General features: G+C 63.8%; 51 protein-coding genes and 2 pseudogenes (1 of these 53 only partly in view). 26 read left to right on the top strand and 27 right to left on the bottom strand.

Translation table 11 applies throughout. The features are described from left to right. The 4 genes from O7A61_RS07985 to O7A61_RS07970 all read right to left on the bottom strand — a co-directional run. Positions 1-438, bottom strand: the 5' portion of a protein-coding gene (locus O7A61_RS07985; RefSeq protein WP_337129264.1) for a hypothetical protein. The gene continues 414 nt to the left of window position 1, outside the view; the window shows 438 of its 852 coding nt (coding positions 1-438); its start codon is at positions 436-438; the stop codon falls past the left edge of the window. Between the two features lie 154 nt (positions 439-592). Further along, on the bottom strand, positions 593-1,264 hold the full coding sequence (locus O7A61_RS07980) for an HAD family hydrolase (protein WP_337129263.1): 672 nt from the start codon (positions 1,262-1,264) through the stop codon (positions 593-595). A gap of 54 nt (positions 1,265-1,318) precedes the next feature. Beyond that, positions 1,319-1,804, bottom strand: coding sequence for a dUTP diphosphatase (gene dut, locus O7A61_RS07975; protein ID WP_140760788.1), 486 nt, complete (start codon positions 1,802-1,804; stop codon positions 1,319-1,321). A gap of 96 nt (positions 1,805-1,900) precedes the next feature. Further along, a complete protein-coding gene (locus O7A61_RS07970; protein WP_337129262.1) occupies positions 1,901-2,371 on the bottom strand; it encodes an Lrp/AsnC family transcriptional regulator in 471 nt (156 codons plus the stop codon). A gap of 113 nt (positions 2,372-2,484) precedes the next feature. Between O7A61_RS07970 and O7A61_RS07965 the strand changes: the two genes are divergently transcribed. The 3 genes from O7A61_RS07965 (at position 2,485) to O7A61_RS07955 (ending at position 5,245) form a co-directional block, all read left to right on the top strand. After that, positions 2,485-2,733 carry a DUF6356 family protein gene (locus O7A61_RS07965; protein WP_337129261.1) on the top strand — a complete coding sequence of 83 codons (249 nt, stop codon included), beginning with the start codon at positions 2,485-2,487 and terminating at the stop codon, positions 2,731-2,733. Between the two features lie 15 nt (positions 2,734-2,748). Next, complete coding sequence (locus tag O7A61_RS07960) at positions 2,749-3,549, top strand: class II glutamine amidotransferase (protein WP_337129260.1); 801 nt, start codon at positions 2,749-2,751, stop codon at positions 3,547-3,549. A gap of 322 nt (positions 3,550-3,871) precedes the next feature. Then, entirely contained in the window at positions 3,872-5,245 is a 1,374-nt protein-coding gene (locus O7A61_RS07955) for an amidase (RefSeq protein ID WP_337129259.1), read from the top strand. Here O7A61_RS07955 and O7A61_RS07950 read toward each other — a convergent pair. Beyond that, on the bottom strand, positions 5,239-6,312 hold the full coding sequence (locus O7A61_RS07950; protein ID WP_337129258.1) for an NAD(P)/FAD-dependent oxidoreductase: 1,074 nt from the start codon (positions 6,310-6,312) through the stop codon (positions 5,239-5,241). The two genes, O7A61_RS07955 and O7A61_RS07950, sit on opposite strands and share 7 nt — an antisense overlap. Positions 6,313-6,432: 120 nt before the next feature. Here O7A61_RS07950 and O7A61_RS07945 point away from each other — a divergent pair, with 120 nt between their 5' ends. The 3 genes from O7A61_RS07945 to O7A61_RS07935 all read left to right on the top strand — a co-directional run bounded on the left by O7A61_RS07945 (position 6,433) and on the right by O7A61_RS07935 (position 9,648). Next, positions 6,433-7,029, top strand: coding sequence for a TetR/AcrR family transcriptional regulator (locus O7A61_RS07945; protein WP_337129257.1), 597 nt, complete (start codon positions 6,433-6,435; stop codon positions 7,027-7,029). Continuing rightward, the gene (locus O7A61_RS07940; protein ID WP_337129256.1) at positions 7,026-7,955 is read left to right on the top strand and encodes a haloalkane dehalogenase; all 930 of its coding nucleotides are present in this window, start codon (positions 7,026-7,028) and stop codon (positions 7,953-7,955) included. The genes O7A61_RS07945 and O7A61_RS07940 overlap by 4 nt, the downstream gene beginning before the upstream one ends. A 100-nt stretch (positions 7,956-8,055) precedes the next feature. Then, positions 8,056-9,648, top strand: a complete 1,593-nt coding sequence (locus O7A61_RS07935; RefSeq protein ID WP_337129255.1) for a peptide chain release factor 3 — start codon at positions 8,056-8,058, stop codon at positions 9,646-9,648. Positions 9,649-9,717: 69 nt separating this feature from the next. On the opposite strand, the gene O7A61_RS07930 is transcribed toward O7A61_RS07935, so the two are convergent. Beyond that, positions 9,718-10,188, bottom strand: coding sequence for a VOC family protein (locus O7A61_RS07930; RefSeq protein WP_027142181.1), 471 nt, complete (start codon positions 10,186-10,188; stop codon positions 9,718-9,720). Between the two features lie 241 nt (positions 10,189-10,429). On the opposite strand from O7A61_RS07930, the gene ilvD reads away from it, so the two are divergent. Further along, positions 10,430-12,274, top strand: a complete 1,845-nt coding sequence (gene ilvD / locus O7A61_RS07925; protein ID WP_337129254.1) for a dihydroxy-acid dehydratase — start codon at positions 10,430-10,432, stop codon at positions 12,272-12,274. Between the two features lie 164 nt (positions 12,275-12,438). Here ilvD and O7A61_RS07920 read toward each other — a convergent pair whose 3' ends face one another. Beyond that, positions 12,439-14,193: an ABC transporter ATP-binding protein gene (locus tag O7A61_RS07920; protein ID WP_337129253.1), complete on the bottom strand. Its 1,755-nt coding sequence runs from the start codon at positions 14,191-14,193 to the stop codon at positions 12,439-12,441. A 150-nt stretch (positions 14,194-14,343) separates the two neighbouring features. Here O7A61_RS07920 and O7A61_RS07915 point away from each other — a divergent pair, with 150 nt between their 5' ends. Both O7A61_RS07915 and O7A61_RS07910 read left to right on the top strand, forming a co-directional pair. Beyond that, complete coding sequence (locus O7A61_RS07915; RefSeq protein WP_337129252.1) at positions 14,344-15,624, top strand: amidohydrolase family protein; 1,281 nt, start codon at positions 14,344-14,346, stop codon at positions 15,622-15,624. Positions 15,625-15,706: 82 nt separating this feature from the next. Continuing rightward, a complete protein-coding gene (locus tag O7A61_RS07910; RefSeq protein ID WP_337129250.1) occupies positions 15,707-16,630 on the top strand; it encodes a DMT family transporter in 924 nt (307 codons plus the stop codon). Between the two features lie 135 nt (positions 16,631-16,765). Here the strand turns inward: O7A61_RS07910 and O7A61_RS07905 are convergent, their stop codons facing one another. Beyond that, positions 16,766-17,668: a phosphotransferase family protein gene (locus O7A61_RS07905; protein WP_337129249.1), complete on the bottom strand. Its 903-nt coding sequence runs from the start codon at positions 17,666-17,668 to the stop codon at positions 16,766-16,768. 94 nt (positions 17,669-17,762) lie between these two features. On the opposite strand from O7A61_RS07905, the gene O7A61_RS07900 reads away from it, so the two are divergent. After that, on the top strand, positions 17,763-18,395 hold the full coding sequence (locus tag O7A61_RS07900) for a class I SAM-dependent DNA methyltransferase (protein WP_337129248.1): 633 nt from the start codon (positions 17,763-17,765) through the stop codon (positions 18,393-18,395). On the opposite strand, the gene O7A61_RS07895 is transcribed toward O7A61_RS07900, so the two are convergent. Together O7A61_RS07895 and O7A61_RS07890 are read right to left on the bottom strand one after the other, a co-directional pair. Further along, the gene (locus O7A61_RS07895; protein ID WP_337129247.1) at positions 18,392-20,845 is read right to left on the bottom strand and encodes a GcvT family protein; all 2,454 of its coding nucleotides are present in this window, start codon (positions 20,843-20,845) and stop codon (positions 18,392-18,394) included. The two genes, O7A61_RS07900 and O7A61_RS07895, sit on opposite strands and share 4 nt — an antisense overlap. Continuing rightward, entirely contained in the window at positions 20,842-21,729 is an 888-nt protein-coding gene (locus O7A61_RS07890; RefSeq protein ID WP_337129246.1) for a phosphotransferase family protein, read from the bottom strand. The genes O7A61_RS07895 and O7A61_RS07890 overlap by 4 nt, the downstream gene beginning before the upstream one ends. 413 nt (positions 21,730-22,142) lie before the next feature. On the opposite strand from O7A61_RS07890, the gene O7A61_RS07885 reads away from it, so the two are divergent. Then, on the top strand, positions 22,143-22,919 hold the full coding sequence (locus O7A61_RS07885; RefSeq protein ID WP_337129245.1) for a DeoR/GlpR family DNA-binding transcription regulator: 777 nt from the start codon (positions 22,143-22,145) through the stop codon (positions 22,917-22,919). Between the two features lie 121 nt (positions 22,920-23,040). On the opposite strand, the gene O7A61_RS07880 is transcribed toward O7A61_RS07885, so the two are convergent. Then, the gene (locus O7A61_RS07880) at positions 23,041-24,402 is read right to left on the bottom strand and encodes a sensor histidine kinase (protein ID WP_337129244.1); all 1,362 of its coding nucleotides are present in this window, start codon (positions 24,400-24,402) and stop codon (positions 23,041-23,043) included. Between the two features lie 10 nt (positions 24,403-24,412). Beyond that, positions 24,413-25,086: pseudogene (locus O7A61_RS07875) on the bottom strand (response regulator transcription factor). Positions 25,087-25,377: 291 nt separating this feature from the next. Here O7A61_RS07875 and O7A61_RS07870 point away from each other — a divergent pair. The 8 genes from O7A61_RS07870 to O7A61_RS07835 all read left to right on the top strand — a co-directional run bounded on the left by O7A61_RS07870 (position 25,378) and on the right by O7A61_RS07835 (position 33,514). After that, on the top strand, positions 25,378-25,977 hold the full coding sequence (locus O7A61_RS07870; protein WP_337129243.1) for a class I SAM-dependent methyltransferase: 600 nt from the start codon (positions 25,378-25,380) through the stop codon (positions 25,975-25,977). Then, complete coding sequence (locus tag O7A61_RS07865; protein ID WP_337129242.1) at positions 25,974-26,591, top strand: DedA family protein; 618 nt, start codon at positions 25,974-25,976, stop codon at positions 26,589-26,591. The genes O7A61_RS07870 and O7A61_RS07865 overlap by 4 nt, the downstream gene beginning before the upstream one ends. Before the next feature lie 81 nt (positions 26,592-26,672). Next, on the top strand, positions 26,673-27,584 hold the full coding sequence (locus O7A61_RS07860) for a LysR substrate-binding domain-containing protein (protein ID WP_027142168.1): 912 nt from the start codon (positions 26,673-26,675) through the stop codon (positions 27,582-27,584). 205 nt (positions 27,585-27,789) lie between these two features. Further along, positions 27,790-28,944, top strand: a complete 1,155-nt coding sequence (locus O7A61_RS07855) for an ABC transporter substrate-binding protein (protein ID WP_337129241.1) — start codon at positions 27,790-27,792, stop codon at positions 28,942-28,944. 177 nt (positions 28,945-29,121) lie between these two features. Next, positions 29,122-30,120 (top strand): ABC transporter ATP-binding protein, encoded by a 999-nt coding sequence (locus tag O7A61_RS07850; RefSeq protein WP_337129240.1) that lies wholly within the window; start codon positions 29,122-29,124, stop codon positions 30,118-30,120. Between the two features lie 106 nt (positions 30,121-30,226). Further along, on the top strand, positions 30,227-31,186 hold the full coding sequence (locus O7A61_RS07845) for an ABC transporter permease (RefSeq protein WP_337129270.1): 960 nt from the start codon (positions 30,227-30,229) through the stop codon (positions 31,184-31,186). Then, complete coding sequence (locus tag O7A61_RS07840) at positions 31,176-31,991, top strand: ABC transporter permease (RefSeq protein WP_027142164.1); 816 nt, start codon at positions 31,176-31,178, stop codon at positions 31,989-31,991. Before O7A61_RS07845 ends, O7A61_RS07840 begins: the two co-directional genes overlap by 11 nt. 95 nt (positions 31,992-32,086) lie before the next feature. Beyond that, positions 32,087-33,514: a gamma-aminobutyraldehyde dehydrogenase gene (locus tag O7A61_RS07835; RefSeq protein ID WP_337129239.1), complete on the top strand. Its 1,428-nt coding sequence runs from the start codon at positions 32,087-32,089 to the stop codon at positions 33,512-33,514. Between the two features lie 130 nt (positions 33,515-33,644). Here the strand turns inward: O7A61_RS07835 and O7A61_RS07830 are convergent, their stop codons facing one another. From O7A61_RS07830 to O7A61_RS07775, 12 genes are all read right to left on the bottom strand, one after another. Beyond that, positions 33,645-35,054, bottom strand: coding sequence for an FAD-binding oxidoreductase (locus tag O7A61_RS07830; protein ID WP_337129238.1), 1,410 nt, complete (start codon positions 35,052-35,054; stop codon positions 33,645-33,647). Between the two features lie 355 nt (positions 35,055-35,409). Then, entirely contained in the window at positions 35,410-35,724 is a 315-nt protein-coding gene (locus tag O7A61_RS07825) for a hypothetical protein (RefSeq protein ID WP_337129237.1), read from the bottom strand. Between the two features lie 42 nt (positions 35,725-35,766). Next, positions 35,767-36,129: a nuclear transport factor 2 family protein gene (locus O7A61_RS07820; RefSeq protein WP_135862229.1), complete on the bottom strand. Its 363-nt coding sequence runs from the start codon at positions 36,127-36,129 to the stop codon at positions 35,767-35,769. A gap of 83 nt (positions 36,130-36,212) precedes the next feature. After that, a complete protein-coding gene (locus O7A61_RS07815; RefSeq protein ID WP_337129236.1) occupies positions 36,213-36,692 on the bottom strand; it encodes a carboxymuconolactone decarboxylase family protein in 480 nt (159 codons plus the stop codon). 109 nt (positions 36,693-36,801) lie between these two features. Further along, a complete protein-coding gene (locus O7A61_RS07810) occupies positions 36,802-38,355 on the bottom strand; it encodes an alpha/beta fold hydrolase (RefSeq protein WP_337129235.1) in 1,554 nt (517 codons plus the stop codon). A 105-nt stretch (positions 38,356-38,460) separates the two neighbouring features. Continuing rightward, positions 38,461-38,772 carry a formate dehydrogenase subunit delta gene (locus O7A61_RS07805; protein ID WP_337129234.1) on the bottom strand — a complete coding sequence of 104 codons (312 nt, stop codon included), beginning with the start codon at positions 38,770-38,772 and terminating at the stop codon, positions 38,461-38,463. Then, positions 38,762-39,592: a formate dehydrogenase accessory sulfurtransferase FdhD gene (gene fdhD / locus O7A61_RS07800; protein ID WP_337129233.1), complete on the bottom strand. Its 831-nt coding sequence runs from the start codon at positions 39,590-39,592 to the stop codon at positions 38,762-38,764. Before fdhD ends, O7A61_RS07805 begins: the two co-directional genes overlap by 11 nt. A 3-nt stretch (positions 39,593-39,595) precedes the next feature. Continuing rightward, complete coding sequence (gene fdhF, locus O7A61_RS07795; RefSeq protein WP_337129232.1) at positions 39,596-42,508, bottom strand: formate dehydrogenase subunit alpha; 2,913 nt, start codon at positions 42,506-42,508, stop codon at positions 39,596-39,598. 10 nt (positions 42,509-42,518) lie between these two features. Next, complete coding sequence (locus tag O7A61_RS07790; protein WP_337129231.1) at positions 42,519-44,075, bottom strand: formate dehydrogenase beta subunit; 1,557 nt, start codon at positions 44,073-44,075, stop codon at positions 42,519-42,521. Beyond that, on the bottom strand, positions 44,072-44,551 hold the full coding sequence (locus tag O7A61_RS07785) for a formate dehydrogenase subunit gamma (protein WP_337129230.1): 480 nt from the start codon (positions 44,549-44,551) through the stop codon (positions 44,072-44,074). Before O7A61_RS07785 ends, O7A61_RS07790 begins: the two co-directional genes overlap by 4 nt. Positions 44,552-44,683: 132 nt before the next feature. Then, a complete protein-coding gene (locus O7A61_RS07780) occupies positions 44,684-45,583 on the bottom strand; it encodes a LysR family transcriptional regulator (RefSeq protein WP_337106101.1) in 900 nt (299 codons plus the stop codon). Positions 45,584-45,676: 93 nt separating this feature from the next. After that, entirely contained in the window at positions 45,677-46,054 is a 378-nt protein-coding gene (locus tag O7A61_RS07775; RefSeq protein WP_337129229.1) for a VOC family protein, read from the bottom strand. A gap of 226 nt (positions 46,055-46,280) precedes the next feature. Between O7A61_RS07775 and O7A61_RS07770 the strand changes: the two genes are divergently transcribed. The 3 genes from O7A61_RS07770 (at position 46,281) to O7A61_RS07760 (ending at position 49,175) form a co-directional block, all read left to right on the top strand. Next, on the top strand, positions 46,281-46,922 hold the full coding sequence (locus O7A61_RS07770; protein ID WP_337129228.1) for a DUF47 domain-containing protein: 642 nt from the start codon (positions 46,281-46,283) through the stop codon (positions 46,920-46,922). Between the two features lie 3 nt (positions 46,923-46,925). Continuing rightward, on the top strand, positions 46,926-47,930 hold the full coding sequence (locus tag O7A61_RS07765; RefSeq protein WP_027142150.1) for an inorganic phosphate transporter: 1,005 nt from the start codon (positions 46,926-46,928) through the stop codon (positions 47,928-47,930). A gap of 75 nt (positions 47,931-48,005) precedes the next feature. Beyond that, entirely contained in the window at positions 48,006-49,175 is a 1,170-nt protein-coding gene (locus O7A61_RS07760) for an Mrp/NBP35 family ATP-binding protein (RefSeq protein ID WP_337129227.1), read from the top strand. A 17-nt stretch (positions 49,176-49,192) separates the two neighbouring features. Here the strand turns inward: O7A61_RS07760 and O7A61_RS07755 are convergent, their stop codons facing one another. Next, the gene (locus O7A61_RS07755; RefSeq protein WP_337129226.1) at positions 49,193-49,642 is read right to left on the bottom strand and encodes an SRPBCC family protein; all 450 of its coding nucleotides are present in this window, start codon (positions 49,640-49,642) and stop codon (positions 49,193-49,195) included. 151 nt (positions 49,643-49,793) lie between these two features. On the opposite strand from O7A61_RS07755, the gene O7A61_RS07750 reads away from it, so the two are divergent. The 4 genes from O7A61_RS07750 to O7A61_RS07735 all read left to right on the top strand — a co-directional run bounded on the left by O7A61_RS07750 (position 49,794) and on the right by O7A61_RS07735 (position 54,574). After that, positions 49,794-51,599 (top strand): IlvD/Edd family dehydratase, encoded by a 1,806-nt coding sequence (locus tag O7A61_RS07750; RefSeq protein ID WP_337129225.1) that lies wholly within the window; start codon positions 49,794-49,796, stop codon positions 51,597-51,599. A gap of 304 nt (positions 51,600-51,903) precedes the next feature. After that, complete coding sequence (locus tag O7A61_RS07745) at positions 51,904-52,722, top strand: sulfurtransferase/chromate resistance protein (protein ID WP_337129224.1); 819 nt, start codon at positions 51,904-51,906, stop codon at positions 52,720-52,722. Then, positions 52,719-54,110: a chromate efflux transporter gene (gene chrA / locus O7A61_RS07740; protein ID WP_337129223.1), complete on the top strand. Its 1,392-nt coding sequence runs from the start codon at positions 52,719-52,721 to the stop codon at positions 54,108-54,110. Before O7A61_RS07745 ends, chrA begins: the two co-directional genes overlap by 4 nt. Before the next feature lie 65 nt (positions 54,111-54,175). Further along, positions 54,176-54,574, top strand: coding sequence for a hypothetical protein (locus tag O7A61_RS07735; protein ID WP_027142144.1), 399 nt, complete (start codon positions 54,176-54,178; stop codon positions 54,572-54,574). A gap of 6 nt (positions 54,575-54,580) precedes the next feature. Here the strand turns inward: O7A61_RS07735 and O7A61_RS07730 are convergent, their stop codons facing one another. Both O7A61_RS07730 and O7A61_RS07725 read right to left on the bottom strand, forming a co-directional pair. Further along, positions 54,581-56,170, bottom strand: coding sequence for a trimethylamine methyltransferase family protein (locus O7A61_RS07730; protein ID WP_337129222.1), 1,590 nt, complete (start codon positions 56,168-56,170; stop codon positions 54,581-54,583). 180 nt (positions 56,171-56,350) lie between these two features. Beyond that, positions 56,351-56,631: pseudogene (locus O7A61_RS07725) on the bottom strand (PLP-dependent aminotransferase family protein); the annotation flags it as partial.

Genomic DNA, 56,631 nt, shown 5'->3' with positions numbered 1-56,631 from the left:
GGTGAAACGGTCGGTCGCCACATTGACGGCATCGAGCAGCTTCGGTTTGCCGGTGAGGTCATAAAGCGCCAGCACCGCATAGCCCTCTGTGCTGTCGGGCGACTCGCCGAGGTCGAACAGCATGGCCAGCCGGTCCTTGCCGCCGGCTTTGATGCCAAGCACGCCGGCGCTGAAAACGCTCGGTGCGTCTGGTGGCGAGCTGTCATTGTCGGGACCGGCAATGTGCCGCATCTCGATCGGCGAGGAGCCGACATAATAATCGCCCTTCGCCGTCAGATCCGGAACGACCATCCTGATGAGATCGGCATAGGTCGCATCGGCGCGGCCGGCGATGGGTTTGCCGAGGTCCGGGCTGGCGGCATCCTGGGCTCCGGCCGCGCCGCACAGCAATGGCAGCAACAGGCAGGCAAGGACGAGCCGATGCAAAAATCCTGACATGCTTGATATCGTCCCCTCACCCCAAGCGCCGCGAAGCTAACATGACTTGCCGGGCCGCGCAGCTACAGCATGTCGCGGCGAATAGGATTCGCCCGACCTGCTGTAAGCTTCTGATTTTATGCATGTCGTTATCCCGGCCTACACGGCCGGCGAATCAGTGGATCGGCACCAGCCCGGCGAGTTCGCGCATATCATCGAACAGGATACCGCCGGCCTGGATCAGGCCGTCGCGGTCGGTATAGGGGTCGCCATGATAGGAAAACACCCGCATGCCTGCGGCGATGCCGGCCTGTGTGCCGGCGACGCTGTCCTCGATGACAATGCAGTCGGCGGGCGCGAAGCCCATGGTCCTGGCGGCGTGCAGGAACAGGTCGGGGAACGGCTTGCCGCGCGATACCATGGTGGCGCTGAACATGGCGTGTTCGAACAGCGGCAACAGCCCGGTCTGGCCAAGGGTTATGTGCATCTTGGAGATCCTTGCCGAGGTGGCGACGCAATAGGCGATGCCGGCCGCGCGGACCGCCTCGATGAACTCCCGGACATAAGGGATCGCCTCGACGCCATGGGCGAACAGATCCGGCAGGCCGGCATTCCAGCGCTCGACGAAATCGGCGCCGAGCCTGACGTTGGTCGTCTCTTCGATCTCTTTCTGCACTGACACCATGCTGCGGCCGGAGAAGTTCTTGCGGCAATATTCGAAGGTCGCGGGATAGCCGGTCGCGCTTAGCCATTCGGCAAGGCGCCGGTTGGCGAGGTTCTCGGTATCGACCAGGATCCCGTCGCAGTCGAAGATGACGAGCTTTGGCAGTGGCCGTGTTTCAGTCATATTGGATCAGTCTACGCGACAAATCGGTTCGATATGCCGAAACACAGCCATGCATCAGGCGGTGCCGGTCGATCCGAATCCGCCCGAGCCGCGCGCCGTGCCGCCGGCCAGCGAACGCTCTTCCACCGCCACCTGCGTCACGGCGGCGAAAACGATTTGGGCGATCCGCATGCCGCGCGTCACGGCGAAGTCCTCGTCGCCGAGATTGACCAGCAGCACCTTCACCTCGCCGCGATAGTCGCTGTCGACCGTGCCGGGTGAATTTAGGACGGTGAGGCCATGTTTGAAGGCAAGGCCCGAGCGTGGCCGCACCTGGCCCTCCATGCCCTCGGGAATTTCCAGGATCAGCCCGGTCGGCACCAAGGCGCGCTTGCCCGGCAGGATCAGAAGCGGCCGGTCTTCGGGCACCGCCGCGCGCAAATCCATGCCGGCGGCGCCGGCGCTTTCATAAGCGGGAAGCGGAAGACCCTCACCATGCGGCAACCTGACGAAGCCGACGGTCGGACCGATGACGGAAGGTGTTTGAAGGGCTGCGCGCATAAAATCGATCCTATCGGCGCGATTGCCGATTCGGTCAACTCGACCGCAGGGCTATCAACGGCTTTCTTTCGGGCATCACTGTGGCCTGAGGACGGCTCAACGCACTTCCATCGGAACCACCGTCGTCTCCTTGATCTCCTCCATGACGAAGGAGGCGGAAACATCCGACAATGCCACCTTGGCGATCAGCCGCTGGTAGAGTCGGTCATAGGCTTTCACGTCGGCGACGCGGGCGCGCAGCACATAGTCGAGATCGCCGGACATGCGGTAGACGCCGATGATCTCGGGCAAGCCCGCCACCGCGGCGCGGAATTTCTGCAGCCAGTCCGGGTCGTGGTTGGATGTGCGGATCAGGATGAACACCGAAAGGCCAAGCCCGAGCTTCTCGGCATCGACCAGCGCCACGCGGCCGGTGATGACGCCAGCTTCCTCCAGCCGCTTGACGCGCCGCCAGCAGGCATTGCGCGACAAGGCCACCCGCTCCGACAACTGGTCGACCGACAAGGTGCCGTCGCGTTGCAGTTCGGCGAGCAATTTCCGATCAATTTCGTCGATTGCCAGTGTCATGTGGGATACTTGTCCCATGAAATTGCAAAATACAAGGATATTTTGGGACCAATGAACCGGTGAGGCGTGTCAGGATACTCATATCGGAACGCAAACGCTGAAGGGGAACCAGCATGTCGGTCGCAAGGATTTTTACCTCTCATCCGGCCAAGGTCGGCGAAACCTATTTCGGCCATATGGCCTTCGCCGCATGGTTTTCGTCGCGCCTGCTGATGGCGGCGGCAGCAGCATTTGTTCACGCTTTCTTGCCATTTCTCTTTGAGACTACCGCCAGCCGAATCATTCGCGAGCTCTACGAGCGGACGCACAACAGAGGCACACACGCGATCAACGAGCCCGCTGCTCTTCCGGATCGCGCCTGAAGGAAGACGGAAGCAATGTGCCGGTGGGCCGCCTATCTCGGTGAAGCGGTCTTTCTCGAAGACATCCTCACGGCGCCCTGTCATTCGCTGATCGCCCAGAGCCACTGCGCCCAGGAAGCGAAGTCGCCGACCAATGGCGATGGTTTCGGCCTTGCCTGGTACAGCGACCGGCCGGAGCCCGGTCTCTACCGCGACATCCTGCCGGCGTGGTCCGATCCCAACCTGAAGAGCCTGTGCCGGCAGATCAAATCCGGCCTGTTTCTCGCCCATGTGCGGGCCTCGACCGGCGGCGCCACCAGCCGCATGAATTGCCATCCGTTCATCTCCGGCCGCTGGTCGTTCATGCACAACGGCCAGATCGGCGGTTTCGAGAAGATCCGCCGCGCGCTGGAGAACTCGCTGTCCGACGCCGTCTTCGACCAGCGCGAAGGCACCACCGATTCCGAATTGTTTTTTCTGCTCATGATCGACGAAGGGCTTTCGTCCGACCCGCAAGGTGCCGTTTCCCGCGCCACCTCCCGCGTGCTCGAAGCCTCGCGCCGCGCTGGTCTCGAGCCGGCGCTGAAATTGACCGCCGCCTTCTCCGACGGACAGGCGCTGTATGCGGTACGCTATGCCACCGACGTCCAGGCGCCGACGCTCTACACGTCCATCTTCCGGAAGGGCGCTGGCCGCTGCATCGTTTCCGAACCCTTCGATCGCGAAGGCGGCGACTGGCAGGCGATCCCGCCATCGAGCTTCGTCACCATGACAAGGGACGGCATCGACATTCGTCCGTTTGCGCCGGTTGCGGCGAAGCTGGCGCTGGTTGGGTAACCTCACTTTCGTGCATCTGGTTAACGTCGTGGGACAGCGCCCCCTCTGTCCTGCCGGACATCTCCCCCACGAGGGCGGAGATCGGATACCACGACGGCTTTCGCCAATTTTCAGCGTTGAAGAAAAGGCGCCGGAGCCGACGCTGCCAATCTCCCCACCCGTGGGGGAGATGTCCGGCAGGACAGAGGGGGGCGCCGTAGAGTGCCGACCTCAACGCAATCCCAATCAAGCGCGGGCCTCCAATGAATGCTCAACTCTGCTTGAAGCCACGCCGCTGTCCGCCATCTTGACGGGCAGGCGGCAGCAAGCCGGAGCCTCGATCATGGACCTTGCCTTTTCCACAGCCACCGATCTCGCCGCCGCCATCGCCGTGCGCAAAATCTCCGCCGTCGAAGCGCTCGACGCCCACTTCGCGCAGATCGACAGGCACAATCCTGCCGTCAACGCTGTCATCTCGCTCGACAGGGAAGGGGCTCGCGAGCGTGCCGGGAAGGCCGACGCGGCACTGGCGCGCGGTGCCACACCTGGGCCGCTGCACGGCGTCCCCTTCACGCTGAAGGACATGCACGAGACATCTGGGATGAAAACCACGGTAGGCTTCCCGCCCTTCGCCAACTATGTGGCGAAAGAGGACAGCCCGGTCGTTAACAGGTTGAAGGCAGCCGGCGGTGTGCTGATGGCCAAGACCAATGTCGCCACCATGCTCTCCGACTGGCAATCGGACAATCCGCTGTTCGGCCGCACCAGCAATCCCTGGAATCTCCAGCGCACCTCGGGCGGATCCAGCGGCGGCGCCGCTGCCGCCGTCTGCACGGGCATGACACCGTTCGACATCGGCACCGACATGCAGGACTCGATCCGCCTTCCCGCGGCGTTCTGCGGCGTCTACGGTCTGAAGCCGACGGAACATCGCGTTTCGCTGGCCGGCGCCTTTCCGGATCCAGGCGGTGCGGCGCGTAGCGTGCGGCTGATGTCCTGTCTCGGCCCACTGGCGCGCAGCATCGACGATTTGGCGTTGATCTATCGGATCATCGCCGGCCCGGACGACCGCGACACCGACCTTGCGCCGGTGTCGGTCGAGGCCATGCCGAAGCTCGACCTCCAAACTTTGCGCATCGCTTTCGCGCCCTCCTTTCCCGGGTTCCCAGTGGCCGGCGGCATCAGTGCAGCGGTCGAAAATCTCGCAAGACGACTGCAAGACGCCGGCGCCATCATCGAGGACGCGAAACTGCCCAAGCTCGACCTGCACGACGATCTCGCCCAGGGCGGCGCGCTGATCGGCATGATGATGGAGGCGGCGCAGCAGGAACCGCCGGAGGAGCCGGCATCGGTCTCGCGCTGGTTCGAGGCACTGGCCCGCCGCGACAAATCCATTCTCGCCTGGGACCGTTTTTTCGAGGATTGGGACGCGCTGCTCTGCCCGGTCGCCATGACCACGGCATTCCCGCATTGTGCGCCGGGCACTGCGATCAAAGTCGACGGCAAGGACCAGAGCTACTGGATGCTGCCAGCCTACGGAGCCGTCTTCAACTACAGCGGCCACCCGGCGCTTTCGATACCTTGCGGGCAGGACAGCGACGGCCTGCCGATCGGCCTGCAGCTTGTCGGCGGACGCTGGTCGGAGGCGCGGCTGCTCGCCGTGGGCAAGGGGATGGCACCCTTGACCGGCGGCTTCAGTCGTCCGCCCGGCTATTGAGCGAAGCGCGAGAGTCCGTAAGGCGCCAGCAGCGGGTCGCGCTCGCCGCCAAGGATTTCGCGCGTGGCGAACAGGCCGACGGCCGGCGCCAGCGTGATGCCGGAATGCATGACCGCGATGTAGACGCCATTCATGCCCTCGGCGCGGCCGATGATCGGAAAGCCGTCGATCGGTGTCGGCCGGTAGCCGACCGTGTGGAAATCCAGCTCAAGTCCGTCGCTGTCACGCAACATGGCTTTCGTGGCCGCGAACAACGCGCGGGCGGTGGCTTTGGCATCCATCCCCGGATCGGCGCCGCCGAAGTCCGAGCCGGCGATGATACGGCCTTCCGCCGTCTGGCGCATGTGCAGCCGCTCGGCCAGCACCAGTCCGTTGAGCAGCTTCTTGTATGGCCGCGAATGGACGATCAGGCCGGGCGGGGTCTCGATCGGCAGGTTGATGCCGGCGGTCGCGGCAATGTCCGGCGAGCCGACGCCTGCCGCGATCACCACCTCGTCGGCGGCAATCAGCCCATGCGATGTGCCCACGCCGGTTATCCTGCCATTGGTCTGGATCAGCGCCATGACCGTACTGGAACGGATGCGCGCGCCGCGCTGTTCGGCATCGGCCAGCAGGGCCTTGGTGGCTGCGACCGGCTCGGCAACACCTTCCTCGGCGACATGCAAAGCGAAATCCGGCGGTTCGGCGAGATTCGGCTCGATGCGCGCCGCGCCGGCACGGTCGACGCGCTCGATGCCGTAGCCCCAGGCTGAGTGCTCCGCGGCATAGGTTTCCATATCCGCCGCCGATAGATCCCAGCACAGGCCGCCGCACCAGTTGAGCGGCAGGCCGGGCAGGTCTCTCGCCAACCGAGACCATTCGGCCATGGCGCGGCTGCGCAGCCGGAAATAAGGCTCCGGATTGCCCCAGCTGGCATTGATCCAGGCAAAGGAATTGGGCGTCGCGACACCCCCGGCCTCGCTGTCGGCGACGACCGTTACCTGGGCGCCCGCTTTGGTCAGGTGCCAGGCAATCGACGCACCGATGATGCCCAAGCCGATGACGATCACTTGTTTGCCGGCGCTCATCTTCGCTCCTGATCCAAGGGTGACATGTCATCCAAGTGCCATCCTGTCCGCCGCTTGCCAACATCGAATGCCGTAAAAAAGGCAGCTTGACATCAATACGTACGTACGTATTATATGGCCATGGCTCGACAATCACTCCGCGAAAAACTCCTCGATGCCGGTTTCCAGACCATCTGGGACTCGGGCTATGCCGCCGCCGGCGTGCGCGACATCGTCGCCGCGGCTCACGCCCGGCCGGGCTCCTTCACAAACCATTTTGCCTCCAAGGAGCAATTTGTTGGCGAAGTGGTCGACCGCTATTTCGCCTACGTCAGCGGACTGGTCGAAACAGCGCTGGCGCAGGATGGGACCCCGCCTGTCGGCAGGCTGCGCCGTTATCTCGATCTCATCACCTCGAAGCTTGAGGCGCATGATTGGGCGCGCGGCTGCATGATCGGCAATCTCAGTCTTGAGACCGCCGTGCACAGCGAACCGCTGCGCCTGCGGCTGGTCGCGATCTTCGAGCGCTGGCGTCAGCCCTTCGCTGCCTGCATCGCCGAAGGCCAGGCGACCGGTGACATCACGAGAGCCTTCGACGCTGAGGACCTTGCCGACTTCCTGCTGTCGTCCTGGCAAGGCGCCATGCTGCGTATGAAAGTCGAGCGTAGCCCCGAGCCGCTCGAGCGGTTCAAGAAGATCATCTTCAGTACAGTCTTTGGAAAGGAGCCGATCCCATGACTTCGAACGCCGACATGCCTCAGGCGGGCGTCGCCGCAGCGAGACGTTCGCAAATCGCCATCCTCGATTCGACCATGTCCTTTGTCGAGGCCGGCGCGTCCGGTCCGACCGTGCTGTTCCTGCATGGCAATCCGACCTCGTCGCATATCTGGCGCAACATCATCCCGCACGTGGCGCCGTTCGGGCGCTGCATCGCGCCCGACCTGATCGGCTATGGCCAATCCGGCAAGCCCGATATCGACTATCGCTTCTTCGACCATGTCCGCTACCTCGACGCCTTTCTCGACGCGCTCGACATCAGGGACATGGTTCTGGTCGCCCAGGATTGGGGTACTGCCCTGGCCTTCCATCTTGCGGCGCGGTGGCCGCGCCGCGTTCTCGGCCTCGCCTTCATGGAGTTCATCCGGCCCTTCGAGCGTTGGGAGGACTTTCACCAGCGTCCGCAAGCTCGCGAAATGTTCAAGGCGTTGCGTACGCCCGATATCGGCGAGAAGCTGGTCCTGGAAGACAATGTCTTCGTCAAAAAATTGCTGCCGGCCTCGGTGCTGCGCACAATGAGCAACGAAGAGATGGCCGTCTACCGGGCGCCGTTCCCGACGCCGCGATCACGCAGGCCGGTGCTGCGTCTGCCCCGGGAATTGCCGATCGAGGGCCAGCCCGCCGACGTCGCCGCCATCAGCGAACACGACCATCGGGCGCTGCGGCTGTCCACCTATCCGAAATTGCTGTTCGCCGGCGATCCAGGCGCGCTTGTCTCACCGCAGGCCGCACGCGAATTCGCGGCCAACTTGAAGAATTGCCGTCTCATCGATCTCGGGCCTGGCGCGCACTACCTGCAGGAGGATCATGCCGACACGATCGGCAGCGCTATCGCCGGCTGGCTTCCGGTGGTCGTTCAGGCGGGCCGCATGAACGAACCCGCCTGAACCAAGCCATGCAACCGGCGGCGTTCACGCCGCCGGACCGGTCGACAGCCCGGCGCTGCGCTGCTAGAAGCCCGGCCTGTCACACGGAAATCCCAAGAGAATGCCCGAAATTATTCCAGAGGAAGTGGCGCGCCGCCGCACTTTCGCGATCATCGCCCACCCCGACGCCGGCAAGACGACGCTAACCGAAAAGCTGCTGCTGTTCGGTGGCGCCATCCAGCTTGCCGGCGAGGTCAAGGCCAAGAAGGACCGCATCCAGACGCGTTCCGACTGGATGAAGATCGAGCGCGAGCGCGGCATTTCGGTCGTCACCTCGGTGATGACGTTCGAGTATGAGGACAACGTCTTCAACCTGCTCGACACGCCGGGCCACGAGGATTTCGCCGACGACACCTATCGCACGCTGTCGGCGGTCGACTCGGCCGTCATGGTCATCGATGCCGCCAAGGGCATCGAGCCGCGCACGCTGAAGCTGTTCGAGGTCTGCCGGCTGCGCGACATCCCGATCATCACCTTCGTCAACAAGATGGACCGTGAAAGCCGCGATCCGTTCGAGATTTTGGACGAGATCGAGCAGAAGCTGGCGCTGGACACCGCACCCATCACCTGGCCGATTGGCCGTGGCAAGACTTTTTCCGGCACCTATCACCTGGCGCTGAACGCCGTGCGCAAGGGCGACGACGAGAAGGAACGCACGCCGGTCAACGGTCCCGATTCCAACCGCGTTGCCGGCCTGCTGCCGGAAAACGAGCGCGAGCCCTTCATCGAGGAACTGGAGCTCGCGCGCGAAGCCTGCCGTCCGCTCGACATCGACGCTTTTCGCGAGGGCCATCTGACACCGGTCTATTTCGGCTCGGCGCTGCGCAATTATGGCGTGCGCGACCTGATCGAGGCGCTTGGCGCCTTTGGCCCGCCACCGCGCGCGCAGGAGGCCGACACCCGCACCATCGAGGCGACGGAGGAGAAAATGACCTCCTTCGTCTTCAAGATCCAGGCCAACATGGATCCCAACCACCGCGACCGCATCGCCTTCGTGCGCGTTTGCTCGGGCAAGCTCGAGCGCGGCATGAAGGCTAAGCTGGTGCGCACGGGAAAGCCGATGAGCCTCTCGGCCCCGCAATTCTTCTTCGCCCGCACCCGTGTCACCGCCGACGAAGCCTTCGCCGGAGATGTCGTCGGCATCCCCAACCACGGCACGCTGCGCATCGGCGACACGCTGACCGAGGGCGAGGAAATCCTGTTTCGCGGCGTGCCGAATTTTGCCCCGGAAATCCTGCGTCGTGTCCGCCTCGGCGACGCGATGAAGGCGAAAAAACTCAAGGAAGCGCTGCACCAGATGGCCGAGGAAGGCGTGGTGCAGCTGTTTTCGCCCGAGGACGGCTCACCGGCTATCGTCGGCGTCGTCGGCGCCCTGCAGCTCGATGTGCTGAAAGAGCGGCTGAACTTCGAATACACGCTGCCCGTCGAATTCGAGATGTCGCGCTTTTCGGTCTGCCGCTGGATCTCGGCCGATGAGAAGGCCGAGGTGCTTCGCTTCATCGAGGCGCATCGGGGCGACATCGCCCGCGACCTCGACAACGACCCGGTCTTCCTCGCCCAGCACGCCTTCTCGCTGAACTACGAAGCCGAGCGCTGGAAAGCGATCCGCTTCGCCACGATCAAGGATTATCAGGTTCGCGACAAAGCGGCGTGATTCTAATGAGCAGTAAGTAGTGAGTAGTGATCCACTACTCACTACTCACTACTCACTACTCACTTACGATCACCCTTTCGCCGCCGCCTCCAATTTGGCGATATCGATCTTGCCCATCTGCATCATCGCTGACATCACCCGGCCGGCCTTGGCCCTGTCAGGGTCCTGAAGCAGTCGCGGCAATTGCTCCGGCACGACCTGCCAGGAAACACCGAACTTGTCCTTCAGCCAGCTGCATCGGCCGGGTTCGCCGCCGCCTTCGGTTAGTTTGCTCCAGAAATGATCGACCTCGTCCTGCGTCTTGCAGTCGATCGAGAGCGACATGGCCTCCGTGAACTTGTACTGCGGGCCGCCATTGAGCGCCTGGAACTGCACACCGTCGAGCTCGAACGATGCCACCAGCACTTTGCCTTCCGAAGCATGGCCCTGCGGCCAGCGCGTGACGCTCAGCACCTTCGAATTCTTGAAGATGGATACGTAGTGGTTCATGGCCTCTTCGGCCTGGTCGTCGAACCACAGGAAGGTGGTGATCTTTTGCATGTCGTGCTCCTCGGTTGCGTCTTGCTGCCACAATGAAACGGCTGGCTCCCGGAAAGGCGCCATTTCTTGCCGTCTGCCCAAGGACGGCCGTGAGACGCCCGATCCGACAATGGCACCAAATTTTCCTGGAGAATCTGGCGCATTGCAAAATTGTGGCCAGACCATAGTTGCGCGTCTATAACCCCTGCGATCAAAATTCAGCGCCGCCGCGCCCGGCGCGGCCAGCCACCAAGGAAAAAACATGCCCGCCTACCGTTCCCGCACCACCACCCATGGCCGCAACATGGCCGGCGCCCGCGGCCTGTGGCGCGCCACAGGCATGAAGGATAGTGATTTCGGCAAGCCGATCATCGCGGTGGTCAATTCCTTCACCCAGTTCGTGCCCGGCCATGTTCATCTGAAGGACCTCGGCCAGCTCGTCGCGCGCGAGATCGAGAAGGCCGGCGGTGTCGCCAAGGAATTCAACACCATCGCGGTCGACGATGGCATCGCCATGGGCCATGACGGCATGCTCTATTCGCTGCCGTCGCGCGAGCTGATCGCCGATTCCGTCGAATACATGGTCAATGCGCACTGCGCCGACGCCATGGTCTGCATCTCCAACTGCGACAAGATCACCCCCGGCATGCTGATGGCCTCGCTGCGCCTCAACATCCCGACCGTGTTCGTCTCCGGCGGGCCGATGGAAGCCGGCAAGGTCGTGCTGGCCGGCAAGACGCAGGCGCTCGACCTGGTCGACGCCATGGTGGCCGCTGCCGACGACAAGATCTCCGACGAGGATGTCAAGGTCATCGAGCGCTCGGCCTGCCCGACCTGCGGCTCCTGCTCGGGCATGTTCACCGCCAACTCGATGAACTGCCTGACCGAGGCACTCGGCCTGTCGCTGCCCGGCAACGGCTCGACGCTGGCCACACATGCCGACCGCAAGCGTCTGTTCGTCGAGGCCGGCCATCTCGTCGTCGATCTCGCCCAGCGCTACTACGAGCAGGATGACGAGAGTGCATTGCCGCGCAGCATCGCTTCCAAGGGCGCATTCGAGAACGCCATGACGCTCGACATCGCCATGGGCGGCTCGACCAACACGGTGCTGCACATCCTGGCCGCCGCCCATGAGGGCGAGGTCGACTTCACCATGGAGGACATCGACCGGCTGTCGCGGCGGGTGCCTGTCCTTTGCAAGGTGGCGCCGGCCAAGTCCGACGTGCACATGGAAGACGTCCATCGCGCCGGCGGCATCATGGCCATCCTCGGCCAGCTCGACGAGGCCGGACTGCTCAATCGCGATCTGCCGACCGTGCATACCGCCAGCCTCGGCGAAGCGCTCGACCATTGGGATATTTCGCGCACCTCGAGCCAGAATGTGCGCGACTTTTTCCTCGCCGCTCCCGGCGGCGTGCCGACACAGGTCGCCTTCAGCCAGGACCGCCGCTGGGACGAGCTCGACACGAACCGCGAAACCGGCGTCATCCGCTCGGCGAAGACGCCTTTCTCGAAAGATGGCGGCCTTGCCGTGCTGAAAGGCAATCTGGCGCTCGACGGCTGCATCGTGAAGACGGCCGGCGTCGACGAGTCGATCCTGAAATTCACCGGTCCGGCGCGCGTCTTCGAGAGCCAGGACGCTTCGGTCAAGGCGATCCTTGCCAATGAGATCAAGGCCGGCGATGTCGTCGTCATCCGCTATGAGGGACCGCGCGGCGGCCCCGGCATGCAGGAAATGCTCTATCCGACCAGCTATCTGAAGTCGAAGGGCCTGGGCAAGGCCTGCGCGCTGGTCACCGATGGCCGCTTCTCCGGCGGCACCTCGGGCCTGTCCATCGGCCATGCTTCGCCTGAAGCGGCGGAAGGCGGGCTGATCGGGCTGGTGCAGGAGGGCGATACGATCGAGATCGATATCCCGAACCGCACCATCCGCCTCGCCGTGGACGACGCGGAACTCGATGCGCGCCGCGCGGCCATGGAGGCCAAGGGCGCGGACGCCTGGAAGCCGCAGGAAAAGCGCAAGCGCAAGGTGACGACCGCGCTGCGCGCCTACGCTGCCTTCGCCACCAGTGCCGACAAGGGGGCCGTGAGGCACGTGCCGGCGTAAGGGCGGTTCTTCCTTCTCCCCTTGTGGGAGAAGGGGCCTCGCGAAGCGAGGTCGGATTAGGGGTGCTCCAGCTTGGCGCCGACGGCACTCCGTCACCCACCCCTCAACCGTCTCGGCGCTGCGCGCCGATCCACCTTCTCCCACAAGGGGAGAAGGAAAAAACCTCACGGCATCAGCTGATACTCATAAAGCTTCTGGTAAAGCCCGCCTTGCCCCAGCAGGGTCTTGTGCGGGCCGCTTTCCACCACCTTGCCGGCTTCCAGCACCACGATCGTGTCGGCCTGGTGCACGGTCGACAAGCGGTGGGCGATGACGATCGTGGTGCGCCCCTCCGTCAGCTGTTGCAGCGCATCGCGGAACAGCGCCTCGGATTCGGCGTCGAGCGCGCTGGTCGCTTCGTCCAGCAGCAGGATTTCGGCGTTGCGCAGCATGGCGCGGGCGATCGAGATGCGCTGGCGCTGGCCGCCCGACAAAAGGCCGCCATTCTCGCCGACATCCGTCTCGTAGCCTTTCGCCTGCGCGATGATGAAGTCATGCGCGTTGGCCGCCTTGGCCGCTGCGATCACCTCGTCGTCGGTCGCATCCTGCCGCCCAAGCCGGATGTTGTGCATGATCGTGCCGGCAAACAGGAACGTGTCCTGGCTGACATAGGCGATCTTTTCCCTAAGCGAGGCGAGCGTGGCATAGGAAATGTCCTGTCCGTCAAGCAGCACCCTGCCGCTCTTCGGGTCATATAGGCGCATGATGAGGTTCAGGATCGTCGACTTGCCGCCGCCGGAGGGGCCGACCAGCGCCGTCATCTTGCCGGCCGCAAGAGTCATGTCGAACCGGTCAAGCACCGGCGGGCCATTCTGATAGGCGAAGCTGACGGCGTCGAACCGGATCTCGCCAGGTCCGGCATGAAGCGGCCTTGCATCCGGCTTCTCGGCCAATGTCAGAGGCTCGTCGGCCAACTGGAACATCATGCGCACGCCGACAATGCCGCTTTCCAGGGAGATACGGACACGTGCGAGGCGCTTTGCCGGTTCATAGGCAAGCAGCAGCGCCGCGATGAAGGCCATGATGTTGCCAGGCATCTGGCCGCCCTTCAGAACCAGTAAGCCGCTGACCATGACGGCGCCGGCGATCGCCAGGCCGGCCAGCGTTTCCATCACCGGATTGGTCACCGCTTCCAGCGCGGCGATGTTGTTGGCCCGGTCCTCGACGTCGGACACCGCCCTGTACATGCGCTTGCGCATCAAGCCTTCGAGGTTGAAGGATTTGACCACGCGCACGCCGATCGCGGTTTCCTGCATCACCTGGACGATCTGGCCGACCGAGCGGAACTCCATGGCGGCGAACTTGCGCACACGCTTCAGGATGCGGTTGACGCCATAGATGGCCAGCGGACCGACGACGAAGCAGATCAGCGACAGCGCCGGCTGCTGCCAAACCATGACCCCAATCAAGGCAGCCAGCGTCACCAGGTCGCGCACATAGGAGGTGACGATGAGGTCAAGCACGTTGCGCGCCGCCTGGGCATTGTTGGTCATGCGGGTGATCAGGTCGGACGACGAGGTCGAGTGGTAGAATTCGATGCCTTGCGCCAGGATGCGGTCGTAGATCTTGCGCTGCCGTTCGGCGATGATGGCGTTGCCGACCCGGCTCATGAAGTAGGCCTGGACGAAGTTGGCGATGCCCTTGACGATGAAGATCGCGGCGACCGCCACGGCAATCATGTTGACGCGATCGACCCTTTTGTCGATCACGAATTCATTGGTGATTTCGCGCAGGATCCAGGCGCTGGCGGCCGTCATGCCGGCCACCACCAGCATCGACAGGATGGCGGCGGCGTAGCCGGCCCTGTGCTGCCGGAACGATTCCCGGAGCAGCCTTGCGACGAGGCGCTGGTTTTCCGTCGAGCGGAAGAAGCGGAACAACGGCTGATCCTTGATGCCGGGACGACGAAGGCGGCTTATAGAGGGAGTTGCCGCCGGAGGGAACCTTTGCCGCCATGGAAAGAAACCGCTGCGGCAGGCTGTGTTTTGAGACACGATAAAACTGTGATTCTTCAAGCGGGATGATGAGAGATGGATTTCGACCTAATCGTTCGTGGCGGCACGCTGCCGGATGGCGGCATTGCCGACATCGGCATCAGCGGCGAGACGATCGCGGCGATCGAGCCGAAGCTCGAGGGTTCCGCGCGGACCGAGGTCGACGCCCGTGGCAATCTGGTGTCGCCGCCCTTCGTCGATCCGCATTTCCATATGGACGCCACGCTCTCCTATGGTCTTCCGCGCATCAACGCGTCGGGCACGCTGCTCGAGGGCATTGCGCTGTGGGGCGAACTGAAGCCGCTCTTGACGCACGAAGCGGTGCGCGATCGGGCGCTCGCCTATTGCGACTGGGCGGTGTCGATGGGGCTGCTCGCCATCCGCACCCATGTCGACGTCTGCGACGACAGGCTGCTGGCGGTCGAGGCGCTGCTGGAGGTCAAGAAGACCGTCGCCCCTTATATCGATCTGCAATTGGTGGCCTTCCCGCAGGACGGGTTCTATCGCTCGCCGACGGCGCGCCAAAATACCATGCGCGCGCTGGACATGGGGGTCGACATCGTCGGCGGCATTCCGCATTTCGAGCGCACCATGGCCGACGGCAGGCGCTCGGTGACCGAATTGTGCGAGATCGCGGCAAAACGCGGCCTCATGGTCGACCTGCATTGCGACGAGACAGATGACCCGCTGTCGCGTCACATCGAGCAATTGGCCTATGAAACGCAGCGCCTCGGCCTGCAGGGCAGGGTGGCCGGTTCGCACCTCACCTCCATGCATTCGATGGACAATTACTACGTCTCGAAACTGTTGCCGCTGATCGCCGAGGCCGGGGTTTCGGCGATACCCAACCCGCTGATCAACATCATGCTGCAGGGCCGTCACGACACGTTCCCGAAGCGGCGTGGCATGACGCGGGTCAAGGAAATGCAGGCGCTGGGCATCCGTGCCGGCTGGGGCCAGGATTGCGTGCTCGATCCCTGGTATTCGCTGGGCACCGCCGACATGCTCGACGTCGCCTTCATGGGCCTGCATGTCGCCCAGATGTCGAGCCCCGCTGACATGGCGCGCTGCTTCGACATGGTCACCAACGTCAACGCCGCGATCATGGGCCTTGATCATCTTGGCCTGGCTGTCGGCAAGCGCGCCAGCCTGGTGATCCTCGATGCCGGCAATCCGATCGAGGCCCTGCGCCTGCGCGCCGAGCGCATCTGCGTCATCGCCAGGGGCAAGGTGGTGGCGGAGCGGACAAGGCAGGATACCAGGCTTTCGATCTCCGGCAGGCCGTCGCAGGTGAACCGGCGGCACAAATCCGGGTAGATACAGCCGATTCCCGCGGCTGGTCTTACCGTTTCTTCGATTCCCACTCGTCAAAGTTGGCGCTTGAGTCTAGGAGCCGGGCATGGTTGAGCCCGTCGCCCGGAATTCGATGGTCAGGAATGTGCTTCTGGCCGGCATCCTGCTGATGCTGGCGGGCGACTTTCTGTTTGCGCTGAACGACGCGATGGGCAAATGGCTGGTCACCAGCTTTTCCGTCGGCCAGGTGGTGCTGATCCGCTCTATCGGCGCCTTCATCGTGCTCGGCCCGATGATCGCCAACCAGGGCGCTGGCAGACTGTTCCAGATGGAACGGCCCGGGCTGCAGGTCCTGCGCGTGGTGGCGACGACGCTGGACACCGCTTTGTTCTACGCCGCCGTCGTCTTTCTGCCGCTTGCCGATGTGATGAGCTTCTACATGGCTGGCCCGATCTATGTGGCGGCGCTATCGCATTTCCTGCTTGGCGAAAAGGTCGGCTGGCGCCGCTGGGTGGCGATCCTGCTTGGCTTCTGCGGCGTGGTGATCATGCTGAAACCCTCCTCTGCTGCGTTTTCGCTGTCGTCGGGTTTCGCGCTTGTCGGCAGCCTTGCCTTCGCATTCGCCATCATCCTCAACCGGCGCCTGCGCGGCACCAGCGACACCAATCTGGTGACATGGCAGACGATCGGCACGCTGTTGGTTGGCGGCGTGCTGACCATCGGTGCCTGGCAGACGCCGTCGGCTCTTGATTTCGGCGCCATGCTGCTGCTCGGCATCGTCTCCTGCGGTGCGCATCTGATGATCACGCGGGCGCTGAAACTGGCACCAGCCTCGACGCTGGCGCCGCTGCATTACACGCTGCTCCTGTGGGCGGTGGTGTTCGGGCTGGCGTTCTTCGGCGACGTTCCCGGCCCGCGTATCCTGATCGGCTCCGGCATCATCGTTCTGGCCGGCCTGTTCATCTTCCATCGCCAAAAAGTGGTCGACACCACGGTGCCGCCGGAGAACGTGCCGAAGGGTGTGAACTAATGCATGTCGCCCGGAAGTGTCCTCGGTTCCGGGACAACGACATGCATAAAACCAGAATCCTACAGCATGTCGCGGCGAATCCTATTCGCCGCGACATGCCGTAGGGCCCGGATTTCGGGTGTCCAATGCCGCGCTTTAGCCCTGGCGTACCGCAGCAAGGTGCCGCGAAAATTCCTCTGTCTCCATGAGCGCCTTGCAGCGTGCGAAGCGGCCGTCGGCATAGGCGCGGAAATCGTCGGCCGGATTGTTGTTGGCGAGCTGGATCAGCCCCCACAGCGTCCACAACAAGTCGCACATCGCCTTGTAGATGACGACGCGGCCGCGCTCCGCCGGCTTCGCCTCGCCACCGAAATAGGCGCGCATCAACTCCTCGTCCTGGGCCGCGTCGAACTTGCCTTCGACGCTGAGATCGCCGAGGTCCCAGAGGGGGTCGTTCATCCCGGAATATTCCCAGTCGACGATCCACATCCGCTCGCCCGTATCGAGAAAATTTTCGCACAGCGGATCGCAATGGCAGGCGACGAGGGGCAAGGCATGGACGGCCAGGGCCGAACGCACGCTGCCGGCCGCGCGCACCACGTCATGATAGCCGGCGGGAAGGGCGACATCCCTGGTCGACAGCACCTTGAGATAGCCGTCGATCATCGAAAACAGCTCGAAGCGGAAGGGGAACACCGCGCCGGACGCGTGCAGCTTGTGGAAGGCCTCGGCCGCCCGGGCCGGACTGCCCTGCCGCTCCCTGAATTTCTCCGGCGACATCGTCTCGGCATCGGCGATGTAGCGCGTCACCATCAGGCCCGTGGCGGCATGGGCATGCAGCACCTCGGGACTGACGCCGGCCTTCGCCGCCTGGCGCGCCGCCACCGCTTCGTTGGCGCGGTTGATGTATTCCTCGGTGCCTTTGCCCGGAATGCGCAGGCAGTAATCGCCGGCCTTGAAGACGAGGTTGGTGAGGCCGCCAAGCCGTTCCAGCGGCCCGGTGTAGCCAGCCAGCACCGGAATGGCGGCAAGTTTTGCCCGCGCCTCGTCTGTCACCATGCCTGCGTCCCCACGCGCTATTTCTTTGCGACAACGGTTCCACAATTTTCGCCGTTTGGCTATCATCCCGGCAAGACAGGGAGTTTGTGGACACGTGACGGACGGCAAACATCAAGGCGCGCTCGGCGAGGCCTACGCGGCCAAGCGCCCGGAAGAGGTAGCGGCACTCTATGACAGGTGGTCGCAAACTTATGACGCCGATATGTCGACCGCCGGCTACCGCCACCCGACGATCTGCCTTGCCTTGCTGGCCCGCCATCTGCCGCGCGGTTCAGCCCCGCTGCTCGACGCCGGGGCAGGTACCGGGCTGATCGGCGAATGGCTCGACATTGCCGGCTATCCCCAGGTCGAGGCGCTCGACATCTCACAGGGCATGCTGGATCAGGCCGCGCGCAAGGGCGTCTATTCGGCGCTGCATTGCCTGGCACTCGGCGGTGACCTGCCTTTTCCCAACGACACCTATGCCGGCATCATCTCGGCCGGTGTGTTCACCTCGGGTCATGTCGGCGCCGACGGTTTGGACGAACTGATCCGCATCTGCCGGCCGGGCGGAGTGATCGTGCTGACGGTCAAGAACACGTTGTGGGATCAGGGCTTTCCCGCGCGCATCGCCGAACTCGAGGCGCAAGGCCTGGTCGTCCGCATTGAGGAAACACGTCCCTACGTCTCGATGCCTGGCGAGGCCGATACCGTCCCCAGCCGTGGCCTTGCTTTGCGCGTGCGTTAAGCCTTGACGCGCTTCATTGCCGGGTCGTATAGCGGCTCAAGACAGATTTGAGCCGGCGTCCGCTGCATCGCGACCACCAGTTCATAGCTGCCCGAGGCGAGGAAATCATCGTTCACCCCCTCGGCGTTGCGCACATAGCCGTAACCGATGTTCTTGCCGACCGTGTAGCCGTAGCCGCCGCTTGTGAGATAACCGACCGGCTCGCCGTTGCGCAGGATGGTTTCGCGGCCGAGCAGCACGATCTCCTGGTCATCGACTGTGAAGCCGGCGAACCGTTTCATCGACGCTGCGCCGCCAACTTTCTCAAGTGCGCGTCGTCCGACGAAGTCGGTGTTCTTACGCAGCTTTACGGCCCAGCCCAGCCCAGCCTCCAGCGGTGTGTCATTGGGCGTGATGTCGGAGCCCCAGGCGCGATAGCCCTTTTCCAGCCGCAGTGATTCCAGCGCGCGGTAGCCGACCGGCCGGATGTCGTGCTTCCCGCCCGCCGCCATCAGCGCGTCGAAGACTTCACCGGTGGCGGGGATCGGCACATGCAGCTCCCAGCCCAGTTCGCCGACATAGGTGACACGCAGCGCCCGGACTCTGTGACCCGCGATGACGATTTCCCGCACATGGCCGAACGGGAAGCCGGCATTCGACACATCCGCATTGGTGACGGCCGAAAGCACATCGCGGGCGCGCGGCCCCATCAGCGACAGCGTGCCGAAATCCTCGGTGACATCGGCGAGCTGGGCATCGAGGCCCTCGCCAATATGGTCGCTGATCCACGAGGCGTCATGGGTGCGGAAACCGGTGCCGGTGACGATGTAGAATTTTTCCTCGGCCAGCCGCGACACGGTCAGGTCGGCCTCGATGCCGCCGCGCGTATTGAGGAGTTGCGTGTACGTCAGCCGGCCGACCGGCTTGCTGACGTCGTTGGCGCAGATCCAGTCAAGGGCCTTGGCAGCGTCGGGGCCGCTCAGCTCATATTTGGCGAAGGACGACTGGTCGAAGATGCCGACATGCTCGCGCACGTGGCGGTGCTCGTCACCGACGGCGGCGAACCAGTTCTGCCGGCCCATCGAATAGAGGTCCTTTGGCTCGACGCCCTTCGGCGCGAACCAGTTCGGCCGCTCCCAATCGAGCTTCGAGCCAAACACGGCGCGTTGCTGCTTCAACCGCTCATACAGCGGCGAGACGATGCGCGGCCGGCCGCTGACGTACTCTTCGTGCGGGAAGCCGATCGTGTAGTGCTTGCCATAGGCTTCCAGCGTGCGCTCGCACACCCATTGCCGGTCGCGGTGCAGGTTGGAAAAGCGCCTGATGTCGACCACCCACAGGTCGAGCGGCGCCTCGCCGTCGACCACCCATTGCGCCAGCACCCAGCCGGCGCCGCCGCCCGAGGCGATACCGAAAGCGTTGAAGCCGGCGCCGACGAACATGTTGGCGCATTCGGGCGCCACGCCGAGGATGAAATTGCCGTCGGGCGTGAAGCTTTCCGGCCCGTTGATCATCTGCTTGACGCCGACCGTCTCCAGCGCCGGCACGCGCGCGATCGCCTGAGCCATGTGCTGCTCGAAATGATCGTAATCGTCGTCGAACAGCCGGAACTCCCAGTCGTCGGGCACGTCGCCTCGAGGGAGACCGGTTGTCCAGGCCTGCGGGTTCGGCTCATAGCCGCCCATCACCAGCCCGCCGACCTCTTCCTTGAAATAGGTGCGCCGATCGGGGTCGCGCAGCGTCGGCGCGTCAGTCGCCAGCCCCGCGATTTTCTCGGTGATGATGTACTGGTGCTTCACCGGCTGCAGCGGCACGTTGATGCCGGCCATGGCGCCGACCTGCCGCGCCCATTGCCCAGCGCAGTTCACCACCTTGTCACAGGCGATGTCGCCTTGATTGGTCTTCACCGCCGCGATGCGGTCGCCCTTCATCTCGAAGCCGGTGACACACACCCCCTCGTAGAGCTTGGCGCCATGCATGCGCGCGCCCTTGGCCAGCGACTGCGTGATGTCGGAAGGGCTCGCCTGGCCGTCGGTCGGCAGCCAGGACGCGCCGACCAGATCGCCGGTCTCCATCAGCGGCCACATCGCCTTGACCTCCGCAGGCGACAGAAGCTGCATGTCCATGCCGAAGCTTCTCGCCGTCGTCGCCAGCCTTTTGTACTCGGTCCAGCGGTCGGCATTGGTGGCGAGCCTGAGGCAGCCGGTCATCTTCCAGCCGGTGGCGAGCCCGGTCTCGGCTTCCAGCCCCTTGTAGAGGTCGACGGAGTATTTCAGTACCCGCGTGATCGAGGCCGACGAGCGCAATTGCCCGACCAGGCCGGCGGCATGCCAGGTCGAGCCCGAGGTCAGCTTGCCCTGTTCGAGCAGCACCACGTCGGCCTTGTGGTCGCGCGCCAGATGATAGGCCGTCGAACAGCCGATGATGCCGCCGCCGATGACGACGATCGCGGCCTGGCTAGGCAAGGTCATGATTTCAGGATCCCGTATTTTGTCCGGTAGCTTTCCAGTGCCGCGTCGAGCCTCACCAGGTTTTCCTCGGTGTAGGCGACGTAGTCGATGCCGGGCGCGTCGAGATAGAGTTCCGACACCATGCTCCACATCGCTTCGCGCAGCAGCGAGGCGCATTGCATGGCGGCGTGCGAGCGGCGGATCGCCTCATCCGGTTCCTTCATGAAATAGGCGGTCAGGAAGGCGAAGGATTCCTCATCGCTCATGCCCGCGTTCGAAGCGACGCCGGCGAGGTCGAACATCGCCGTGTTGAAGCCGGCATATTCGAAATCGATCAGCCACAGCCTGCTGCCGTCGTCGAGAATATTGGCAGGCAGAAGATCATTGTGGCCAAAGACGATCGGCAGCAATTTCTGAGCGCGCTCCAGTTCGTCGGCCAGCGCCAGGAAGCGCGGCAGGTCACCGCGCTTGCGGCTGTCGCCTTCTTCAAGCGTGCGCGCGTAGTCGCGGATGACATGGAACACCCAGAACATGAAGCCGGCGCCGGAGATATGGTTGGGCATCTCCCGGTGGAAGCCGCGCATCAGCGCCGCGACGCGTCCGAGATTGGCGCGCACGTCCTCGGCCAGATAGGTTTTGGCGCCAAGAAATGCCGTCACCAGGATTCCTGGTTCGGCATAGTGGACCGCCGGCGCGAACCCGGCGGCGTGAGCCGCCCGCGCGGTCATCACCTCGCGTTCGCGGAAGACATGGTGGAACGGATAATCCTGGCCGAAGCGCACGACATGTTTGCCGGCCGTGTCGGTGACCACATAATTCGCGTTGCTCAAGCCGCCGGGCAGCGGCGCGATCTCGATGGCGCCCGTCCAGCAGGGCAGGGCGCGGATGCGGTCTTCGGCACTCACGGGATCATCCCTGGTTTGCTAGGCTGGTTTGCCGGGCTTCGCCAAGGCGCCCTGCAACGACGGCGGGGAGAAACGCAAACGATCTCGTCGGTGCGGGACGCCAGGATCGGTATCCCGCACCGCACCGACGAGCCCCTTGGCCAGGTTTTTGACCCCGGCATCCGCCCCCGCGGATCTGAAAATTCGTTGCGCCAGACACGTTGCAGGCTGCCTGGTCAATGAGTTGCGGCTCTGCCAATCATCCTCCCGCTGCAGCTCCGAACCCCTGTTAGGGTTGGATTTCACGCCAGGGTTGCTCTTCTGTCAATAAAAAGATGTGACCTTTTTTGGGTATTTTGCCCGAAAGCATGGGCAATTCCTTTAAAAGCGTTAGGAATGCCTTGGGAAACGGGCAAATTCCGGGACGCGCACATATGATCCACTCGAAACGGCATGGCGAGATCCTGCGGCTGCTGCAGGAAGAGGGAACCGTCACCATCGCCAGCCTGGCCGACCGGTTGGGCGTTTCCCTCGAAACCGTGCGGCGGGACGTCAAGCCGCTCACCGGCGACGGCTCGGTTCTGAAGATGCATGGCGCCATTGGCCTGCCGTCGATGATCGGCGAAGCGCCGTTCGAACGGCGCATGCGCGAGCATGCCGATGCCAAGCGGGTCATCGCACGCATGGTTGCCGCCACCATCCGCGACGGCGAATCGATCATGCTCGACACCGGCACCACGACTTCGTTCCTGGCGCGCGAACTGCTCGGCCACCGGCGCCTGACGGTCGTCACCAACTCGTCTGATATTGCCCGCACGCTGGCCACCATCAACGGCAACAAGGTCTATATGGCCGGCGGCGAGCTGCGCAGCGATTCAGGAGCCGCGTTCGGGACGTCGGCGATCGAGTTCGTCAGCCGCTTCTCGGTCAGCCACGCCATCATTTCCACCGGCGCCGTGGATGCGGTGACGGGTGTCATGGACTTTGATCTGGACGAGGCGGAATTCGCCCGCATGGTGCTGTCGCGCGGCCAGCGCTCGCTCGTCGTCACCGACCACACGAAGTTCGGCCGCCAGGGCCTGGTTCAGGTCTGCGGCTTCGACGGCTTTTCCGAACTCGCCACCGATCGCGCGCCGCCGCATGACATTGCCGCCGCCCTCGCACAGGCCGGCGCGCGGCTCAGCATCGCCGGCGGCGACGCGGGAATTTAGCCAAAGGCGATGGTGTGCATCGGCGTGCCGCGTCTCCGGCGGCATAGACGCCGGAATTCGTTGTCTGCTGTCTCTCATCGACTGATGTCATCGCGGGCGTCCGTGTGAACTCGCGGCGACGCTATGCCGCCAACGCGCGAAAACTCATCCTGAAGCAGGCGCCGCTGGGCTTGCCGTCGAGGATTTCGATGCGCCCGCCATGGAGATACATGATCTCCTGCACGAGGTTGAGGCCGAGTCCGGCGCCATGATCCTGCGGGCGCAATCGGTAGAAGGGTTCGAAGATGCGCTCCCGCTCGCCCGGCGGCACGCCGTCGCCTTCGTCCCGCACCTCGATGATGGCGGGCGTTGTGACGCTGACGGTGATCTTGCCGGCGCGGCCGCCATGCTCGATGGCGTTCTGCACGATGTTGGTCACCGCACGTTCGATCGCGGTGCGGTCGCCCGTGGCAAAAAGCGTGTCCCTCTCCGGCTCGAACGACATCTCGTATCCGGCCGAGAATGCTATCGGCGCGAGGTCGACGATGACGCCTCGCGCAATCGTCACGAGATCGACCCTTTCGAAAGGCGATGTCTGCCGGTCGAGACGCTGCAGGTCGAGCAACTGGTCGGTCAGCGTCGAGAGCCGTGCTGCATCCTGCAGCAGCCGTGCCCGTTCCGGTGTCGCCGGCAGCGAGGCGAGGCGCGTGTTGAGGATGGCGACCGGTGTCCTGAGCTCATGAGCGGCGTCGGTGAGGAAACGTTTGTGGCGCTCATAGCCCTTGTCGAGCCGCGCAAGGGCCGCATTCACCGCCTTGACCAGCGGTGTCACCTCTGTCGGTACGTCCTGCAGCGGCAGCTGGACACCGCGCTGGTCGATGTCGATGCGTTCGGCCTCGGCGGCTGCATGGCCTAGGCCCGAAAGGGCGCCACGCACCACCCAGGGCGTCGCGAACAGCGTGGCCAGCGCCATCAGCCCGGCGAGCGGCAATATGCCTTGCAGGAAGAATTGCGGCGCTTGTTCGAGGAGGCGCAACAGCGAAAGCCCGCCCTTGGTGCCGGTGAATATCTGGACATTGCCGGCCGCCGTATCGGTCCAGCGAATCTTCCCCTCCGGCGGCGCGGTTTGTCCGATTGCGTGGTCGATACGGGCGTCGCTGATAGTGTCCAGCAATCCGGCGAAAGGCTGGAAGATGGGCGGCATGGTGCCCTCCTGCAGCCGCTGGCCCTGCTTGTCTCGGATGATGAACCAGAGATCGGGGACCTCGGATCGCAGCTTCGTCAGGTCCGAGGTCTCGCGCAGGATGAGCTTCCCGCCTGCGTCACGCGCCACCGCATCCGCCAGCACGTCCATTGTGCCGTCCTCATAATCGTGCGGAATGAGCCCGGTGGCGAGCAATGCGACGAGAATGCCGACGATGATCAGCGTCAGCATCGCGCATTGCAGCAAGGCGATGCGCAGCACCAGGCTCCATTTCAGCGAACGCGGGCGCTTGAGGCTCATTGCTTGGCGCTCATGTCGTCTCGCGCAGGAGATAGCCGACGCCGCGAATGCCGTTGATCGTCACGCCGGCATCGGCATCGGCGAGCTTGCGGCGCAGGCGCGAGACATGGGTGTCGAGGGCGTTGGACTGGATCTCGTCGTCGAGGCCGAACACCGCCTCCATCAGCGCCTCGCGTTGCACCATGCGGCCGGTGCGCCGCATCAGCGCCTCCAGCACCAGGAGTTCGCGGCGCGGCAGGCTGAGCGGTTCGCACGGATCGACGCTTCGCGATGCCCGACATCGAGCACCAGACCGCCGGCACGGATGAATTGCGACCGCATCGGTGCCGGGCGCCTGAGCAGCGCGCGCAGGCGAGCCAGCAGTTCCTCGAAGGCGAATGGTTTCGCCAGATAGTCGTCCGCGCCCATGTCCAGCCCATCGACCTTGTCCGACGTGTCGCCTCTCGCCGTCAGCATCAGCACTGGCGTGGTGTTCTTGGCCGAACGCAATCTGGGCACCAGCGACAACCCGTCGCCATCCGGCAACTGGCGGTCGAGCAGGATCGCGTCGTAGCTGTCGGCGGCAACGAAGCCTTCCGCCTCGTTGAGCGAACCGGCGTGATCGACCACCATGTCGTGGCGCTTCAGCGCGGCACGCAAGGCAGAGACCATTTCAGGCTCGTCCTCGACCAGCAAGATTCGCATCGACAATTCTCCAGCAGCAGCTTCGGGCGCTACCGCGCCAACATTGCGCAAACATGGCAAAGCCGAACGGCCCGGGTCGACAAACGCTTTCTTTGCCTCCGCGAGATTGCGCAATGTCTATGCAACCCAGTCGCGGCAAACAGCACCGGTCGGCACGAATCGCCCATGCCGGCGTGAAGGCGTCGGGGCCGAATATGCAACAGGTCGGGCCCGACGTTGAAACGAAATGGCGCTGAAACGAATCAGTTGGCCACACAATCTGGCGTGCTGTTGTCCGGGATTGAGGTTACCATGCCTGCAAATGATGCTCTGTCTTTCCTCGTGGCGTGGACCGTGGCGCCGTTCAGGGTCGGCTCCGTCACGCCGTCCAGCTCCAGCCTGGCGGCATTGATGACGCGCGACATCGGACCCGAGACGGGTCCCGTGTTGGAGCTCGGTCCAGGAACCGGCCCCTTCACGCGAGCGCTGCTGTCGCGCGGGGTTAAGGAGGAAGATTTGACGCTGATCGAATCCGATCCGGATTTTGCCGCACTGCTCAAGCGTCGCTTTCCGGCCGCCCGGATATTCGAGATGGATGCTGTCGGTCTGTGCCGTCTGTCGCTCTTTCACCGGCCGGTGATTGGTGCTGCCGTCAGCGGCTTGCCTTTCCGGCTGATCTCGCCGCGCAGGACGCTCGCCATTCTCGAAGGTGTTTTCGCGAACCTTCGCCCGGGCGGAGCGCTCTATCAGTTCACGCTTGGACGGCGCTGCCCGTTCGACCAGTCGCTGCTCGACAGGCTCGATCTCGAGGTCACGCGGGTTGGCCATACCTTTCGCAACTTCCCGCCGGCGACGGTCTATCGCATCGCCAGGATCAAGACGTCAGAAACATACGACTGGCGCTTCTCATGACGGGACCGTTGTCGGCCATTCTCGGCTTCGGCCTGTTCGGCGTCTTCTGCCTCGCCTTCACCGAAAAGATCCTGCCGATTCCGCCCTCGCATGTGTTGCTGCTGTTCCTCGGTATGACGGCGGCGCCTGACCATGCGACGCTGGCGATCCTGCTGGCGGTGACGACTTCCGCCTCCTTCGCCGGCTGCCTTGTCTGGTATGCGGCCGGCCGCCGGATCGGCTTCGACCGTGCCGACAGGCTGATCGGACGAGCCGGCAGATATGTCTTCCTGCGCCCCGAAACCTATCGCAAGCTTGGCCAGGCCTATCGCCGCAATCATGTCAGGGTGTCCTTGCTGGCACAGTTCATCCCGACGGTGCGCAATTACCTGCCGATCGCTGCTGGCGCGCTTTACCTGCCTGCCTTGCCCTTCGCGGCCGCGACACTGCTTGGCGCCACCATATGGAATGCGGGCTTTCTCCTGACCGGTTACCTCATGCGCGGCAGTGGCCAGGATTCCTTCGCGGTTGGCCTGCGCATCATCGTCATCGTCGTGGCGCTTGAGACGGCCTTCATGCTTGCGTTGCGCTATGGCCCGACATGGCGACGCCGCATCAGGCTGATGCTCGGCTGACCGCGCTGCACCAATCTCCGGTCACGGGATAAGCTCCGCAGCCGGCTTTCCTTCGCTTGCCTGCCGGTGTTTAGTCCGGCCATGGCCTTCACCATCCGACAGTTGCAGTTCTTCATCGCCGTTGCCGAGCAAGGTACGGTGTCGCGCGCGGCGCAAAACCTCTCCATTTCGCAATCGTCCGTCACCGAGGCGATCAAGGAGCTTGAAAGCGATCTTGGCGTCGAACTGTTCGAGCGCCATCCGCGCGGCCTCAACATCACCCACAAGGGCCACCAGTTCCTGCGTCATGCCACAAAGATTCTCGCTGACGTGTCCGACGCGCGCCGCTCTTTTTCCGGCGAACAGGCCGTGGCGGGCGGGCGGCTGCAACTCGGCGTCACCTCGCTGGTCGCCGGCTATGTGCTGTCGGATCTGCTTTCACGCTACCGCCGCGCCTATCCGGGCGTCGAGGTCTCGGCCATAGAGGACAATGGCGACTACCTCGAACACCTGCTGATCGGTGGCAAGCTCGACATTGCCGTCATGGTCACCTCCAATTTGCGCGACCGCACTGCCCTGCAATCGGAAATCCTCGAAGTCTCGGCCTATCGGCTGTGGCTGCCGCTCGGCCATCCCTTGGCTGGCGCCGACATTATCGGCATCGGCGATATCGCCTCCGAACCGCTGATCATGCTGACCGTCGACGAGATCGAGGAGAACACCGGCAAGCTGCTGACGGCGATCGGCGCCAGGCCGCATGTCGCCTTCCGCACCCGTTCCGTGGAAGCCGTGCGCAGCCTGGTCGCCACCGGCGCCGGCGTGGCACTGCTCCCTGACCTTGTCTACCGGCCCTGGTCGCTGGAAGGCGACCGCATCGAATCGCGCGACATTTCGGGTTCCTTGCCGGTGGTGCAGGTTGGCATGGTCTGGCGGCGAGGCTCCGGCCTGGCCGCCGCGGCGCGCGACTTCATCGGCCTTGCCCAGTCGCAGCGGATGGTGCGCCAGCGTCTGTGATAGAGCTATCGGAAAAACCGATATCGGCCTTCTGATAAATGAATTTGCGAAACCGGAATTTTCAAAGCACCTTCCGTTTCAGGGACACAAGCTGCCATCAGAGCGGCGCCAAGTCCAACGGACGAGCTGACAAGTTTTCAGTCCGCGCGTGATCCAGCGAAAACCGGAGCGGTTTCTGGATCACGCGCCAAAATGGGAGTCGATAATGAATTCATTCCTGAAGTCGTGCACTGCTTTGACGGTCGCGCTGACCTTCTCCGGTCAGGCCATCGCCCAGGTCAAGGAACTCGGCAAGGGCGAGGGCGAGGTGAACATCGTCGCCTGGCCGGGCTATATCGAGCGCGGCGAGACCGACAAGGGCTATGACTGGGTCACCGCCTTCGAGAAGGAGAGCGGCTGCAAGGTCAACGTCAAGACCGCCAACACCTCGGATGAGATGGTCTCGCTGATGAACGAGGGCGGCTTCGACCTCGTCACCGCGTCGGGCGATGCCTCGCTGCGCCTCGTCGCTGGCAAGCGCGTGCAGCCGATCAACACCGATCTCATCCCGGGCTGGAAAACCGTCGACGACCGGCTGAAGGACGCGCCCTGGTTTACTGTCGGCGGCGTTCATTACGGCGTGCCCTATCAGTGGGGACCGAACATCCTGATGTACAACACCGAGGTGTTCAAGGAAGCGCCGAAGAGCTGGAACGTCGTCTTCGAGGAGATGAAGCTGCCGGACGGCAAGTCCAACAAGGGTCGCGTCCAGGCCTATGACGGACCGATCCACATCGCCGACGCCGCCAATTACCTGATGTTCCACAAGCCGGAACTCGGCATCAAGGACCCATACGAATTGAACGAGGACCAGTACAAGGCGGCGCTCGAATTGCTGCGCGTCCAGCGCACGCTGGTTGGCCGCTACTGGCATGATGCCGCCATCCAGGTCGACGATTTCCAGAATGAAGGCGTGGTTGCTTCGGGCTCGTGGCCCTATCAGGTCAACACGCTGGTCGCCGCCAAGAAGCCGGTCGCCTCGACCGTACCGGAAGAAGGCGTCACCGGCTGGGCCGACACCACCATGATGGAAGCCGACGCGGCGCATCCGAACTGCGCCTACATGTGGCTCGAGCATTCGCTGGCGCCGAAGGTCCAGGGCGATGTCTCCGCCTGGTTCGGCTCGCTGCCGGTCGTGCCCGCCGCCTGCAAGGGCAACGAGCTGCTCGGCGAGGAAGGCTGCAAGACCAACGGCTACGACAATTTCGACAAGATCAAGTTCTGGAAGACGCCGGTCTCGAAATGCGTCACCCAGAACGACCAGTGCGTGCCCTACTATCGCTGGGTGTCGGATTATATCGGCGTCATCGGCGGACGGTGATCTCTCTTACCCTCCCCCTCGTGGGGAGGGTCGACGCGCAGCGTCGGGGTGGGGCTGCTCGGCCGTCTGTGCAGGTCACCCCCACCTGCGGCTTCGCCGCGACCTCCCATCGAGGGGGAGGTGAAGCGGCGTGCTACGGCAATCCGACAGAACCAACCGGCAACAGACTGACGTCCCATGACCCCAGCCGTTTCCTTCCAAAGAGTCTCGCGCCATTTCGGCAGCGTTCGCGCCGTCGACGCGGTCGACCTCGACATCGTGCCGGGCGAATTCTTCGCCATGCTCGGGCCGTCCGGGTCCGGCAAGACCACGTGTCTGCGCCTGATCGCCGGCTTCGAGCAGCCGACGGCGGGTTCGATCTCGATCTTCGGCGAGCGTGCCGAAGGCGTGCCGCCCTACCGCCGGAACGTCAACACCGTGTTCCAGGACTACGCGCTGTTCCCGCATCTCAATGTGCTCGACAACGTCGCCTACGGGCTGATGGTCAAGCGCGTGAGCAAGGCCGAGCGGCACAAGGCGGCGGAAGAAGCGCTCTCGCTGGTGCGACTGCCCGGCTACGGCGCCCGGCGGCCCGGCCAGCTCTCCGGCGGCCAGCGCCAGCGTGTCGCGCTCGCCCGCGCGCTGGTCAACCAGCCCAAGGTGCTGCTGCTCGACGAGCCGCTCGGCGCGCTCGACCTCAAGCTGCGTGAAAACATGCAGGAGGAGCTGAAATCGCTGCAGAAGGCGCTCGGCATCACCTTCGTCTTCGTCACCCACGACCAGGGCGAGGCACTGTCGATGGCCGACCGCGTCGCCGTCTTCAACGATGGCAAGATCATGCAGATCGGCACGCCGGAGGACATCTATCAGCGGCCGAGCACGCGCTTTGTCGCTGATTTCGTCGGTTCCTCGAACGTGCTGCCGCCGGATTTCGTCCAGCGTTATTCCGGCCAGCACCGCTGGGGCAGCCTGCGGCCTGAATCCATTCGCGTCGGCCGTGCCGCGAGCGGCGAGGGCGTTGCCGCGCGTCTCGTCTCGACCAATTATCTCGGTGCCACCACCCGGCTGGCGCTCGATGCCGACGGATTGAAACTGCACGCCGTGGTGCCGGCCGGCACCGCCCTGCCGGCGGAGGGCGAGGCGGTGGTGCTGACGTTCAATCGCGAGCACCTGCATCTTATGGACGAGCCGGCATGATTGACGTTTGCGTGAAGCACCCCCCTCTGTCCTGCCCGACAGAGGGGGGTGTGAAGGATCTCGGCCTTGCCGCCGTTGATCCAATCGACAGGGTGGCGCCGTGAGCATCGTCGCCCTCAACGCCAATCCCGTACCCGCCATCCTGCCCGGCAGCGGCGGTCTGCGCGGTGCGCTCTCCGACCTTTTCTGGCGCCGGCCAAAAGTCCTGCTGCTCCTCATGCTGCTGCCGCCGGTTTTGTGGCTCGGCATCGTCTATATCGGCTCGCTGTTCGCGCTTTTGGCGCAGAGCTTTTTCTCCATCGACGAGTTCTCCGGCCTCATCAACCGCCAGTTCACGCTGAAGACCTATGGCGACCTGTTACAGGCCGCCAATCTCGACATCATCCTGCGTACGGTGACGATGGCGGCCCTGGTTACGCTGGCTTCGGCCATCGTCGCCTTCCCCATTGCCTACTACGCGGCGCGCTATGCACGCGGCCGCTGGAAGGCACTGTTTTATCTCGGCGTCATGCTGCCGCTGTGGTCGAGCTATCTGGTCAAGATCTATGCCTGGAAGCTGATCCTGGCCAAGGAAGGCATTTTGACCTGGCTGCTCACCAAGCTGCACTTGTTGTGGCTGCTCGACGCCTGGCTGTCGCTGCCCGTGGTCGGTGGCAATTCGCTGTCGGTATCGTTCACCGGCACTTTCATCGTCTTCGTCTATGTCTGGCTGCCTTTCATGATCCTGCCCGTTCAGGCGGCCCTCGAGCGCGTGCCCGGCAATCTGGTCGAGGCGTCGTCCGATCTCGGCGCCTCGCCCGGCCAGACCTTCCGCAACGTGCTGTTTCCGCTGGCGCTGCCTGGCATCGTCGCCGGCTCGATCTTCACCTTCTCGCTGACATTGGGCGATTACATCATCCCGCAGATCATCGGGACGTCGCGCCTGTTCATCGGCCAGGCCGTCTATTCGCAGCAAGGCACGGCCGGCAACATTCCGCTGGCCGCCGCCTTCACCGTGGTGCCCATCGTCATCATGGGCTTCTATCTCTGGGGCGCCAAGCGCATGGGGGCCTTCGATGCGCTCTGACCGTGGTCAATCCGCTCCGCTAGGCCTGAAGGCCGCCGCTGCCTGCGGCCTGCTCTTCCTGCATTTGCCGATCCTGCTGATCTTCGTCTACGCCTTCACCACCGAGGAGAAGAGTTTCGTCTGGCCGCCGCCCGGGCTGACCACGCAATGGTTCGCCGTCACCTGGAACCGGCCCGATGTCTGGGAAGCGCTGTCGCTGTCGGTCCGCGTCGCCGCCATCTCGACCACGATCGCGCTGGTGCTCGGCACGCTGTGCGCCGCCGCCGTTTCGCGGACGAAATTCTTCGGCCGCGAAACCATCTCTCTGCTGGTCATCCTGCCGATCGCACTGCCCGGCATCATCACCGGCATCGCGCTGCGTTCGGCCTTCGCGCTGGCGGACATCCCCTTCTCGTTCTGGACGATCGTGCTTGGCCACGCCACTTTCTGCGTGGTCGTGGTCTACAACAACGCCGTCGCTCGTTTCCGCCGCACCTCGGGCTCGATGATCGAGGCCTCGATGGATCTCGGCGCCGACGGCTTCCAGACCTTTCGTCATGTCGTGCTGCCCAATATCGCCACCGCATTGCTCGCCGGCGGCATGCTGGCCTTTGCCCTTTCCTTCGACGAGGTCATCGTCACCACCTTCACCGCCGGCCAGCAGCAGACGGTGCCGATCTGGATGCTGGAGGAACTGATCCGTCCGCGCCAGCGTCCGGTCACCAACGTCGTGGCCATGGTCGTCGTCCTGGTGACGCTGCTGCCGATCCTGTTTGCCTACTACCTGACCCGCGACGGCGACCAGATCGCCGGAAGCGGGAAATGAAAAAAGTGAGTGGTGAGTAGTGAGCAGGGAATAGCCGAATCCACGGTGGAAACTCATCCACTACTCACTACTCACTTCTGCCCAAGGAGAACCCAATGGACACCCAGATGCTGATCGGCTCCAAATTCGAGAAGGGCGCCGAGACCGAGGAGCCGATCCTCAATCCGAAGACCGGGGCGACCATTCTCAACCTGCCCGAAGCCAGCCAGGCACAGATCGAGGCCGCCGTGGCGGCAGCGGGACAAGCGTTCGTCTTGTGGTCTCGCACCACGCCGGCGCAACGCTCCGGCTACCTCTTGAAGATCGCCAACCGCATCGAGGCCGAGGCCAGGGAATTCGCCACGCTCGAGGCGCTGAACTGCGGCAAGCCGATCAACGCCGTGCTCAATGACGAAATCCCGGCCATCGTCGACTGCTACCGCTTCTTCGCCGGCGCGGTCCGCTCCATGCCAGGTGTGGTCGCGGGCGAATACCTGCCCGGCCACACCTCGATGGTGCGGCGCGATCCGATCGGCATCGTCGCTTCGATCGCGCCATGGAACTATCCGCTGATGATGATGGCCTGGAAGCTGGCGCCGGCGATCGCCGGCGGCAACACCGTCGTCTTCAAGCCGTCGGAGCAGACGCCGCTGACGGCGCTGAAGCTGGCAAGGATTCTGGCCGAAGTGCTGCCCGAGGGCGTCGTCAATGTCGTGCTTGGCCGGGGCGACAGCGTCGGCAACACGCTGATCAACCATCCCAAGGTCAATATGATCTCGATCACCGGTGACGTCGCCACCGGCAAGAAGGTGCTGCAGGCCGCCGCCAAATCGGTCAAGCGCACGCATCTCGAACTTGGTGGCAAGGCGCCGGTCATCGTCTTCGACGACGCCGACCTCGGCGCCGTCGTCAAGGGCTTGCGCGCCTTCGGCTACTACAATGCCGGCCAGGATTGCACCGCCGCCTGCCGCATCTATGCCGGCAAGAAGATCTACGACAAGCTGGTCGCCGATCTGTCCTCCGCCGTCTCGACCATCAAATACAACCAGCCCGACGACACCGAGAACGAAATCGGGCCATTGATCTCGCGCCGCCAGCGCGATCGCGTCTCGAGCTTTGTCGAGCGTGCTTCGGAGCTGAAGCACATCGAGATCACCACCGGCGGCAAGCCGGGCGAGGGCACCGGCTTCTACTACCAGCCGACCGTCGTCGCCGGTGCGCTGCAGGAGGACGAGATCGTGCGCCGCGAAGTGTTCGGCCCAGTCGTGTCGATCACTCGTTTCACGGAAGTCGACGAGGCGGTGAGCTGGGCCAACGACAGCGATTACGGCCTGGCGTCATCGGTGTGGACCAGGGACGTCTCACGCGCCATGGCGACCGCCGCCCGCCTGCAATATGGCTGCACCTGGATCAACACCCACTTCATGCTGACCAACGAGATGCCGCATGGCGGGCTGAAACAGTCCGGCTACGGCAAGGACATGTCGCTCTACGCGCTGGAGGACTACACCGCCGTGCGCCATGTCATGGTGGCGCACGGGTAAGGGACTATCGCATCGCGGCGCTGACGCCCTTTGTCTGAAGGAGGGCGTCAGCGTTATTATACTCTCGATACGGCCCTATGTTTGACTGCGAGAAGGCCGTCTAAGCGGCACAAGCAGCGGGAACCGCCAGCTAAGCCGCCGTCCTGCCTTGCGTCCCTGATAGCGCGGGCTTGATGTTCAAGTTGACCCGGAAGAAGTTGGATGGGTCATAGGTCCGCTTCACCTGGGTCAGCCGCTCGTAATTCGCACCATAGCTTGCCCGCAAGCGCGCTTCCCCTTCGTCGTCCATCATGAAATTCACATAGCCGCCTTCGCCATTGTGGGGATGGATGCTCGCCCAGTAATTCTTGGCCCACTTGGTGAGGTCGGCGGCCTTGCCCGGATCGGGATCGATTGCGGCTATGACCATTGACCAGCTTGCGTCGCGTGCGTTCCAGGCGGTCTCGTCCTTGCCGACGCGGCGCACGGCGCCGTCGATCGGGTAAAGATGCATGAGAGACAATTCGCTGGGCGCCTGGGCAGCCTGCGCGATGTGGGTCGCGATGGCTTCGTCGGAAAGAGACTTGACGAAATCGCCCTTCCAATACCATTGCAGGCCTTTAGGAAGCAGCGGGTCGAACAGCGCCTGCAACGCCGGGTACGGCATGACGCCCATCCAGTTGAAGATCGGTGGCGGCAAGATGTCCAGCAGCGGCGCCATCGCCTTGCGCCCGTCTTTCTCCGTGCCGTTGTAGCAGGAGATGATGGCGCAGGCGCGCTTGCCCCAATACTCACGCGGGAAGGGATCGGTCGAGGGGACCGACTTCAGGCCGACAAAGGCGCCGAGATCTTCCGGCGCTGCCGGCAGGTAGTCGCGATAGGCACGCATGACGGCCGGAGCGTCCTTGGCCTCCCAGAACACCGGGCCGCCGAAGATCATGTTCACAGGATGGGCCTGGAACAGGAAGCTGGTCACGACGCCGAAATTGCCGCCGCCGCCCCGCAGCGCCCAGAACAGGTCGGGATTCTCGCTTTCGCTGGCCCTTACAATGCTGCCATCGGCCAGCACCAGATCGGCCTCGACAAGATTGTCGATGGTGAGACCGTATCTGCGCGTCAGATAGCCCGTCCCTCCGCCGAGAGTAAGGCCGGCAACGCCCGTGGTCGAGACGATGCCGAACGGAACAGCGAGCCCGAAAGGATGGGTGGCGTGGTCCACGTCACCCGACGTGCAGCCGGGCGCGACCCTCACAGTGCGCGTGTTCGGGTCGACATGGACCCCTTTCATCGTCGACAGGTCGATGACGAGGCCGTTGTCGCAAATTCCCAATCCGGCACCGTTGTGCCCTCCGCCGCGCACGGCGATCAGGAGGTCGTTGTCGCGCGCGTATCGCACGGCGGTGATCACGTCGGCGACATCGGCGCAGCGTGCAATCAGCAGCGGGTGCTTTTCGATCATGCCGTTGTAGATCTTGCGTGCTTCGTCATATCCGGCATCGTCACGCAGGATCAGCTCCCCGCGCAGGCTTTCACGCAGTTTTGCATGGGTTTCGTCGGTCATCGGTTTTCTCCCTTTGATTGCGCCAGCGCTATGCGGCGTCGGCGCGACGCATCTTGTTGCTTCGTTGTGTCGCCCCCCTCGGGGCGGATGCGTTGGATGGTGCAGAGACGAGTACATTGCACCGATCCGGTCCCCGCTGCTTCGCCCGAAAGGGCCAATGCGGAATGGCCCAGGAGAGCCATGGCGGGCAGCCGGAAGCCGCCGCTGAGACTGGCCGTATAGGAGAGCAGGAGCCAGCCTCGTGGCTTTGCCTTTATCGCGTGGCGCATGATGAAGGTGGCCGCCATCTCGCAGCCACCCTTCCATCGTGCTCGCCGCCCCTCCCAGGTCCCGGGCCGCGGCTATCCGGCATCAACTATTCGACGATACGGAAAATCTGCCACAGGCTGGTGCCCGACACGACATAGGGCTCCATCTCCTTGCCCCATTTGGCGTGCGCGTCGATCTTGCCGATCTTGGCGAAGAATTCCTCCAGCTTGGCCAGGCTTTCGACCTGGTGATGCGACTCGACCGTCGCCTCGCGCGCGCCGATCGATCCGGTCATGATCTGGAATTTGAGGTCGGCGAGGCCGACCTGCGAGCCGATCTCGCGTTCCCATTTCCGCATCAGCTCAAGCACGGTCTGCTTGTGCCCGAACCTTGCGTCGATCTGCCATCTGGCGCTGAACATGTCGGTTCTCCTCCATCACTTGCGGTTGAGCCCGCGGTTGATCTACTCGTCCCAGGCCTGCACGACGGTCTGTCGTGCGATCTGCCCGTTCTTCAGCTCCAGCATTGCCGCGGCGAACACTTTCGTGCCGTCCGGATAGGCGCAGGCCTGGGTGAAGGCGAGGCTGTCGCCGTTGGCGATGGTGGTGTCGACCTTGTGGGTCATCGCCCGGCTGCAGATATCGTCCCAGAACGTCGTGATCGCCGCGCGCCCGCGGATTTCGCGTGGCTTGCTCGGCGGGTTGTTGCGGTCGATCACCCGCACCAGCGCATCGTCGGCATAGAAGCTCGACAGCATCTTTCCATCACGCCCTTCGATCGCCTTCTTGATCGCCGCGCCGTCCACTGTTTGGGTCTTGGTCAGCATTTTATCCTCCATATGCCCGTCTTCACGATCGGGCGGTTGATGCTTTGTGGTGTCGCCCGGCACTCATCGCCGGGGCGAGGTCTTCACTGCGACTTCGCCTTTACGGCAGCGAATACGCCGTCGGTCTGTTTCTTGAAGGTCGCGAGATCGACCTGGCTGCCGTTGAGGATCGTCGACCAATGGCGAACGATTGCCGCCATCGCGATCGTCTCCTTGATCTCCTCGTCGCTCGCGCCGTTGAGCTTGGCGGCCTCGGTGTGGAAATAGATGCAATACTGGCACGGGATCTGCGACGCGACCGCGAGCCCCATCAACTCCTTGGTCTTGCCGTCAAGCGCGGTCTTGGGGTTGAGCTGGACGCCCTTGATCTCGGCCCAGGCGCCGGCGATGGCGACGTCAGGCAGTGTCTTGAACATATCTGGCACGGAGCCGAGCGTCGCCTCGATGTCCTTGTAGGCCGCCGTCGCCGACGCATCCTCGGCCTTCGCCGGAGTGATCGTGAACAGCGCGCCAACGCCCGCCGCGATTACAAGTGACCTGACATTCAGTTTTGACTTGGGCATTTCCTCCTCCGCTCGCAGCGCCTTTCCCGGCGATATCCGCCTTGGCCTGCATGGGGAATTGATAGCGCCTACATCGGTGTCCCCGCTTCGCCCGAAAGCGCCATGGCTCTCATGGCCCGTCCGGGCCAGTCTGCCTGGCGGAAAATGCCGCCGCCGCTGCTCGCGATGGCAGGTCGAGCTTGAGCAGTATGTTGGCGACGTGGCGCTTGACCGTGTGCTCGCTCAGCCTGAGTTCCGCGGCGATCGCCGCATTGCTCTTGCCATCGGCGATCAAATTCACGACTTCGCTCTCGCGCGCTGTCAGGCAGGCCGGTTCGGTTGCCCTGGTCTTGGGCCGGCAGGCCGGTTCCAGGTGTTGTTCGGACATCGCAAGCACAAGCGCCAGCGGCTCGTCCAGCTCGTCGATCGCGATACGCCCGCGATCGACGAAATGAAGTCCCGAGCCGACCGCCAGATCGGCGACCAGCCTCGATGCCAGTATCTCGCCGCGCCCGGCGAGAGCGGCGAGTTGTATCGTCACGCGGCTCGTCAATCCTGCAGGGAGGCCGCGCAACTCGATCTCGCCGACATGCGTCCCTTGCGCGCTTGCCACCCCGATTTGCTGCGCCGCGTCGCGCAACGCCGCCGCGCAGCGTAAGGCCCGTCCCGGGCCGTCGAAGCGCGAAATCATCATTTCGCCATGCATATCCGCGCAGCGCCCGCCATGGCGCACCACAAGTGTCCGCCATGTTTCGTGGAAATGCTCGCTGCGCTCGCTCCACATCCTGTCGCCAAGCCGTGCCGTGTCGTAGATGCGTGTCACCAGAAGTGCCGCCAGAATGCGTTCGGCTTCCGCCACGGCGCGCTCGCCGGTCAGGAATTCCTCGATCAGGTCGGCCACCCGGTCGACATCGCCGGTCCAGATCGGATGGTCGCGCCCAGGGATTTCGACCAGCCGCGCGTTGGGGATATTCCTGGCCAGAAAGCGGCTGGCGTCGGGATCGACCCGCACGTCGTTGCGGCGATGGATCAGCAGTGTCGGCGCGTCGATCGCCGCCAGGATACCGCGTACATCGATCTCCGCGTTCATGCGCGCCAGCGCCGCCGCTGCCGTCGGGCTGGCCGAGAGCCGTTCGAACCGTGCCCACCAGGTTGAAAATCGGGCGTCATCGACCCTGCCCGGCGCGAAATTGGGCAAGGTGGCGCCTGTCCCCCAGGCCGTCTCGGCCGTCGCGATGAAGGCTTCCAGACGCTCCGGCGGCATCACCCATTTGTGGAAATGGGCATAGCCGCCATAGAGCGCCAGCGCCCGCGCGCGCTCCGGATAGGTGGCGGCGAACAGCATCGCCATCGGCGCGCCTTCGGAAGCGCCAAGCAGGGCGGCACGGCCGCTGCCGGCCGCATCCATCACCGCGCGCACATCGTCCATGCGGGTCTCGAGGCTGGGCAGGTGATGGACGTCGACGCGGTCGGAGAGACCCGTGCCGCGCTTGTCGAACAGGATCAGCCGTGAGAACGCCGAAAGCCGCCTCAGGAGTCTGGTATAGCCCTCGTCTTCCCAGTGCAGGTCGAGATTGGAGATGAAGCCCGGCACGAAGACGAGATCGAACGATCCCTGGCCGATCACCTGATAGGCGATCCGCACCTCGCCGCTAAGGGCGTATCGGGTCTCGATCGGCCTCACGAGGGTATCCGCCCGGCCTGACGATTTCTGATCGCCAACCATAGCAGAGCCGCGCCGGCTGCGGCAGTTTATATTTTAGCGGAAGTGAATGTGCGGCCGCCGCAGCTATTCTTGCGGTGCCGCGACGTCACCCGGAAAAGCCTCGAGCCCAAGCTTGAGATCGGCCTCCACCGGCGTGATCGGCCGCTTGATCCTGGCCGAAGCGACCACAACCAGTTCGTCGAAGCCTTCGCCGCCGCTGTCCAGCATCTCGAAAAACTGGCGCCGCATCCTCGGCTCCCAGAACTTGTTGATATGTTCGGCGACTCCGGCAACACCTTCCTCGCGTGGTCTGGAGTGGAAAAAGGCGGCGATCTGGTTGGCCATGCGCACCAGCTTTTCCCGTGTGCTCATGATGTGCTCTTCGTCATGCGACATGCTGGGTAACTCCGGAGATCACCCGGTCAGGGTGCGTAAAAACATCGAAATCATCGCCGCGCACCAAGGCCACCAGCGTCATGCCGGCTTCCTGCGCCATGCGGATGGCAAGGGCGGTGGGAGCGGAAACGGCGATGATGAAGGCCGAACCGATCGCTGCCGTCTTCTGCACCATCTCGACCGAAACACGGCTGGTCACCACGACCGCGCCCGATGCGCCATCGATATTGGCCTTGGCCAGTGCCCCCGCCAGCTTGTCGAGCGCATTGTGGCGGCCGACATCCTCGCGCGCCATGACGACGCCCTTGCCAGGCACGTAGAAGCCGGCGGCATGCACGGCGCCCGTCTCGGTATGCAGCGGCTGCACCTTCGACAGCAACTTGACCGAGCGGATGATGTCGTCGGCCTCAAGCGTAAGTTTCGACGCACCGACCGCATCGACCGAGCGCATCGCTTCCTCGATGGATTCGATGCCGCAGAGCCCGCAGCCGACCGGTCCGGCAAGCCGCCGCCGCCGCGCCTCGAAGCGCGTATTGGCCTGGTCCTTCAGCCGGATCTGAATATCAATGCCGGCACCATGATCTTCCACTTCGATGGCTTCGATCTCGTCAGGCGCCGCGATGATGCCTTCGGTCAGCGAGAAGCCGAGCGCGAAATCCTCGAAATCGGCGGGGCTCGCCATCATCACCGCGTGCGTGGTGCCGGCAAAGGAGAACGCCACCGGCGTCTCCTCCGGAACCATGCGGTCGGCCGCAGCCGTGCCGCCGGCGCGGTGCGCCAGCCGCGATATCTGCGTCGTCGCTCTGCGGCGCGCGGCCAAGAGCTACTCCGCCGCCTGCAGCGGGGCGATGCGACGGCTCTGCTTGGCCTGCTCGTCATAGTCGCGCTGCCATTCCGACGGGCCGTTGGAAGCGCCGACCTGCACCGCGGTCACCTTGTATTCCGGACAATTGGTCGCCCAGTCGGAGAAGTCGGTGGTGATGACGTTGGCCTGCGTGTCGGGATGGTGGAAGGTGGTGTAGACCACGCCCGGCGACACCCGGTCGGTGATCAGCGCGCGCAGCGTCGTCTCGCCCGAACGGCTGGTCAGCCGCACCCAGTCGCCATCGCGCAGGCCGCGGTTTTCGGCGTCATGCGGATGGATTTCCAGCCGGTCCTCGGAGTGCCACATGACATTTTCGGTACGCCGTGTCTGCGCGCCGACATTGTATTGGCTGAGGATACGGCCGGTGGTCAGCAGCAGCGGGAAGCGCGGCCCGGTCCTTTCGTCCGTCGCCACATATTCGGTGCGGATGAACTTGCCCTTGCCGCGCACGAAGCCGTCGACATGCATGATCGGCGTGCCGAGCGGTGCCTTGTCGTTGCAGGGCCATTGCACGGAACCGACGCGGTCGAGCAGGTCGAAGGAGACGTTGGCGAAGCTTGGCGTCGTCTTGGCGATCTCGTCCATGATTTCTGACGGATGCGTATAGTTCCAGTCGAGCCCGATGGCGCGGGCAAGCTCCTGCGTTGCCTCCCAATCGGCGTAGCGCGCCTTCGGTTCCAGCACCTTGCGCACCATGTTGATGCGGCGCTCGGCATTGGTGAAGGTGCCGTCCTTCTCGAGGAAGGTCGAGCCGGGCAGGAAGACATGCGCGTAGTTAGCCGTCTCGTTGAGGAAAAGGTCGTGCACGACCACGCATTCCATCGCGGCAAGGCCGGCGGCGACATGCTTGGTGTCGGGATCGGACTGCAGGATGTCCTCGCCCTGGATGTAGATGCCCTTGAACGAGCCGTCGACGGCGGCATCCAGCATGTTGGGGATACGCAGGCCGGGTTCGTCGTCCAGCTTCACACCCCACAGGCTTTCGTAGATATCGCGCACCGCGTCGCCCGAAATGTGCCGGTAGCCCGGCAGTTCATGCGGGAACGAGCCCATGTCGCACGAGCCCTGCACGTTGTTCTGGCCGCGCAGCGGGTTCACACCGACGCCCGGGCGGCCGATATTGCCGGTGGCCATTGCGAGGTTGGCGATCGCCATCACCGTGGTCGAGCCCTGGCTGTGCTCGGTGACGCCGAGGCCGTAGTAGATCGCACCATTGCCGCCCTTGGCGTAGAGGCGCGCGGCACCGCGGATCAGCTCGGGATCGACGCCGGACAACTCGCCCACGGTTTCGGGGCTGTTTTCCGGCAGTGCGACGAAGGACGCCCAATCCTGGAATTCCGCCCAGTCGCAGCGCTCGCGGATAAAGGCTTCGTCGAAAAGACCTTCGGTGACGATGACATGTGCCAGGGACGTCAGCACGGCGACATTGGTGCCGGGCTTCAGCGGCAAATGGTAGTCCGCTTCGACATGGGCCGACTTGACCATCTCGGTGCGGCGCGGATCGAGCACGATCAGCTTGGCGCCCTGGCGCAGCCGCTTCTTCAGCCGCGAGGCGAACACCGGGTGCGCCGAAGCGGGATTGGCGCCGATGATGACGGCGACGTCGGTGAATTCGACGGAATCGAAATCCTGCGTGCCGGCCGAGGTGCCGTAGGTCTGGCCGAGCCCATAGCCGGTCGGCGAATGGCAGACGCGTGCGCAGGTGTCGACATTGTTGTTGCGGAAGCCCTGCCGCACCAGCTTCTGGACGAGATAGGTCTCCTCATTTGTGCAGCGCGAGGAGGTGATGCCGCCGATCGCGGTGCGGCCGTACTGGTACTGGATACGGCGGAATTCCTTGGCCGTGTGGGCGATCGCCTCTTCCCAGCTCACCTCGCGCCAGGGATCGCTGACCTTTTCGCGGATCATCGGCGACAGGATGCGGTCCTTGTGGGTGGCGTAGCCATAGGCGAAACGGCCCTTCACGCAGGAATGGCCGTGGTTGGCCATGCCCTCCTTGTAGGGCATCATGCGGATGACCTCGTCGCCCTTCACTTCGGCCTTGAACGAGCAGCCGACGCCGCAATAGGCGCAGGTGGTGACGGCGGAGCGCTCCGGCAGGCCCTTTTCGAGCACGGTCTTCTCGCGCAGCGCATCGGTCGGGCAGGCCTGCACGCAGGCGCCGCAGGACACGCATTCGGAAGCGATGAAATCCTCGTGCATGCCGGCGACCATGCGCGATTCGAAGCCGCGGCCCTCGATGGTCAGCGCAAAAGTGCCTTGCACCTCCTCGCAGGCGCGCACGCAGCGCGAGCAGACGATGCACTGCGCCGGATCGTAGGTGAAATAGGGGTTGGACTCATCGCGCGCGATGTAGTCGACCGCGAGCGAGCCATGGCCCGGCGCGACGCCGCCTTCTTCCTTGACGTGGTTGCGGCCCTCGACGCCGTAGCGATTTTCGGTCAGGCCGACGGACTTCGCCACCACATCGAACTCGCTGGCGCCGGTTCCGGCCTTCTCGTTCCAGCCGGTCGGATGATCGGAGACGTAGAGTTCCATGACGCCGCGGCGGATGGCATCGAGCCTGTCCGACTGCGTGCGCACCACCATGCCTTCGCCGACAGGCGTCGTGCAGGAAGCCGGCGTGCCGCCGCGCCCTTCGATCTCGACGAGGCAGACGCGGCAGGAGCCGAAGGAATCCAGCATGTCGGTGGCGCAGAGTTTCGGGATTTCCACTCCGCCTTCCATCGCCGCACGCATGATCGACGTGCCTTCCGGCACGCTGATGCTGCGGCCATCGACGGTCAGCGTGACCTGCTTCTCAGCCTTCGATTGCGGAGTTCCGTAATCGAGTTCTTCGATGAGCGTCGGGAAGTCGGCCTTGATGTTCATCTGCCAGCTCCTATTCAGCAGCCACGCGCGCTGGCGCGGGCTTGAAATCCTCGGGGAAATGCGTGATCGAGCTCATCACCGGGTAGGGCGTGAAGCCGCCCAGCGCGCAGAGCGAACCGAATTTCATCGTGTTGCAGAGGTCCGTGACCAGAGCCAGGTTCTTCTCCGGCTCGATGCCGGCGGCGAGCCTGTCGATGGTTTCCACGCCCCGCGTCGAGCCGATGCGGCAAGGCGTGCACTTGCCGCAGCTTTCGATGGCGCAGAACTCCATGGCGAAGCGTGCCTGCTTCAGCATGTCGGCGGTATCGTCGAAAACCGTGATGCCGGCGTGGCCGATCAGTCCATCGCGCTTGGCGAATTCTTCGTAGTCGAACGGCGTGTCGAACAAGGCGCGCGGGAAATAGGCGCCGAGCGGGCCGCCGACCTGCACCGCCTTCACCGGGCGCCCGGTGGACGTGCCGCCGCCGATCTCATCGACGATCTCGCCCAGCGTCAGGCCGAAAGCGGTTTCGAACAGGCCGCCTTGCTTGACGTTGCCGGCGATCTGGATCGGGATCGTGCCGCGTGAGCGGCCCATGCCGAAATCCTTGTAGAAGGCGGCACCCTTGTCCATGATAACAGGAACGGAAGCCAGCGAGATGACGTTGTTGATCACCGTCGGCTTGCCGAACAATCCTTGTATCGCGGGCAGCGGCGGCTTGGCGCGCACCACCCCGCGCTTGCCTTCCAGGCTGTTGAGCAACGAGGTTTCCTCGCCGCAGACATAGGCACCGGCACCGACGCGGATTTCCATGTCGAAGGCGTTGGGCGAACCCAGCACATTGACGCCGAGCACACCGGCCTTGCGGGCGATCTCGACGGCCTTGTTCATGACAGCAACCGCGTGCGGATATTCCGAGCGGATGTAGACAAAACCCTTGGTCGCGCCGGTGGCGATGCCGGCGATTGCCATCCCTTCGATGAGCACGAAGGGGTCGCCTTCCATGATCATGCGGTCGGCGAAGGTGGCGCTGTCGCCCTCATCGGCGTTGCAGACAATGTATTTGCGCTCCGATGTCGTATCGAGCACCGTCTTCCATTTGATGCCGGTCGGAAAGCCCGCGCCGCCACGGCCACGCAGGCCGGACTCCGTCACCTGCTTGACGATGTCGGTGGGCGCCATGGCCACCGCATTCTGCAGGCCCTTCAATCCGCCGAGCGATTTGTAGGCATCGAGCGATAGCGGGTCGTTGATGCCGCAGCGCGCGAAGGTCAGCCGTGTCTGCTTGGCGAGGAACGGGATCTTGTCGGGCGCGCCGAGCCAGCGCTTGTGATGCCCGCCCTTGAGGAAGCCGCTGTCGAACAGGCTCTTCACGTCCGACGGCTTCACCGGCCCGTAGGCGACACGGCCATTGGCTGTCGCCACTTCGACCATGGGTTCGAGGAAATAGGCGCCGCGCGACCCGTTGCGTACGATCTTGGCCTCGATGCCGCGCTCGGCAAGTTCATTTGCGATCGCTTTGGCGACCTTTTCCGCGCCCAGCGCCAACGCGCCGGAATCGCCGGGAATGTAGATGCGGGGGGTCATGAGCGCACCTCGGCGACGATCTCATCGATCTTGTCGTCATCGAGCCGTCCGATCACCTCGCCGTCGAGCATCGCCGACGGCGAACAGGCGCACAGGCCGAGACAATAGACCGGCTCAAGCGTAACCGATCCGTCACGCGTGGTCTCATGGAAATCGATGCCGAGCAACTGCTTGACCCTGGCGGCGACCGCGTCCGAACCCATCGACTGGCAGGCTTCCGCCTGGCAGAGCTTGAGCACGTGCCGGCCGGCCGGTCGCGCACGGAAATCATGATAGAAGGTGACGACACCGTGCACCTCGGCCCTGGAGAGGTTCAGCCCATCGGCGATGACCGGCACGGCGTCCTGTGGGACGTGGCCGAATTCTTCCTGGATACCGTGGAGGATCGGCAGCAGCGGACCTTCGAGATCCTTCAACTCCTGGACAATCGCCGCCGTGCGGGATGCGATCTCGGTACTTGCTGGCTGCATCGTCACGCAGCGCCCTCCCTGGTCGATGGCTTTATCGCTAAGTCTTTACAAAATCAGAGGAAACCCCTGACATCAATAAAGCTGATCCGTTGCTCGATAGAAATTTTCTATCAAGCTCTTCCGCCTCAATTCTCTAACCTAGCGGTGGGCGCGGAAATCGTCTGCCAGCGCCATGGCCTCGTCCAGCAGCGCCTGCACCAGCGGCGTATGCGGCTCACGCGGCGCGGCGACCAGCCCGACCGTGTGGCTGGCATCGGGCTCGACGATCGGAATGGCGCGGATCGGTTCGGAAAAACCGAACGTTTCCGCAAGGTTGAGCGGCATGATCGACGACCATTTGCCGGTCCGGATGTGCGAGAACAGCACGATCATCGAGTTCGATTCCAGCGTCGGCCGCACCTGCACGCCGGCTTCCGCCAGGTGCTGGTCGATGATGCGGCGGTTCTGCATGTCCGGCGTCAACAGGCACAGCGGCAAATGGCTGATCTCCGCCCATGTCACTTTGTCGCGGTCCGAATAGGGAGTGCCGATAGCGGTGATCAACTGGTAGCGCTCGTCATAAAGCGGCACGCTGGTCACCCGCCCGAGCGGCTCGTTGTCAAGATAGGTGATGCCGGCATCGACATCGAAATTGCCGAGCAGCGACAGCACTTCGATCGAGGTTCGCGACAGCACCGAAAAGGTGACACCGGGGTGCTTGTCTCGAAAGGGTGTCGTCAATCGGGCCACCATGGCCAACGCTGTCGGGATGGCGGCAATGCGGATGCGGCCGGAAAGGCCGTGGCGGGCGGCGCGCATCTCCTCGCGCATGGTCCTGGAGTCGCCGACGATGCGGCGCGCCCAGACCAACACCTGCTTGCCCTCCGGCGTCAGCCCCTGAAAGCGCGAGCCGCGATTGACCAGCATGACGCCGAGCTGGCCCTCGAGCTGTTTGATCCCGGCCGACAGGGTCGGCTGCGTAACCCCGCACGCTTCAGCCGCCCGGCCGAAATGCTCCTCCTTGGCCAGTGCGATGAAGAATTCCAGCTTGTCGATCATAGGTGAAGCTAACCGGCGCAGCCGCACCGCGCCAGATGGTTGCTGCTACAGCTAACAATCGTGCCGCCCCCGCCGTTGCGCAATCGCAAAAAACTACCTGTCGACGAGATTCAGGATGTTGCCATCCGGATCCTTGAACCAAGCGACCTTCATACCCTGCCCGACATGGACATCGCCTTCCAGCGTCAAACCGGGCATCTCGTAGGGTTCAAAGACGACGCCCTTCGATTTCAGCGCGGCGACGACGGTGCCGATCGCGTCTCCGACCGTCCACGTCACCGCTGTCGCCTTATTGGTTCCGGCGAACTGGGAGCGATAGACATTGACGGTGGTGTTGCCGCTTTTGTACACGATCAGTTCGCCGCCCTCATCGTGCACCTGTTTCAGGCCGAGCGTCCCCGCATAGAAAGCCTTTGCCTTGGCCAGGTCCCTGACCGCGAGATTGGCCGTTGCGTTGCTGTTTTCAAGCATGATCGTCTCCTTCCCTGATTGTTCCCTCGTCAGTGAACCTGTCCGCGTCGAACGTTCCATTGCTGAAGTAGGGCCGGCCAGCCGCTTGACGAGCGTCAATGACATGCGCGTTGCTGCAAGTTGTGCCTTCAAACGGCGCCGATCCACATCTTTCAGCCGGCTTACTGTTTCCTGCGGGCGCGTGCGGCGCTATGTGGATGCAACTGGTGCGCAGGGAGGGACGAACATGCTGGGCTGGTTCCGCAAGCTGTTGCCGCGCGAAGATCGCTTCTTCGACCTGTTCGAACAGCATTCCCGTACCGTGGTCGCCGGCGCCGAGGCACTCCAGCTGCTTCTCCAGGGCAAGGATATCGAACGCAAGTGCCGGGAGATCATCGATCTCGAGAACGAGGCGGACGACATAACCGCGCAGGTGCTGCTTGCGGTGCGGCGGTCTTTCATCACGCCTTTCGACCGCGGCGACATCAAGGATCTGATCCAGTCGATGGATGATGCCATCGACACGATGCACAAGACCGTCAAGACGGTGCGGCTGTTCGAAAAGCACGAATTCGATCCGCTGATGCAGGAAATGGGTGGCGTCATCGTCGACGCTGCCAAGCTGGTCGCGGAGGCGATCCCGCTGCTCGCCAAGGTCGGCGCCAACAGCGCACGCCTAAATGAACTCGCCGAGGAGGTCATGCGTGCCGAGGGCCGGGCCGACGACCTGCATGAGCAGGGTTTGAAGGACCTGTTCAAGCGCCACAATGGCGGTGACGCGATGGCCTATTTGATCGGCTCGGAGATCTATGGCCAGCTCGAGAAGGTGGTCGACCGTTTCGAGGACGTCGCCAACGAGATCAGCGGCATCGTCATCGAGAACGTCTAGGCGATGGAAGCGACCATCGCCTTTCCCCTGCTCGCCGGCCTCGTTGCCGTGGCGCTGTTCTTCGATTTTCTCAATGGCCTGCACGACGCCGCCAACTCCATCGCCACCATCGTCTCCACGCGGGTGCTGCGGCCTCATTATGCGGTGCTGTGGGCAGCCTTCTTCAATTTCATCGCCTTCCTGTTCTTCGGCCTTCATGTCGCCGAGACCGTCGGCAAGGGCATCGTCGACGTCGGCGTCGTCACCCCGGCGGTGATCTTCTCGGCGCTGGTCGGCGCCATTGTCTGGAACATCGTAACCTGGATCGCCGGTATTCCGTCGAGCAGCTCGCACGCGCTGATCGGCGGGCTGGTCGGGGCGGGGGTCGCGAAGGCGGGCTTCGGCGCCATCGTCTGGTCGGGCCTCGGCAAGACCGTCGCCGCGATCGTGCTGTCGCCGGCAACCGGTTTCGTCCTGGCGCTTCTCCTGGTCCTGGTGGTTTCATGGCTGTTCGTGCGCCAGACGCCATTCGCCGTCGACAGCACATTTCGCGTCCTGCAGTTCTTTTCGGCCTCGCTCTATTCGCTCGGCCATGGCGGCAACGACGCCCAGAAAACCATGGGCATCATCGCCGTGCTGCTCTATTCGCAAGGCATGCTCGGCACCTCGTTCTATGTGCCATTGTGGGTTGTCCTCACCTGCCAGTCGGCGCTGGCGCTGGGCACGCTTTTGGGCGGCTGGCGCATCGTCCACACAATGGGCTCGAAGATCACGCGTCTCAATCCGATGCAGGGCTTCTGCGCCGAGACCGGCGGCGCGATCACCCTGTTCGCCGCCACTTGGCTCGGCATCCCGGTTTCGACCACGCACACCATCACCGGTGCCATCATCGGTGTCGGCGCTGCCCGCCGGGTTTCCGCAGTCCGCTGGGGCATCGCCGGCAACATCGTCGTCGCCTGGGTCGTCACCTTGCCGGCGACGGCGGCGATTTCCGCTCTCACCTACCTGGCGCTCAGCCTGGCCCGGTGATGTCGCGGCGTGGCGCTTGGACCAGCCGCCGATCTGCACTATGTGAGCAGCACCTTAAGCCGAGGAAGAATTGTTATGGCCGTCACCAAGGAAATCGTCGTCGAGCGCCTGAAGACCGTCAACGGGCCGGACTTCACCGGCAACATCGTCGATCTCGGCATGGTTTCGGAGATTTTCATCGCCGATTCGAAGGTGTTCTTCTCGATCACCGTTCCCGCCGCGCGGGCCCAGGAGATGGAGCCGTTGCGCGCCGCCGCCGAGCGGGTGGTGAAGGCCATTCCCGGCGTCGCCAGTGCGGTCGTCGCGCTGACGGCTGAAAAGAAAGGCGGCGGCATGGAGGCGCCGGTTCCATCGCGTCCCGCACCCAGGCCGGCTTCGCCCGCCGCCGCACCGCGGGCGGCTCCGCATGCTCCTGCTTCTCAGAGCCATGGCAAGCGCGGCGTCCCCGGCATCGAGGCGATCATCGCGGTTGCTTCGGGCAAGGGCGGCGTCGGCAAGTCGACCACGGCCGTCAATCTGGCGCTCGGCCTTGTCGCCAACGGCTTGCGGGTCGGCGTGCTCGACGCCGACATCTATGGCCCGTCGATGCCCAGGCTGCTCAACATCCATGGCCGGCCGCAGACGGTCGACGGCAAGATCCTGAAACCCATGGAGAATTACGGCCTCAAGGTGATGTCGATGGGTTTCCTCGTCGACGAGGAGACGCCGATGATCTGGCGCGGGCCGATGGTGATGTCGGCGCTGACGCAGATGCTGCGTGAGGTCGAATGGGGGCGGCTCGACGTGCTCGTCGTCGACATGCCGCCCGGCACCGGCGATGCCCAGCTCACCATGGCCCAGCAGGTGCCGCTGGCCGGCGCGGTCATCGTCTCGACGCCGCAGGACCTGGCGCTGATCGACGCCCGCAAAGGTCTCAATATGTTCAAAAAAGTCGATGTGCCGCTGCTCGGCATTGTCGAGAACATGAGCTACTTCCTCGCCCCTGACACCGGCAAGCGCTACGATATTTTCGGCCATGGCGGCGCGCGCCGCGAGGCCGAGAGGCTGGGTGTCACTTTCCTCGGCGAGGTGCCGCTGGAAATGGGCATTCGCGAAAGCTCGGACGCCGGCACGCCGGTGGTCGTCTCGAAGCCCGACGGCGCCGAGGCGAAAATCTACCGCGATATCGCTTCCAAGGTCTGGGACAGGGTCAATGAGGAACGCGGCGCGGCCGAAGCGGCTGTGCCGAACATCGTGTTTGAGTGACCCCCCAAGAGGAGCGATCAGCCGCCCACTTTTTCGCCGAATGCCGAAAAGAATTGTCCGGCCAGTTTCTTCGAGGTCGATTCGATCAGCCGGCTGCCGAGCTGCGCGATCTTGCCGCCGACTTCTGCCTTGGCCGCGTATTTGAGGACCGTCGCGTCCGGCCCGTCGGCGGTGAGGGTGACGTCGGCACCGCCCTTGGCGAAGCCGGCAATGCCACCCTTGCCTTCGCCCTGGATGGTGTAGGCATGCGGCGGCTTGAGATTCCTGAGCGTCACTTCGCCGTTGAAGGTCGCCTTGATCGGACCGATCTTCAGCACCACCGTTGCCGCCATCTCGGTCGCCGATTTCATTTCCAGGCTCTGACAGCCCGGAATGGCGTCCTTCAGCACGGCCGGATCGTTCAGCGCTTCCCACACTTTCTTTACGGGTGCGGCGATACGTTCCTCGCCCTCGATCACCAAAGCCATTTAAACCTCCCCCATCGCCGATGTCGGATTGGTCGTAGCGCGCGGTTCGATAGCTGTCTATCGCACCAAAGTCCGGATTCAGATCACGCGTGCCCCTTGCCTGCATCCGCGCGTTGTCATATCGATTTGTCATACAAATACGGAGACCATGATGGCCGGCGCCCCCACGAAAAAGAAAAAGTTCCGCTCGCAGGAGTGGTTCGACAATCCCGACAATCCGGGAATGACGGCGCTCTATCTCGAGCGCTACCTGAATTACGGGCTGACACGCGCCGAGCTGACGTCGGGCAAACCGCTGATCGGCATCGCCCAGACCGGCTCTGATCTCTCGCCTTGCAACCGGCACCACATCGAACTCGCCAAGCGCGTGCGCGAAGGCATCGTCTCGATGGGCGGCATTCCTTTCGAATTCCCCTGTCACCCGATCCAGGAGACCGGGAAGCGGCCGACCGCGGCCCTTGACCGCAACCTTGCCTATCTCAGCCTTGTCGAAGTGCTCTACGGCTATCCGCTCGACGGCGTCGTGCTGACCATCGGCTGCGACAAGACCACGCCTGCCTTGCTGATGGCGGCGGCGACCGTCAACATCCCGGCCATCGCGCTGTCGGTCGGCCCGATGCTCAATGGCTGGCATAAGGGCAAGCGCACGGGCTCGGGCACCATCGTCTGGGAATCGCGTCAGCGCCTGTCGGCCGGCGAGATCGACTATGACGAGTTCATGGACATTGTCGCCTCCTCGGCGCCGTCCACGGGCTACTGCAACACGATGGGCACCGCCACGACGATGAATTCGCTGGCCGAGGCGCTCGGCATGCAGCTGCCCGGTTCGGCCGCCATCCCGGCGCCGTACCGCGAGCGCGGCCAGATCGCCTATGAGACGGGAAAGCGCATCGTCGACATGGTGCACGAGGACCTGAAACCCTCCGACATCATGACCCGCGCGGCCTTCGAAAACGCCATCGTCGTCAATTCGGCGATCGGCGGTTCCACCAACGCGCCGATCCACCTCAACGCCATCGCCCGCCATCTCGGCCTACCGCTCGACAATGACGACTGGCAGAAGGTCGGCCTCAAAGTGCCGCTCATCGTCAACCTGCAGCCGTCGGGCGAATATCTCGGCGAAGACTATCACCACGCCGGTGGCGTGCCTGCCGTGGTGGCCGAACTGATGAAGGCCGGAATGCTGCCGCATCCCGATGCCTTGACCGTCAACGGCAAGTCGATCGGCGCCAACTGCGAGGGCGTCGCCAACGAGAACACCGACGTCATCCGTACCGTGGCCGAGCCGCTGAAGGCCAATGCCGGCTTCATCAACTTCAAGGGCAATCTGTTCGATTCGGCGATCATGAAGATGAGCGGCATCTCGCCGGAATTCCGCGAGCGCTATCTGTCGAACCCGAACGACCCGGAAGCCTTCGAAGGCAACGCCATGGTCTTCGACGGCCCCGAGGATTACCACGCCCGCATCGACGACCCGGCGCAAGGCATCGACGAGCACACCATCTTGTTCATGCGCGGCGCCGGCCCCGTCGGCTATCCCGGCGGCGCCGAGGTCGTCAACATGCAGCCGCCGGCCTACCTCATCAAGAAGGGTATCCACGCGCTGGCCTGCATCGGCGACGGCCGCCAGTCCGGCACGTCGGGCTCGCCGTCGATCCTGAATGCCTCGCCGGAAGCCGCCGTCGGTGGCGGTTTGGCGTTGCTCAAGACCGGCGACCGCGTCCGCATCGACCTGCGCAAAGGCACCGCGAACATCCTCGTCAGCGACGACGAGATCACGCGGCGGCGCGCCGAGCTGCAGAAAGATGGCGGCTATCATTATCCCCAGCACCAGACGCCATGGCAGGAAATCCAGCGCGGTATGGTCGACCAGTTCTCGGCCGGCATGGTGCTGAAGCCGGCGGTGAAATACCAGGATGTCGCGCACACTATGGGCGTGCCTCGCGACAATCACTGATTATTCCCGGAATAATCATCGATTATTCCACGGAATAATCATCGATTATTCCACGGAATAATCATCGATTATTCCTTGGAATAGTCATCGATTATTCCTGGCTGGTCACGGATGATGGATTGACGACGACCGGCGGCCTAATCGATCAGGCCGCCATTCCCACGGCCATAGGGCCTGGAACGATCCGTCCTTGACAAGGCTGCCCAACAATTCCACCATCATGCCAAGGGGTGCATCGCGACGACCCCGTGAGGCGTCAGCCCAATGTTCGCGTCCAGGCTTCTCTGTTCAGGAGGTGGACGCCATGCCGTCAACAACCGCTATCACCGTACAGCAACTATCCCGTCTGATTGGTCTGCCCGGCGCACCTGTGATCGTCGATGTCCGCATCGATGACGATTACGACGCCGATCCGCGCCTGCTGCCGGCCTCGCACCGGCGCAACTTCAAAACCGTCTCGGCCTGGGCAAACGACCTTGCCGGCAGCCAAGTGGCCGTCGTCTGCCAGAAAGGGCAAAAGCTCTCTCAAGGCGTGGCCGCCTGGCTGCGACACCAAGGCGTTGCCGCCGAATCCCTCGAAGGCGGTTTCGAGGCCTGGCGCGATGCCGACGGCCTTCTGGTTCGCGCCGACAAGATACCGTCCTCCGATGAAAAAGGCCGCACCGTCTGGGTGACGCGGGCTCGCCCCAAGATCGATCGCATCGCCTGCCCCTGGCTGATCCGGCGTTTCATCGATCCGCACGCGGTCTTTCTCTTTGTCGAGGCGGCCGAAGTGCCTGCCGTCGCCGACCGCTTCCAGGCCGTGCCCTTCGACATCGACAATGTATTCTGGAGCCATCGCGGCGAGCGCTGCACCTTCGACACGATGATCGAGGAGTTCGGGTTGGGATCCCAGGCGCTCGATCGCCTTGCCACGATCGTGCGCGCGGCCGACACCGCACGGCTTGACCTGGCTCCCCAGGCCGCCGGATTTCTCGCCGCCTCGCTCGGCCTGTCCCGCATGTTCCGCGACGATCTGGAGCAGCTGGAGGCCGGGATGATGCTCTATGACGCGTTTTTCCGGTGGTGTCGCGACGCCACCGACGAGACGCACAACTGGCCGAGTGGGGTGAAGCCGTCATGAGTAGCCTCATTTCGGGGAAAGATCCCGATATCGTCGAGACATCGACGGTTCCGAGCTTCCGCGAGGCTACGAAACTCTGGGCGAAGATCGGATTGCTGAGCTTCGGCGGGCCGGCGGGGCAGATTGCGCTCATGCACAAGGAACTGGTCGAGGAGAGGCGGTGGATCGGCGAACAGCGTTTCCTGCATGCCTTGAATTACTGCATGCTGCTGCCCGGTCCCGAGGCCCAGCAGCTCGCCATCTATATAGGCTGGCTGCTGCACAGGACGATCGGCGGCCTTGTCGCCGGTGTCCTGTTCGTGGTGCCTGGCGCACTGGTCATGCTCACCTTGAGCATCTTCTATGCGCTCTATGGCGATGTGCCGCTCGTCGCGGCGCTGTTCTTCGGTGTCAAGGCGGCAGTGCTCGCCGTTGTCGTGGAGGCGGTGATCCGCATCGGCCGCCGCGCCTTGAAGAACCGGGTGATGGTGGCGATCGCGGTTTGCGCTTTTCTCGGCATCTATGTGCTCAGCATCCCGTTCCCGCTCATCGTCCTGATTGCGGGATTGGTGGGATGGGCCGGAAACCGCGTCGCGCCAGCCCTGTTTTCCGGCGCCGCGCACGGCAAGAACGACGCCCCCGATATCAGGGGCGCGGTCGACCTGATGTTCGAACGCGGCGAACTGGCCCACACCAGGCCGACACGATGGCATGCGCCGCGCACCGTCGCGATCTGGCTGCCGATCTGGCTCGGGCCGGTTCTGTTGCTCTGGGCGCTCACCGGGACGAGCAGCGTGTGGGCGCAGATCGGCGGGTTCTTCAGCGTCATGGCGGTCGTCACCTTCGGCGGCGCCTACGCGGTCCTTGCCTATGTCGCGCAGGCGGCCGTGCAGTCTTTCGGCTGGCTCACCCCCGGTGAAATGGTCGATGGCCTCGGCCTTGCCGAAACCACGCCAGGCCCACTCATTCTGGTTCTCCAATTTGTCGGCTTCATCGCCGCGTTTCGCCACGCCGGCTCGCTGAACCCGTTGCTTGGCGGATCGCTTGGAGCACTGCTGACCTTGTGGGTCACGTTCACGCCCTGCTTCTTCTGGATATTCCTCGGCGCGCCCTATATCGAGGCTCTGCGCGGCAACAAGGCGTTGTCGTCCGCGCTGGGCGCGATCACCGCCGCTGTTGTCGGTGTCGTTATGAATCTTGCTCTGTGGTTCGCCTTGCACGTCGTATTCCGCGAGGTGCGCATGACGGACCTTGGCATGAATGTGCCGGTGCTTTCGTCGATCGACTGGCGGGCCGCGCTGCTTTCCCTGGCCGCCATGGTCGCCGTCCTGAGGCTGAAAAGCGGTGTGCTGCCGACGCTTGCGGGGTGCGCTCTTGCCGGCGTGTTGCTGTTGGCGGCGGGCGGCTAGATTTCCGGTTCGTTTGTATTCCGCTTCCGAACCACCTAACTGGTGGAAAACGGATTGGACCATCAATGGCGGGACGACGCTCTTCCCTCGGCTTTCTCGGTCTGTTCGGCCGCTCGGGTGATTTGCGGCAACTCGACGCCGCCTTGCGGGGCGCCGACCTGCATCCCGCCCTTGTGCCGGAAGGGGTGAAACTCACCATCGTCAATCTGATGAAGGATCACTGGCCCGAGGAGCCGCCGCCCCAAGCCTATCCACAGGTGGCGAACCTGTTCGGCTATTGCATCGCTGGACCGGAAACCTTCGAACGTGCGCAAGGTCCGCTGCAGCGGCTTGACGCGGAGCGCCGGATCGAGGCGGCTCTTGAAACCGGCGACAGCTTCGATGCGCGGATCGTGCTGATGGCGCTGCACGCCAAGCTGATCAACGCCGAGGTCGTCGAGCGCTATGGGCTCGCAGCCGAATAGCTGCGCTCAGCCGCCCATGCCGCCGCGCGGCAGCTTGATCATGTCGCCGAAGCGGGCGCGTAATTTGTCGTCGAGCAGCTTCGGCACATGGCGCGGAAAGCGCTCGGCAAGGACGCGCTTCTTCTCGATGACCGCGCGCTGCAGGATGTCAGGCCGACCCTTCTCGTTCCACTCCTTCGGCGAAAAGCGATCGCCGACGGCAGGATAGAAATACTCGGTCTGCATCAGTCGCAGCGTCTGCTCGTTGCCGAGATAGTGCCCCGGGCCTTTCAGGCAAACATCGGCGATGGTGTCGATCGACAACGCTTCGTCGGTCACCTCGATGCCGCGCACGCAGCGCAGGCAATGGCCAAGCATGTCGTTGTCGATGATCAGGCTTTCCAGGCAGAAGCCGAGCAGCGAGGCGTGCATGCCGGCCGATTCGTAGACCAGGTTGAGCCCGGCAAGGCCCGCCATCACGTCGGTGATGCCCTTTTCGTAGCCGGACTGGATGTCGGGCAGTTTCGAATCCGTCATGCCGGCGGCTGAACCGCCCGGCAAATCGTAGAATTGCGCCATCTGGGCGCAGGCCGCGGTCAGCACGGCCTGCTCGGCGGAGCCGCCCGACATGGCGCCTGTGCGCAGATCCGACACGAACGGCCAGGTGCCGAAGATCGCCGGATGTCCTGGTTTGATGGCGTTGACATAGACCAGGCCAGCCAGCACTTCGGCCACCGCCTGTACCACGGCGCCGGCAATCGCCGCGGGTGCCGTGGCTCCGGCCTGTCCCGCCGACAGCAGAAGGATTGGAATGCCGCCCTCGACGCAGGCCTCGAGCACGCCGCAGGCGTCCTCGGCGAATTTCATCGGCGGCACGACGAAGCAGTTCGAGTTCGACACGAACGGCCGGGCGCGGAAATTCTCTTCGCCGCCGGCAATGGCATAGAGCATTTCGAGTGCCGGCTGCACGTTCTCGCGCACCGTAAACGAGGTGCCGACATGCTTGGACGTGCCCATCACGCAGGCGTAGAGCGTGTTGAAATCCATTTCGAGCGGATCGGGAATGTCGCGCGGCACCATCGGCCGCTGGAAGAAATGGATGTTGTCGAGCCCTTCGACGATGCGGGCGGCGTCATAGATGTCCTGCAGCAGCGACTCGCGGTATTCGCGCTTCTCGACATCCACCAGATGAACCGCGGCGCCGGCCGTTCCGTAGTGCACGCGCTTGCCCTGGATCACCATGTCGTGTTTGGGATCCTGGCCGTGCAAGGTGAAATTCCGTGCCGCCTTCTTGATCGTCTCGATCACCAGCGAGCGCGGGAACCGGATGCGGCCATCGTCGCCGTAGGTGGCGCCGGCCTGGGTCAGCGCCTCGATGCAGGAGGGGATGGCGTTGGCGAAGCCGACTGTTTCCAGAAGCGTCAGCACCGCTTCGTGGATGCGCTCGCGATCATTGCCCTTGAGTGGTCCGTAACTGCCACCCTCGAGCCCGGCGCGCACCGGTTTGATGTCGTCGGCGAGTGGCGCTGCCCGCATCGCGCGGCGCGCTTCGCGTCCGCCGGAGCGGCGCGAGCGTTGATCCGCTGCCGCTTCCTGCTTTTCAAGAACCACAGACATCGAAGCACTCCACTTTTCACGAGAAACAGCGCGGCGGTTGGTCCACCATCGGCTGCTTCTTCCCCTTTGTGCCACGACTATGCCGCCGGCATTGGCACAGCCTATGAGCCAGCCGGTCCGGTTGCATATGCCAGAGCTAGAGGAGCCGAAGCCGCTATTGCGCGGCTCCGGTCAGTGGAATCAGGCGGCTGCGGGCCTGCGGCCGGCGGCGGTGGCCAGTTCCCGGATGCCGGGCTCGATGTGCTGCAGCGCGATCGAGGAAATGCCCAACCGCATGAAACGCGAAGGCTTTTCGGTGCGATCGAAGAACCGGTCGCCCGGCTCGATAATGACGCTGCGCGAGGCCGCGGCCTCGGCCAAACCGCGCGAATCGGTGCCGCGTGGCCCTTCCAGCCACAGCGATGTGCCGCCGGCCGAATCCGTCGAGCGCCACTCCGGCAAGAAGGCGGAAATCGCATGGA

Origin of the sequence: Mesorhizobium sp. Cs1321R2N1, from assembly GCF_037179725.1 — a bacterium.
In the GTDB taxonomy this organism is placed as follows: domain Bacteria; phylum Pseudomonadota; class Alphaproteobacteria; order Rhizobiales; family Rhizobiaceae; genus Mesorhizobium; species Mesorhizobium salmacidum.
Note: the sequence above shows the minus strand (reverse complement) of the source record. Positions and strands in the feature narration are given on the sequence as shown.

Coding starts and splice junctions, on each gene's coding strand:
- O7A61_RS07980 (WP_337129263.1), bottom strand. CDS start 1,264: ATGACTGAAACACGGCCACTGCCAAAGCTCGTCATCTTCGACTGCGAC.
- dut (WP_140760788.1), bottom strand. CDS start 1,804: ATGCGCGCAGCCCTTCAAACACCTTCCGTCATCGGTCCGACCGTCGGC.
- O7A61_RS07970 (WP_337129262.1), bottom strand. CDS start 2,371: ATGACACTGGCAATCGACGAAATTGATCGGAAATTGCTCGCCGAACTG.
- O7A61_RS07965 (WP_337129261.1), top strand. CDS start 2,485: ATGTCGGTCGCAAGGATTTTTACCTCTCATCCGGCCAAGGTCGGCGAA.
- O7A61_RS07960 (WP_337129260.1), top strand. CDS start 2,749: ATGTGCCGGTGGGCCGCCTATCTCGGTGAAGCGGTCTTTCTCGAAGAC.
- O7A61_RS07955 (WP_337129259.1), top strand. CDS start 3,872: ATGGACCTTGCCTTTTCCACAGCCACCGATCTCGCCGCCGCCATCGCC.
- O7A61_RS07950 (WP_337129258.1), bottom strand. CDS start 6,312: ATGAGCGCCGGCAAACAAGTGATCGTCATCGGCTTGGGCATCATCGGT.
- O7A61_RS07945 (WP_337129257.1), top strand. CDS start 6,433: ATGGCTCGACAATCACTCCGCGAAAAACTCCTCGATGCCGGTTTCCAG.
- O7A61_RS07940 (WP_337129256.1), top strand. CDS start 7,026: ATGACTTCGAACGCCGACATGCCTCAGGCGGGCGTCGCCGCAGCGAGA.
- O7A61_RS07935 (WP_337129255.1), top strand. CDS start 8,056: ATGCCCGAAATTATTCCAGAGGAAGTGGCGCGCCGCCGCACTTTCGCG.
- O7A61_RS07930 (WP_027142181.1), bottom strand. CDS start 10,188: ATGCAAAAGATCACCACCTTCCTGTGGTTCGACGACCAGGCCGAAGAG.
- ilvD (WP_337129254.1), top strand. CDS start 10,430: ATGCCCGCCTACCGTTCCCGCACCACCACCCATGGCCGCAACATGGCC.
- O7A61_RS07915 (WP_337129252.1), top strand. CDS start 14,344: ATGGATTTCGACCTAATCGTTCGTGGCGGCACGCTGCCGGATGGCGGC.
- O7A61_RS07910 (WP_337129250.1), top strand. CDS start 15,707: ATGGTTGAGCCCGTCGCCCGGAATTCGATGGTCAGGAATGTGCTTCTG.
- O7A61_RS07905 (WP_337129249.1), bottom strand. CDS start 17,668: ATGGTGACAGACGAGGCGCGGGCAAAACTTGCCGCCATTCCGGTGCTG.
- O7A61_RS07895 (WP_337129247.1), bottom strand. CDS start 20,845: ATGACCTTGCCTAGCCAGGCCGCGATCGTCGTCATCGGCGGCGGCATC.
- O7A61_RS07885 (WP_337129245.1), top strand. CDS start 22,143: ATGATCCACTCGAAACGGCATGGCGAGATCCTGCGGCTGCTGCAGGAA.
- O7A61_RS07880 (WP_337129244.1), bottom strand. CDS start 24,402: ATGAGCCTCAAGCGCCCGCGTTCGCTGAAATGGAGCCTGGTGCTGCGC.
- O7A61_RS07870 (WP_337129243.1), top strand. CDS start 25,378: ATGCCTGCAAATGATGCTCTGTCTTTCCTCGTGGCGTGGACCGTGGCG.
- O7A61_RS07865 (WP_337129242.1), top strand. CDS start 25,974: ATGACGGGACCGTTGTCGGCCATTCTCGGCTTCGGCCTGTTCGGCGTC.
- O7A61_RS07860 (WP_027142168.1), top strand. CDS start 26,673: ATGGCCTTCACCATCCGACAGTTGCAGTTCTTCATCGCCGTTGCCGAG.
- O7A61_RS07855 (WP_337129241.1), top strand. CDS start 27,790: ATGAATTCATTCCTGAAGTCGTGCACTGCTTTGACGGTCGCGCTGACC.
- O7A61_RS07850 (WP_337129240.1), top strand. CDS start 29,122: ATGACCCCAGCCGTTTCCTTCCAAAGAGTCTCGCGCCATTTCGGCAGC.
- O7A61_RS07840 (WP_027142164.1), top strand. CDS start 31,176: ATGCGCTCTGACCGTGGTCAATCCGCTCCGCTAGGCCTGAAGGCCGCC.
- O7A61_RS07835 (WP_337129239.1), top strand. CDS start 32,087: ATGGACACCCAGATGCTGATCGGCTCCAAATTCGAGAAGGGCGCCGAG.
- O7A61_RS07830 (WP_337129238.1), bottom strand. CDS start 35,054: ATGACCGACGAAACCCATGCAAAACTGCGTGAAAGCCTGCGCGGGGAG.
- O7A61_RS07825 (WP_337129237.1), bottom strand. CDS start 35,724: ATGTTCAGCGCCAGATGGCAGATCGACGCAAGGTTCGGGCACAAGCAG.
- O7A61_RS07820 (WP_135862229.1), bottom strand. CDS start 36,129: ATGCTGACCAAGACCCAAACAGTGGACGGCGCGGCGATCAAGAAGGCG.
- O7A61_RS07815 (WP_337129236.1), bottom strand. CDS start 36,692: ATGCCCAAGTCAAAACTGAATGTCAGGTCACTTGTAATCGCGGCGGGC.
- O7A61_RS07805 (WP_337129234.1), bottom strand. CDS start 38,772: ATGTCGCATGACGAAGAGCACATCATGAGCACACGGGAAAAGCTGGTG.
- fdhF (WP_337129232.1), bottom strand. CDS start 42,508: ATGAACATCAAGGCCGACTTCCCGACGCTCATCGAAGAACTCGATTAC.
- O7A61_RS07790 (WP_337129231.1), bottom strand. CDS start 44,075: ATGACCCCCCGCATCTACATTCCCGGCGATTCCGGCGCGTTGGCGCTG.
- O7A61_RS07780 (WP_337106101.1), bottom strand. CDS start 45,583: ATGATCGACAAGCTGGAATTCTTCATCGCACTGGCCAAGGAGGAGCAT.
- O7A61_RS07775 (WP_337129229.1), bottom strand. CDS start 46,054: ATGCTTGAAAACAGCAACGCAACGGCCAATCTCGCGGTCAGGGACCTG.
- O7A61_RS07770 (WP_337129228.1), top strand. CDS start 46,281: ATGCTGGGCTGGTTCCGCAAGCTGTTGCCGCGCGAAGATCGCTTCTTC.
- O7A61_RS07765 (WP_027142150.1), top strand. CDS start 46,926: ATGGAAGCGACCATCGCCTTTCCCCTGCTCGCCGGCCTCGTTGCCGTG.
- O7A61_RS07760 (WP_337129227.1), top strand. CDS start 48,006: ATGGCCGTCACCAAGGAAATCGTCGTCGAGCGCCTGAAGACCGTCAAC.
- O7A61_RS07755 (WP_337129226.1), bottom strand. CDS start 49,642: ATGGCTTTGGTGATCGAGGGCGAGGAACGTATCGCCGCACCCGTAAAG.
- O7A61_RS07750 (WP_337129225.1), top strand. CDS start 49,794: ATGGCCGGCGCCCCCACGAAAAAGAAAAAGTTCCGCTCGCAGGAGTGG.
- O7A61_RS07745 (WP_337129224.1), top strand. CDS start 51,904: ATGCCGTCAACAACCGCTATCACCGTACAGCAACTATCCCGTCTGATT.
- chrA (WP_337129223.1), top strand. CDS start 52,719: ATGAGTAGCCTCATTTCGGGGAAAGATCCCGATATCGTCGAGACATCG.
- O7A61_RS07735 (WP_027142144.1), top strand. CDS start 54,176: ATGGCGGGACGACGCTCTTCCCTCGGCTTTCTCGGTCTGTTCGGCCGC.
- O7A61_RS07730 (WP_337129222.1), bottom strand. CDS start 56,170: ATGTCTGTGGTTCTTGAAAAGCAGGAAGCGGCAGCGGATCAACGCTCG.